The following is a 47,363-nucleotide window of genomic DNA, read 5'->3' on the forward strand; positions in this document are numbered from 1 at the left end:
GTGACCCCGGAATCTGTCATGTGAAGCTGATAGGCACGCAGATCGTCAGGCGTGGCCGTGTCCGGTGACCTCTTCAGCAACCCGGCAAAATCCTTGATCGCCCGGATATGGGCCTTTTGCGCTTTATCGCCCATCTCATGGATGCGCATGTCTTCGATCATCCGCTCACGCAGCGGGGTTGTCTTCTCATGTGTCATGGAAACTCTCCTGTCCGTTGATTGAGAAGGCTCAATCGTCAGACAGGTTCGCTAGATCTCAAAATCCACACCGCCAAAGTCAGCGCACAACAACCGCAGCAAGCGCCATTGCCGCGCCAGCGGCTTCGTCCTTGTCCCGCGTTGCCGACGTAAAAGCAGAATCATTTGACGTTGGGCAAACCAGCGCCCTAGATTGGCGCTGCGTTTGTTTAATGAACCAAATACATCAGCCTTTCGCGCCGACGATCCGGTTGATGTGGCCCATTTTGCGGCCCGGTTTGGCTTCGGCTTTGCCGTACATGTGGATGGAGCTGTGTTTTTCCAGTGCGAGCTCTGCCACGCGGGTGACATCGTCACCTATCAAGTTTTCCATGACAACATCCGCATAACGTTCACCGGCACCCAAAGGCCAGCCCACAACTGCGCGGATGTGTTGTTCAAACTGATCCACCGTACAGCCGTTTTGGGTCCAGTGACCTGAGTTGTGCACGCGCGGTGCGATCTCGTTCACGATCAGACCGTCTGAGGTGACAAACAGCTCCACCCCCATGACGCCAACATAATCCAGCGCGTTGAGGATCTGACCTGCGAGCAGCACCGCGTCCATACGTTGGCTGCCAGACAGGCGGGCAGGCACCGTGGTGGTGTGCAAGATACCGTCGCGGTGCACGTTTTCGCCTGGGTCGAAACAGGCAACCTGACCGTCGGTGCCACGCACGGCAATGACGGAAACCTCGTGGCTAAACTCTACAAACCCTTCGAGGATCGCAGGCGCGCTGGACATATCCGACAGCGCCTTGGCGGCGTCATCGGGTGTCTTGATGCTGGCCTGTCCCTTGCCATCATAGCCAAAGCGCCGTGTCTTGAGGATCGCAGGCGCGCCGATGGTGGCGAGCGCAGCCTCGAGACTGGCCATATCGGTGATATCCGCAAAGGGCGCCGTTTTGAGGCCAAGCCTTTGCAAGAAGTTCTTCTCCGTCAGGCGGTCCTGGCTGACCCGCAGTGCTTCGCGGCCGGGGCGAATTGGTCGGATCGCCTCCAACGTGTCGAGCGCGGCGGTGGGGATGTTCTCAAACTCATAGGTGATCACATCGACATTGGCAGCAAAAGCTTTGAGCGCGGCCTCGTCTTCATAGGCGGCGGTTGTGATTTGATTGGCAACCTGACCGGCAGGCGGGGCCATACTGGGGTCAAAGATATGGGATTTGAAGCCAAGACGCGCTGCGGCAACCGACAGCATCCGGCCCAATTGACCGCCGCCGAGGATGCCGATGGTTGAGCCTGCGGGCAGGGGGCTAGTCATCGATGGGCTCCTCGGGAATGGAAGCAGAGAGGGCCGCGCGCCAGTCTTCCAGGCGCTGGGCAAGGTCTGCATCTTGATTGGCGAGGATCGCGGCGGCCAGTAGGCCTGCGTTTGCAGCACCTGCGGCACCAATGGCCATGGTGGCAACAGGGAAGCCCTTGGGCATTTGTACGATGGAATACAGGCTGTCGACCCCAGACAAGGCACGGGTTTGAACAGGGACACCAACGACCGGAACGCGTGTTTTGGAGGCTACCATGCCGGGGAGGTGGGCTGCACCGCCAGCGCCGGCGATGATCACCTGCAAGCCACGATCGGCGGCCGACTTGCCATAGTCCCACAGGCGGTCCGGAGTGCGGTGCGCCGAGACGATCTTGGCCTCATAGGGCACATTCAACTCGTCCAGAATGGTGGCGGCTTCCTTCATGGTGGGCCAGTCGGACTGGCTGCCCATGATGATGCCTACTTTTACATCGGCCATACGCGAAAGGCTCCTTTTGGGTGGCAGGTCACCGGGCGACAGAGCGGCGAGTGACGGTCATGAATGCGCGCGCACTATAGTGATGCTGGGCGGTGGCGCAATGGCTTGCGAGCGGTATTCACGCCGACCAGCGCTACAATACCAAAAGCCAAAGGCTCCCGCGCCCATCGCGATGCATGGCATGCACCTTATGGCCTTGGGCATGGCACCCTGCAGCAAGCTGCAGGGTGCGGTCGCGCCAGACAGCGCCGGTGTGCTAATGGCGAACCGACGGATCGTGAGTGCCCGCAGCGCAAACGACCGCAGGTCGGCAGCGCTGCTAGGCCCAACACCTTGTGTGGGCGGGGCATTTGCCCCGGCTGCGCATGGGGGCGGGAGCATGCCCGTGTTTTAAGTGGTAGATCTTTTTAGCAACGCCAAAGCGGTCCATTCTAGACCTTGGGCTTCCAGCTGCAGGCGCGCTGAACAACAGCGATGACCTGCCGCCAAACCCGCTCTTTGTCAGGCGATGATGTCCGGCGTAAGCCGGTCCTCGATCTGTGCGATCACGTCTTTCAGTTGCAACTTCTGCTTTTTCAGGCGGCGAATGGTCAGCTGATCGCTGGTCGCTTTGTCTTCCAGAGCCGTGATTGCTTCATCCAGATCGCGGTGCTGCCTGCGAAAGACCTCCAGTTCGATTTTCAAAACCTCGTCGGTTTTCATCGAAAGATCGTTTTGCGCATTCATTTCGTGACTCGGATACTGTGATTGCTACTTGTCCATTCATAAGGTTTTAACCGGTTTTTCGCTAGGCCTAGAGAGGGATGGCCTTGTGAAATCCGACAAACTGCCCATATTGGTCTGTATCAGGCAGCCGCTTTGGGGTCTGGTGCAAAGACGTCGCTTTGATTTGAAGGACGAGATACGTGTCAAAACTTACCTTGGGCTCTTACCCGCATATGTTGGGGTTTGAGCAATTGGAACGCCTTCTGGAACGCTCTGCCAAATCCGGCAACGAAGGCTACCCCCCGTATAATATCGAACAGACTTCGGATTTCTCTTATCGGATCACACTGGCCGTTGCTGGTTTTGCCGAAGAAGATCTGGCCATCACCATCGAGGATCGCCAACTGGTGATCCGCGGACGCCAAAGCGATGACAGCGAAGGCCGCGTGTTCCTGCACAGGGGCATTGCCGCGCGTCAGTTCCAGCGCATGTTCGTACTGGCAGATGGCGTAGAAGTGGGCGAGGCCGTTATGGAAAACGGCCTGTTGCATGTGGACCTGACCCGGTCCCGCCCGGAAACTGTGGTTCAAACGATCAACATAAAAAAGGGGTAACATCAGATGCAGGCAGAATTCGAAAACGTCACCGGCGTGCAGCGCGTGGTCTATGTCAAAGCCGTAGATGTCGCAGCCCTGCCGCAAGAGGTGCAAGACAGTGCCGAAGGGCGCAGCCAGCTTTATGCGGTGCATGATGACAGCGGCGAACAGCTGGCGTTGGTTGCCGACCGCCGCATGGCTTTTGTGCTGGCGCGTCAAAATGATTGCTCGCCGGTGCCTGTGCACTAACAGGCGCTGAACTACCTGCGCCGTCCCACTTTCGGGGCGTGGCATTCAGGTTGGAACGTAAAAATGTAAGCATACAAAGGCGGGTTTTGACCCGCCTTTTTGGGGTGCCTAGGCTCTGGGCAACAAATGCCAGAACGGGAACTGCCGCATGTCTACCACTGCTTTTGATTTTGACTGGGTCGATGCCTTTACCGACCGTCCCTTTGGCGGCAATGGCTGCGCCGTTGTGCATGGCGGCGCAGATCTGCCCGAGGCCGTTGCCTGCGCCTTTGTGCGTGAGACTTCCCTTGTGGAGTGTACATTTACCGGCCCCTCTGAGCTTGCCGATTTCAATGTGCGTTACTTCCTGGCCAGCCGCGAAATCCCGTTTGCCGGACATCCCACGATTGCCACGGTTGCGGCTCTGCGCAGTCGTGGCCTGGTTCCGGGCAGCCATCTGACGCTGGAAACACAGGCCGGGATCGTGGCGATATACCTCGACGGGGATGAGATCGAAATGACGCAGATCGCGCCTGTCTTTGGCACCATGGCCGACCCAAATCTGGTCGCCGCCGCAGTCTCGCTCCCGGTTGAGGCTATTGTTGGCCCGCCGCAAAAAGTCTCCACCGGGCTGCCGTTCTGCATAACCGTGCTAAAGGATCGCGCCAGCCTGGAAGCCGCTCAGCTGAACCTTGACGCGCTGGAACGTTTGGGCCAATCCATTGGCGTAGAGGGCATTGATATGATGGAACCTTTCCTTGTCAATCTGGAAGGCGCGACAGAGGCAGGTGACACGTTGTCACGGCTGCTGATGGCGCCACCTAGCCCACCAGAGGACCCATTTACGGGGTCCGCGACTGGTGCAATGGCGGCCTATCTCTGGCACCACGGATTGATGCTCAAGGACAGTTTTATCGCAGAACAAGGCCACGGTTTGGGCCGCCCTGGACAGGCACGGGTCACGCGTGTAGGATCATCCGACGCCATAACAGGCGTCAAAGTGGCGGGCCAGGGATTTGTCCTGATGTCCGGTGTCGCTTATTTGCCAAGTGCTCATTGACTATCTCGCCCCATCATCGCGGTGATCTCTTCCAACGAAAACCCAGTCTTCTTGGCCAGGGTGATCAGCGACAGATGAATCAGGGTTTGGGGGGCGAACAGGCGGCGTTTTGACAACCGCAATTTTTGTCACCTGTGTTGTGTGTGCCGAACCTCGGTCTGAGGGGAGGCTCTTACTATGCGGTGCAGGTCATAGGGCTCATGGCCTCGACCGTTGGTTAGGCCCTGTACGGTTGGCGCGATGCGGCAAAGGCGGCTTTGCAGCGTCCCTAACGGGCGCGTGCCTCTATCGAGCGGCCCAAATCGAGGATTTTCCGACCTTCTCCAGCAGGAAATCCATGAACACCCGCACTTTGGCCGACAGGACATTGGCCTTGGGGTAGACCAGCCACAGGGCCGTATCCTGGGAGGCGCGGTAGTCCGGCAGAACGTGGATCAGGCGGCCCTCACTCAGGTCCTGATGCACGCTCCAGCGCGAGTTCACCGAAATGCCGGCCCCGGCTACGGTGGCCAGTTTCTGGCTGAGACCGTCGTCAAAGATCAGATTGCACGCCGCAGCACGTGGGTCAAATGGCGCGATGTGCCCGTCCGTTCCAAACAGCGGCCTGCGTGCTAAGGATTTGAACGCAATGAGCGTGTGATCCATCAGGTCGCCGGCTGTACTGGGTGAGCCATGCTGTGCCAGATAATCAGGGGACGCACAGAGGATCCGTTCATCATCTGCCAGCTTACGCCCTTTGAGACTGGTATCCTCCAGCGGCATATTGCGCAGTGCCAGATCAAAGCTGCCCTCGATCAAATCATAGGCCGTATCGGACAGTCGCAAATCCAGGGTGACGTTGGGGTGGTCCCGCAGGAACTCGGGCAGGATGGGGGCGATGTAGAGCTGGGCAAAGGTGCTGGGCGCGGTAAAGCGCAACGTGCCCGTAGCCTGCGGTTGTCCAAGTCCAAGGGCTGCGCGTCCAGAGTCTTCCTGCGCCAGCATTTCGCGGGCAAAGGGCAGAAATTCCGCGCCTTCTTGGGATAGGGAAACCTTGCGCGTGGACCGATGCAGCAGATCCGCGCCGAGCTTATGTTCCAACTTCGCAAGCCGCGCGCTGGCCACCGCTGGCGCCATGCCCAATTGCCGACCGGCGGCGCTGATGTTTAACTTGTCTGCGGCCAAAACAAACAGGCGAAGGCTGTCAGTGTCCATATATTATATCCAAAATACGAATTATCCATCGCTAAATTGGGCATTTTTATTCGAAATTCAATGAATAGATTACTTGCAGACGAGCAGGCGACCATTTGCAGGGGCCTCAAGACGCCCATTCAGGAGAGTGTCATGACCAAGACGATTTTGATAACCGGATCCACCGATGGGATCGGCCTGCTGACGGCCAAGACGCTTGCGGCGCAGGGGCATCACATCCTGCTGCACGGGCGTAGCCCCGCGAAACTGGAGGCCGCAGTGGCCGAGGTCGGCGGTGATAGCGAGCCGTTCTTGGCGGATATGTCGCGGATGGCCGATGTGGTTGATCTGGCAGACGGCGTGGCGGCGCGCGCTGCCGGGTTGGATGTGGTGATCAACAATGCAGGTATTTACGAGACGCCCGAACCCCGCATGCCTGACGGGCATGACATCCGGTTCATGGTCAACACATTTGCCCCCTTTGTGCTGACACAGCGTTTGATGCCGATCCTGCCCCAAGAGGGTCGCGTTGTGAATGTCTCCTCTGCCGCGCAGGCGCCAGTGGATCTGGATGCGCTGGCTGGAACGGGGACGCTCGGCAGTTTTCCAGCTTACGCCCAAAGCAAACTGGCGCTGATGATCTGGACGCAAGAGTTGGCCAAAGAACATCCCAACGGACCCGTTGTTGTCTCGGTCAATCCGGGCTCATTGCTGGCGTCCAAGATGGTCAAGGATGGCTTTGGTGTTGCCGGCAATGATCTGGCTATCGGAGCGGATATCCTGGCACGCGCCGCTTTGGGTCCGAGTTTTGCCGATGCGTCGGGACAGTATTTCGACAATGACGCAGGCCAGTTTGCACCACCCCATGTTGCAGCCCAAAACCCCGACCATGTGGCCGAGGTGATGGATGTCATGAAACGCACCATAGCCACGCTGATGTAAGGCCGGCCAACCCCAAACAGAAAACCAACCCTCTCCAGCCTGTGGCTGCGCTTGGACCCATTCGGTCCGAGTGGTGAGGGATATTGTCAAAGGAGATAAAGACATGAAAGCAATGACACTTACGCAATACGGGCCAGAGGCAGCATTTCAACCCGTGGATCTGGATCGCCCTATTGTCACACCGGGTCATGTGGTGTTGCGGGTGGTCGCGACCAGTGTGAACACGGTCGATACGATGATCAAAACCATGGGCAAGGACCTGCCCTTGTCGCCCGATCTGCCTGCGGTTCTGGGGATGGATTTTGCCGGAATCATCGAAGAGGTCGGCCCCGGTGTGAGCGGCTTCTCTGTCGGGGATGAGGTCTATGGCTGTGCAGGCGGGCTTGCCGATCTGCAAGGCGCGCTGGCGGAATACATGCTGGCGGATGCGCGTTTGATTGCACTGAAACCAAAATCCTTGACCATGCGCGAAGCCGCTGCGCTACCGTTGGTTGGGATCACCGCATTCGAAGGCTTGCAACGTGCGAATGTGGCCGCGGGGCAAAAAGTTCTGGTCCAAGGTGGGGCAGGCGGCGTTGGTCATGTTGCGGTGCAACTGGCCCAAGACCTGGGCGCGGACGTCTTCACAACCGCGTCTGGCGCACCGCAGCATGAAATCCTGCGCGGCTATGGCGCGACGCCAATTGATTACCGTGTGGAGCAGGTCGCCGATTATGTCGCCAAACACACCGGCGGCGCGGGGTTTGATGTGGTGTTTGATTCCGTCGGCGGTGCCAATGTGGCCAAGTCTTTTGAGGCTGCCGCGTTGAACGGTCATGTGGCCACAACGGTGGCAATGGTGGAGCTGGATCTGACCCTGGCCCATATGAAGGGTCTATCACTGCATGTGGTCTTTATGCTGATCCCGATGCTACACGATGCCCACCGTGCCACACATGGTGCCATCTTGGCTAAACTGGCCGAAATCGCAGATCGCGGCGCGTTGAAACCCTTGCTCGACAGTCATGAGTTTGCTCTGGACGAGGTTGGTGCGGCCTATGAACGTCTGATGGGCGGCGGTGCGATGGGTAAGGTCGTGATCAGCGTCTGATCCAAACAGCATGAAACACCAAGCAAATGGCGGGCCTATGGCCCGCCATTTGTGTTTTGCCGGAGCATGCGCAATGCGTTCGGTTGGTCAAAAGAAAACGCCCCACCCAATGGGTGGAGCGTTCAATCTGTTAGACACTGAAGCCGAAGCTTAGCCTTTGATCAGGCCCATGCTTTCGAGCTTCAGGATCACCTGATGGGCGCAATTGTCCACATCTGTGCCTTCAGTCTCAACACGCAGTTCGGGGCTTTCTGGAACGTCATAGGGGTCCGAGATGCCGGTGAACTCTTTGATCTTGCCTTCACGCGCCAGCTTGTAGAGGCCCTTGCGGTCGCGGCGTTCGCATTCCTCGATCGAGGTTGCAACGTGCACTTCGACAAACGCACCATACTGTTCGATGCCCTGACGGACCTGACGGCGGGTGGTTGCATAAGGTGCAATCGGTGCACAGATCGCGATACCACCGTTTTTGGTGATCTCGGATGCGACATAGCCGATACGCTGGATGTTGAGGTCGCGGTGCTCTTTGGAGAAGCCCAGCTCGCTCGACAGGTTCTTACGCACGATGTCACCATCAAGCAGGGTCACCGGACGGCCACCCATCTCCATCAGCTTGACCATCAAAGCGTTTGCAATGGTGGATTTGCCTGAACCAGAGAAGCCAGTGAAGAAGACGGTGAAACCTTGGTCCGCACGTGGCGGTTTGGTCCGACGCAGCTCTTTCACAACTTCCGGGAAGGAGAACCATTCCGGGATTTCCAGGCCTTCCGCCAGACGGCGGCGCAGCTCGGTGCCCGAGATGTTCAGGATGGTGATGTCATCCTTGTCTTCGATCTCGTCGATGGCCTCATATTGGGCACGTTCCGCAACCCAGACCATATGTTTGAACGGCACCATTTCGATGCCCATTTCTTCTTGGTGTTCTTTGAAGAGATCCTGGGCGTCGTAGGGGCCGTAGAAATCTTCGCCCTGGCTGTTTTTGCCGGGGCCCGCGTGGTCGCGGCCAACGATGAAATGGGTCAGCCCGTGGTTTTTACGGATCAGACCGTGCCAAACGGCTTCACGAGGGCCAGCCATACGCATCGCCAGCGGCAGCAGCGACATGGAGGTGGTGGCTGCTGGATATTTGTCCAGAACCGCCTCGTAGCAGCGGACGCGGGTGAAGTGGTCCACGTCGCCAGGCTTGGTCATGCCAACAACCGGGTGGATCAGCAGGTTTGCCTCAGACTCGCGCGCGGCGCGGAACGTCAGCTCCTGGTGGGCACGGTGCAGCGGGTTGCGTGTTTGGAACGCAACGATCTTGCGCCAGCCCAGCTTGCGGAAGTAAGCGCGCAGCTCGTTTGGCGTATCACGACGGGCACGGAAATCGTAGTGCACCGGCTGTTGGATACCGGTGACAGGGCCACCGAGGTAGATTTTACCAGTCTGATTGTGCAGGTAGTCCACTGCCGGGTGGGCAATGTCATCTGCGCCAAAGACTTTTTCAGCTTCGACCGATTTGTTCGGCTCCCAGCTGTCTGTGACGGTCATGGTCGCAAGGATCACACCTTCCTGGTCACGCAGGGCAATATCTTCGCCAATTTCCAGCGATTGCGCGAAATCTTCTGAGACGTCCAGAGTAATCGGCATGGGCCACAAGGAGCCGTCCGCCAGACGCATGTTCTCAACAACACCATTATAGTCAGCTTCGCCAAGGAAGCCTTTGAGCGGGTTGAACCCGCCATTCATCAAAAGTTCAAGGTCACAAATCTGGCGCGGGCTAAGGTCATGGCTTTTGAGGCTTGCGGCCTCAACCTTTAGCTTTTGCGCGGACTCATACGATACATATAGCTCCGGAATGGGAGCCAAGTTACTCAATGTGGACATGCGAATTCTCTCATCGTTCTCGCAGAATTGGTCAAGGTAGGAGCCTTTTCCAATTGGGGGCATACAGGTAACAGGACGTTGATGTCCACCACACCAATGTAAAAAGGACAAGATGTGCTTCTGCTTGCTCATCTAGACCCGTGTTCGGCCTTTTTGATGAGCTTTAGGACGAGATTATGGGTTTTTTGCGAAATTCGGGTGGAATGTGTTTGTAAATCGCATATTACCGCCTGTTTTTCGGTCGGTCGCGTAACGATTGCGTGAAATTACCCCATTTGCGGTAGTTCGCCGCGTAAATATGAGGCGCTTTCTAACGGCCAGGCCCGCACCGGCAGCGACACTCCCCGCAGCTCGAACGTGCGCAGTTCTTTGCCGGCCAGTGTAACATTCGCCGCGCGCAGCAGGCTTTCGGACACTAACAGCTCGACACGCAGCTCTTTGCACATGGCTTCCAGTCGGCTTGCGGCGTTGACGGTCCCGCCGATGATTGTACGTGGTGCAGCGGCTCCGCTGCCGATTTCCCCAACAACCACCTGACCAAGATGAAGACCCATGCCAATTCTGACCGCTGTGTCACCGGCCGCTTCCAGGCTCTCATTGAAGGTTTTTAGGGCTTCAGAAATTCCACAGGCCGCCGTTAGGGCCGCCCGCGCAGACGAGCGGGGATCTGGGGTTTCAAACACCGCCAACAGACCGTCCCCCATGTATTTGTCCACATTCCCGCCGGCTTTGGTGATTTGCGGCACAATGGCATCAAAAAAACGGTTCAACAGGAAGACAACGTCATAAGGCAGCAGGCCAGCAGTGCGTTGGGTAAAGCCACGCATGTCCAGAAACAGAATTGCGATCTGACGTTCTTCGCCCTGGCTTGCATGTGCACGATGCCGCCCGCCTTTGGGGCGAAAAACCCGGTAGGCTGTGACAGGTTGGTCGGGCCGGATCTGGCAGGCCAGGCGCATATTGGGTGATGCCTTGACCGCCTGCAGTGACCGGGCCTCTGCCAGCGATGGGGGCGGCAAGGTCTCAGCACCTTCTTCGATGACCACACGGCAGGTGGTGCAGCGCCCTTTGCCACCACAAAGCGCGGTGTGGGGCACGCCGTGGGTTTGCGACATCTCTAACAGGGTCATACCGCGATCCCCGTCCACGATGGGGCCGCCGACATAATTGATCTTTACCGCGCGGCGGCGACGCATCAGGCGACGTAGAACATAGAGTGCTGCAAGCGCGCCCAACAGGATCCAGTAGGACTGCACGCTGCCGTCCATCAACTGCACCAGAAAACCACGCGCCTCTCCATCGGGCCAATTGAAATCGGCGCGCATTTCTGCGGCAAACCCGTCCTCATAGGCAAGATCGGCCAGACGGCGTCCTTCGACCAAAAAACCAGTCAGCGCGAAGAACGGCACAAAAACAGCGACCCCGATCGCATAGGGAATGATCGCCCGCCACCAGTTCGCGAGGCGCAGCCAGTGATGCAGACCAATGCAGCCGTGCACCCAGACAACCAGCAACAGCGCAGATTGATACCAAGCGGACTGGCTGCCCCAGATCAGCAAGATCATATAGCCGTATTCGTCATCCACGCCAAAGATCTCATGCGCGAAGCGGGTGAAGACAATATGGCCCAGCAATTGCAGTGGAATAACAAGCCCAAGGATAACCTGAAGCCACTGATGGGTCGGCATGCGTAACGTGCGGCGTTGCACCAGCCCATAAAAGGCCAGGCCCGCGTGCCCCAGAAGCGCCAGACCCAGGGCAATGGACCCAGGCAGGCTGCGCGTCACAACAGTGCGCGCATCCTGCATTGCATCCATCCATTCAAAGGATATCAGCCCCAAGCCCAGATTTACGAAATGCAGGAAGGAATAGAATAAAAGGATCAACCCGGTGATGATCCGCCACTTGGTAACCTGGTCACCGTGCCACAGCTGTTTTGCCAAATGCCCCTCCGCTCGCGTTTGTTCTATAACTGTGGCGCTGGGCGGCGGGGGTCAAGTCACTTTGCGTTCCGAGGCTGCGATGGTTTGAAACTTACAAAAGGGCTATGGGTGTATGGCTGCCCGTTTCGGTGGCACACAAACGCGCCACCGATGTGGTTAGTATTTTATGATGGGATCAAAAGGTAGCTCAACGCTGAGGATCCCGCAGACAATTCCCGCTGGGCCGCGCTGCACAGATCACCATTGCGCTCGAGGTAAGCTTCACGATGGGCTCTTGATGCCTGCAGGATCTCTTGGCGTCGTCCGATGGCAGAGAACGATCCACGTCCCAAGGCATTGCGACGCTCATTCAGCTCCAGGTCCAGGCTCACGTTTTTGGACAATCCTGGGCATTGATTGTGAATATTGCTGGCAAGAGACGAGGTTTGATAAAACGCGACAACCGGCATGTTCAACAGTTGCTGGTGGCGTGGGTCCGAAGTCGCGGCACTTTGCCAGACCTGCGTGGAGCTGTTTGGTGTGACACAGGCGGAAAGTAAGGAAACAATGGCAACTGACGCAGAAACGGTCAGGGTTCTATGTAAATTCATGGTTCTATCCAGTGCGTTAAAAAACTCAGTTCTGGGTGGAACATGAATGAGCGAAAATTTTGGCAAGAATACTGCCATAAGATGAACGATGCGGTTTTTAACTCACATTGAACCAAAGGCGGCGATGACAATACCCGCCGCCTTTGGCAATTTGGGTCAGTCTTCCTGCTCAGCCAGGAAACGTTCGGCGTCCAGCGCGGCCATGCAACCCATACCGGCCGAGGTCACGGCCTGGCGGTATTTGTGATCCGTCAGGTCGCCAGCCGCAAAAATGCCGGGCACCGAGGTCTCGGTTGTGCCGGGTTTGACCGAGACGTAACCGCCGTTGTGCAGCTCCAACACGTCTTTGACCAGCTCGGTCGCCGGGGCGTGACCGATGGCAACAAAGACACCTTTGCACGGCACGTCGTTGATTTCGCCGGTCTTGACGTTCTTGACCTTTACGCCTTCGACGCCCAGTGGCGTGTCGGTGCCGTAGACCTCATCCAGTTCGTGGAACCACAGGGTTTCGATCTTTTCGTTTTTCATCAGGCGGTCTTGCAGGATTTTTTCGGCGCGCAGCTCGTCGCGGCGGTGGATCAGCGTAACCTTGGAGGCGAAGTTGGTCAGGAACAGCGCTTCTTCGACAGCGGTGTTGCCGCCGCCGATCACGACAATTTCTTGGCCGCGATAGAAGAAACCATCACAGGTCGCACAGGCAGAGACGCCGAAGCCTTTGAATTTCTCTTCGGTCTCAAGACCCAGCCATTTGGCGCGCGCGCCAGTCGCCAGGATGACTGCTTCCGCGGTGTAGGTTGTGCCGCTGTCGCCGGTGGCCACAAAGGGGCGCACGGTTGTGTCGAGGTTGGTGATCAGGTCACCCACAATGTCACAGCCCATCGCAGCCGCATGTTCCTGCATTTTGACCATCAGGTCGGGGCCCTGGACCTCGGTAAAGCCAGGGTAGTTTTCCACTTCGGTTGTTGTGGTCAACTGGCCGCCTGGCTCCATGCCCTGAACCAGTACCGGTTCCAGCATCGCACGGGCGGCATATACCCCCGCGGTATAGCCCGCAGGACCGGAGCCGATGATCAAAACCTTGGTGTGGCGCGTCTCAGACATATGAATTCCTCAAGTAGCAAAACGGGCTTGCCGTCCAGTTGCGTTGCATATAGCTGCCGCATGCGGTTGCTTAAACCCCTTAGAATGCGCAAAGACCAACATCCTATCATTGACAGATTGCCGGTATTTTTGTTCTTGCTTTGACGAAAGAAGAATAATGCTGCGCGGCTGTGAAACAATATTGCGCAAATAAGCTGGGTTGCTATAACAAACCTGATTTTACGGGAGCATGATAATGGTCACTACGCGACTGGATCCGATTGATCGTATGATTTTGTCGGAGTTGCAGGCCGATGGGCGCATGACCAATGTGGAATTGGCAAAGCGTGTTGGCATTTCTGCGCCACCTTGTCTGCGTCGTGTGCGCGCGTTGGAAGAGGCCGGGTTGATCCGCGGCTACCATGCCGACGTGAACGCGCGCGAACTGGGATTCGAAGTGCAGGTTTTTGCAATGGTCGGGCTGGAAAGCCAGGCCGAGCATGAATTGAGCGCGTTTGAACAGCAGTGCCGCAACTGGCCGTTGGTGCGTGAGTGTCACATGCTGAACGGTGAGGTGGATTTTATCCTGAAATGCGTGTCGCCGGACCTGTCGACCTTTCAAAGCTTTCTGACCGGGCAATTGCTCACCACGCCAAATGTCGCCAGCGTCAAAACGTCTTTGGTCATTCGCGGTGCGAAAGATGAACCGGGCGTCCCATTTGAAACGCTGGAAGAGCGTTTGGCGCGCGAGGCATAAAGACTGGAGGAGCATCACTTGGTGCGCGTCTTCCAATCGCTGCAGGTGGCAGCACCAAAAAACCGGGGCTTGTTGACCCCGGTTTTGTTTGTTCAATGACCTGTGATGTTTGGCAGCCGACCAACTTGAGATTGCTGCTATCAGACCATCGACGGCGGCATGTTGCTCTTGGCATCCGGCATTTCCATACGGGGATGACACAAGGGGCCAAAATCCGCAGCCGTCTCAATATGGGTGAACAGGTTCAGATAGAGCGTTCTAATCGCATGGCTGACCAGTTTCAGCGCGTCTGGTCCGGGGTGATAAGTCTCAAACGGAAGACCGCCGACCCGAATGACGCAATGCTGAGGCAGGCAAAGATGGTACATTTCGACAGGCGTCGGAGGCGCCGTTTCAACGATGTTCATCCCATCCAGGAATTCGCCCACCGGGGTTAGCAGCCCCTCGGTGGTTTCGTCTCCGCGCAGGTGAGCAGGGGTGCGCATGAGACGGGCGGCCGGACCTGCGACAACGCAGGCGGCGGGTTTTGCAAGCCCGAGGCTGTCGGGCATAAAGCTGATCAATTGCTGACGTTCGCCGCGCGCATTGGGGCGCGTCGGCAGAATTGTCGTACACCCTTTCCAAATCAGCGGCTGCGGTTCTCCGTCGATGTTCATGACCTCATCCCCAGGCAGGAGGTCTTCGACAGCGATCGGCCCATGGGTCGTATCCAGCAAAGATCCGCGACAAAAGGCGGTGAACGCCTGTTCGAACAGCGGCATCGCGGGCGCCGTATGGCGGGTCTCGGCGATGTTGCCGTTGGGCAGAAGGCTCATCACGTCATAACGCCGCAGCTGCGGTTTCGTCGCGCCACGCATTGATGCCGGGTCCTGCAGCAGGGCCTGGGATTCAACTAAGTTTGCCGCTGCGCGTTGCAGCGAGTAAGGAATGGTCATCTAAAACGACCCTTTTTGTTTGCACCACGCAAAAGCAGCCAGTGTTGTACACGTCCCCATCCCAGCCATGGCAGAAGGCCAGCGGGAAGCATGGGACCTGTACAAGTTACACAACCGTGAGGGTCGGTTCTGCAACATGGACTGCGATGTCCTGCTTGGCTCCGATTTGCAATCGACGTTAGGCGAAATCTCCTAACGAATGGTCATCATCCGAATTTTGCCGGCTCAGACGGGGAGGTCGTCTGGTGCTGTGGCGTCTGCACGGGAAAGCATCTCTTTCGCGCAGAGGTCGATTTCATTGAAATCGGCACTTAACAATTCGCATCATGCACTTTTGCGTTGCGGAGCAAGGTCTTGGTTTCGTGGAGCTGAAGTACCGCGTGTTGAACCGCGTGCAATTACAAGAGGGGCTTTGTGCGCGCGGGCAATGGCTATCACGGATTTCAAAAAACGGCTTTTCATGTCTTCTCCTTAGTCAACTCATCACACAAACAGGGTATTAAAGGGTTATTGTTGTTTACCTTATGGGCGGGGTTTGTGCCTGCATTGTGGCGTGGCAGAGGAAATAGCGAGGTGGCGTAAATCTTACGGCCATTTTGCCACCTTTGTTTTACTCTTTTGATTTTCTGCAATAAAATAGTATTTGCGCTAACTTTAAGGGCGCAATTTCTACGTCAAATGAGGCTGAAACAGGTCCGTTAACGTTCTGTTCGCGAAAATGTCGCCAAATTTCATTAAGTTTTACGTTGCGGCATGCGCGTAGCGTCGCAATGTAATGTGATCGTCAAAGGCGAATGCAGGAAATTAATCTACCGTAATCGACTTCGCTCGCGTGGGTCGTGCGGCGATAGGAATAAAACCGCGCCGCGTCTTGATAAGTGCAGTGGCCTGTCCATGCGGCGGAGGCAATTCCGGCTGCGTTCAATTTTGACAGCCCCAGTCCGGGAAGGTCGAACATATACCGATCGCCTTTTCCGGCTTGGAAGAAATGGCTGTTGCCGGGGCTTTGAGACATGAAGCTGTCAAAAAACTCGGGACCCACTTCATAAGCGGCTTGTGAAATGCTGGGACCGATGACGGCGCGGATCTTGTCGCGGCGGGCACCGATGTCCACCATCGCGTCAATGGTGGCTTCCAAAACGCCATCCAAGGTGCCGCGCCAGCCCGCATGGGCCGCTCCAACCACACCGGCGTCGGGTTCCGAGAAAAGAACCGGCTGGCAATCCGCTGTCAGAATGCCCAGTACAAGCCCCGGGACATTGGTCACCATCCCATCGGCGCGGGGGCGGTCCTCGCCTGATTGGGGTTCGACAATTGTGGTAACGGTTGGCGAATGCACTTGATGAATGCCGATCAAGGCGTCCTCAGACGCGCCCATCGCCTCGGCCACGCGTGCGCGGTTGAGGGTCACAGCCTCGCGCTGATCGCTGGAGCCCAGGCCACAGTTCAACCCGTCGAAAATACCAGATGACGCACCGCCTTTGCGGGTGAAGAAGCCATGGGTCACAGGCGACAGCAAGTCCGAGGTCAGAATTTCCAGCGTCATACGTCCAATCCGGGTGGGGGTGTCAGCGCCTTGGGGAACAGTCCCATGACCTTGAACAGATTTCCCATTTCCTGCGGGTGCGTCAACCGTCGATGTGCGGCAATCAAGTTTTCCAGTGCGTCACCGCTGAGGGCGGCGGCCAAACTTTGCGCGCGGTTTGTGATGCCGAGCCGTTCGAGAAAGATCCCCTGTGGCGTGATCCGGGAAAAGGCGCAGTTGGCAGCCGCCGCCGCAACCGTCAGCGCCTCAAAATCCACATGGGTGGTGAGATCCGCCGCGCCGGGGTCTTGCAATGGGTCTGTCGGCGCATGGGCCCGCAGCGCTTGCAAAGTATCCCCAAGGGAGCGCCAATCGCCATAGTCAATCACTAGCGCCGCACCGCCATGGGTCGCAATCCGGGTGCAGACTTCCGTCATAATGGGATGCGCCGTGGTGCAAATCTCGACCAGGTCGCCGACTTTGGTGTCGTCCAGCCGGTGATCCAATGCGGGTTGCGGCGTGGGCTCGGCCAGACCAAAAGACAGGGCCCCGTCCGTGAGGCCGACGCGTTTCTCAGCCCAGCCCATGTCCTGGCGGATAAACTGGCGCACAGGCAGCGCGTCAAAGAATTCATTGGCCACCAAAAATAGTGGTTGCTGCGGCAGGTCTGCGACGTGATCGCTCCATGTCACCGGGTAATCGGCCAGGGCGTCTTTCTGCGCGGCACGCAGGGTAGGGGAGGCCTCGATCAGGTGGAGTTGAAGGGCGGCGTGAAACCCCGGAACACCGCGGGTGGCGCGCAGGACATCCCCCATCAAGGTGCCGCGACCGGGGCCAAGCTCGGCCAGTGAAAAGGGGGCAGGGGAGTCCTGGTCCATCCAAGCCTGCGCCAGTGACAGGCCGATCAATTCGCCAAACATCTGGGAAATCTCGGGCGCTGTGATGAAATCCCCCTGTGCGCCCAGGGGATCGCGGGTGGTGTAGTAGCCAAATTCCGGATGCAGCAAACAGTCCGCCATGTAATCGGCGATGGACAAAGGGCCGTCGGTGATGATCCGGGATTTCAGGTGGTCCAACAGGCTCATGCGCGCGCCTCTTTGCTGTGAACACTACGGGCGCGCAGCACAAAATAGACGCCAAGCGCGATCATCGGCAAAGACAGCGCCTGTCCTTGAGTGAGGCCATACCCGTTAATATGCCACGCCAGCCCCAATGGGTTGCCAAGGGAGACGAATTGGAAATCGGGCTGGCGGAAGAATTCCACCAGAAACCTTGCGCAGCCATATCCCGCGAGAAACACGCCAACCACCAGCCCGGGGCGCAGGAACGCATGGCGCCGGTAGACAAGGAACAGAATGAGTGCACCAAGGACGAGACCTTCCAAGGCGGCCTCATACAGCTGGCTGGGATGGCGCGCGCAGATGTCGCCCACCGCTTGGCCGCAGTTTTGCGCGGCGCGTCCCGGAAAAGCGACGCCCCAGGGCAGGGTGGTCGCCCGCCCCCAAAGCTCGGCATTGATGAAATTCGCAAGCCGCCCCAGCATCAGACCCGGAGCCACGGTATGGGCCACCAGATCCGCCATCTGTATTTTGGGAATATTGTTCAGTGTCGCATAGACCCAAGAGGCGACAACAACACCCAGCAATCCACCATGAAACGCCATGCCGCCCTGCCAAATCAGCAAGATCTCCATCGGGTTCGCCAAATAATAGGCCGGTTGATAAAACAGCACGAACCCCAACCGTCCGCCCAGAACCACGCCAAGGATGATCCAGGTGATCAGATCCTCCACCTGTTTCGGCTGCATCGGCGCAGTCTGACCTGGCCACAGCGCTGGGCGTGTCACGGCCATAACAGCCAGCCTCCAGGCAATCAGGATACCGGCGATATAGGCCAGGGCATACCAACGCAGGGCGAATGACGCGCCGCCGATAGAGATGGAGAAGATCTCGGGCGAAATTTCGGGAAATGGGATCAAAGCGTGCATATTGGGTGAATGCCTTTGCAACAGGTCCAAAGTCAACGGCTTGCCGTTGGCGATTTGCTTGCCCATATAGGGGGTAAGCTTCACACGGAGAAGACATATGCAGACTCGCAATAAGATCCTGGACGATATTTCGCAGCTGATGACCAACGCCATGGGCGTGGCGCAGGGTGCGCGCGACGAGGCAGAGACCGCCGCCAAAAGCCTGGTGGACCGCTGGTTGGCCGACCGCGACTTTGTTACACGCGAAGAATTCGATGCGGTACGGGCCATGGCCCAGAAGGCGCGCGAAGAAAATGAAGCGTTGAAAACACGTTTGACGGCGATCGAAGAAAAGCTGAACGGCTAAGGCTCCTTCCGTCGATCTGACATTGCATCGCGTGCGATGTGTGGCGCGTCCTTTTTGGGCGCGCGCTTTTTTGTGGCTGACTGTGGGGTCCGTTTCCCCATTGTGATCCCGCCGACACATGTTGTGACATGTGTTGATCCACCGAAATGTTTGGCCTTCTCATCCTGCGACGTGCGGGTTTAAAGGGGGGAGAAACCAACCCAATTCGGGAATTGTTGATGTTCGGGCTTGCCGCTCACCACTGATCCCTTGCTTTCTTTGCAAGGTCTCACCTGTCACCGCTGGGCGCTCTTGTGTCCGGGCGCTGTGGCGTTGTGGTTTGACACAGGCACTTACAATGAACATCTCAAAAAACGAACAGCGCGTGTTGCACGCGTTGGCCCAAGGCGGCCAGATCCGATATCTACGCTCATCCAATGGCCGTGTGGTCGAGGTCACCTGCTTTACCCGTGACGGTATGGTTTTGACCAATTGTACCTTGGAGGTCTTTGGCAAGCTCAGACGGAAACGGCTGATCGAATCCAAAAACTCGAACCCTTATCGGATCTCTGAACGTGGGCGACGCTCTGTGCGCGCGCAATTGGACAACCGCTGAGGATACATCTGGCTTCGGGGGTGGGCGCGGGCTCACCCCGACTTGCTCTTACGGGTCATTGATGCTGGCGTTTCGCAGCCCACCGCTCTGTTTGCGGTGGATTTTCGCTCCATAGGGCGTGGGGCGATATTTTGCGCGCTTCCACAGATCATCCACAACTTATTGTCGTTATCCCCAAATAAAGGGTTGCCAGATCCTTTCTGCATCTTCACCATATTTTGTAGGGAGGCGGCATTCTGCCCCTTTCTATTGAGCAGAAAACTAACCGTTGGGGTGCTGCCACGCCCGATTGTTAGAAGCGAAAGAGGTGGACCCATGTCCCTTTCCGAGCAACAACTCTTCGAAGATTCCCATCCAATTGATATTGTCGAACACCTGGCGTCACATCATGAGTGGGATTTCGACCGGATTGCCGATGATCAGATCGCTATGGCCGTTGAAGGCCAATGGCGGACCTATTCATTGACACTGGCCTGGTCGGATTACGAAGAAACCCTGCGTATGGTCTGCAGTTTTGAGATGGACCCGCCCCAGGACAAATTGTCGGGGCTTTATGAACTGATCAACAAGATGAACGATCAGTGCTGGACCGGTGCATTTACCTATTGGCCGGACCACAAACTGATGCTGTATCGCTATGGCTTGCTGCTGAGCGGCGGCCAGACGGTGACCCCCCAACAGATCGACAGTCTGATGAATATGGCTGTGGCCAATTGCGAGCGCTACTATCCTGCGATCCAGCTGAATGTCTGGGGCGAGCGAAAGCCCGAGGACGCGATGCAAGTCGCCATTGCAGAGGCCTACGGCCGGGCGTAATGATTTGTCCCAAACCAAACGACTGATGGAGAGGGGTAACCATGGATATGACAGAATTCGCGGCCCGCGGGCTAGTGCTGTTGGGTTGCGGCAAGATGGGATCCGCCATGCTTGCCGGGTGGTTGGACAGCGGGCTGCCGGAAAATGCGGTCTGGGTCGCTGACCCACTCCCTTCTGACTGGGTTAAAGGCACCGGCGTCCACGTGAATGCGGCGTTGCCTAAGAAACCCTCGATTGTGTTGATCGCCGTAAAACCACAGATGATGGAAGAAACGCTGCCCGTGCTGAAAATGTATGGCGGTGGCGGGACATTGTTTATTTCCGTCGCTGCGGGCACTTCCCTGGCGACCCTGGCTGATGTTTTGGGCGAACAAACTCCCATCGTGCGGGCCATGCCAAACACACCGGCTGCCATCGCAAAAGGGATCACAGCCGTGGTTGGCAATGCGCATTGCAGCGCGGATGACGTTGTTCAGGCAGAGATTTTGCTGACCGCTGTAGGTCAGGTTGTGCGTCTCGATGCAGAAGACCAGATGGACGCGGTGACCGCCGTATCAGGATCAGGCCCAGCCTATGTGTTCCATCTTATAGAAACGCTTGCGGCCGGCGGCGTGGCGCAGGGGCTTCCCGAGGCCTTGGCCCTGCAATTGGCAAAAGCAACCGTCGCAGGCGGTGGCGCGCTGGCTGAGGCGGTTGAAGCAAGCCCAGGCCAGTTGCGTGAGAATGTGACCAGTCCTAATGGGACGACGCAGGCCGCTCTGGAGGTCTTGATGAACGAAGTAGACGGCTTCCCACCGTTGTTGAAACGCGCGGTTGCAGCTGCAACTGAACGGTCCAAGGAGCTTTCCCGTGGCTGATGTTTCCTTTGATGACTTTATGAAAGTGGATGTGCGCACCGGTTGCGTGGTGCGCGCAGAGGCCTACCCCGAGGCGCTCAAACCGGCGATCAAGATGTGGATCGATTTCGGCGATGAGATTGGCGAGAAAAAGACCTCAGCCCAAGTCACGGCGCATTACGATCCTGACAGTCTGGTGGGCAAGCAGGTGCTTGCCGTGGTGAACTTTCCCCCCCGTCAAATCGGCAAGTTCATGTCCGAGGTGCTGGTGCTGGGCCTGCCGGATGAAAACGGTGAGATTGTGCTGATCGGCCCGGACGGTGACGTCGAAGTGGATGTCCCCCTGGGCGGGAGATTGCATTGACCAAGGTTCTGATCGCACGCCGCATGACTGCGGATGTGGAGGCGCGCGCAAAGGAAGAATTCGACGCCGCTATCCGCATGGAGACCGCGCCGATGTCCAAGGGCGAAATGGTCGCGGCCTTGTGTGACTATGACGTGGTCATGATATCGCTGGGCGATCATTTCACGGCCGAGGTCTTTGCCGAGGCTGGACACGTAGTGCGCTGCAAACTGCTGGCGAATGTTGGCGTTGGCTTCAACCATATCGATGTCGCGGCAGCCACAGCCGCTGGCGTGGCGGTCACCAACACGCCCGGCGCGGTTACCGATGCTACGGCGGACATCGGGCTGACCTTGATGCTGATGACAGCGCGTCGCGCTGGCGAGGGGGAGCGTGCTGTGAGGGCCGGAGCATGGGAGGGCTGGCACCCGGTGCAATTCTTGGGCACCCATATGAGCGGACGACACGTCGGCATTCTGGGCATGGGCCGCATCGGTCAAGCAATTGCACGGCGCTGTCATTTCGGTTTTGGCATGGTGGTGTCTTATGTGGCACGCAGCGACAAAGAATTGAGCTTTCCAGCAACGCGCTGCGCAGACGTTCAGTCCTTGGCAGCTTCCGTGGACTTCTTGGTAGTGGCGGTACCCGGCGGTTCTGAAACCCAGCATCTGGTCGACGCGGATGTGTTTGAGAGCATGAAAAGCAGCGGCTTTCTGATCAACATCGCGCGCGGCGAAGTTGTCGATGAGGCCGCGTTGATCCATGCGTTGGAGACCAAACAGATCGCAGGTGCAGGACTCGACGTCTACGAGTTTGAACCAAAAGTACCCGAAGCCTTGTCGTGTAGGGAAAACGTAACCCTGTTGCCGCATCTTGGCACGGCGGCAGAGGATGTGCGCAGTGATATGGGGCAAATGGCGCTGGACAACGTCGCGGCCTTTATCAACGGGCAAACATTGCCAAACAGCGTGTCGTGATCAATTGACACGGTGAAGGCAGATGCTCCCGCCCGTCGCAGACGCGCAAATGCGCATCACTTCCCGTTGGGCATGGCAGCGCACCTGCGGTGCGCTGAAGGCAGATTGAGGCAGACGTTTCGCGATGTAAGCGGTTAAAGAACACTAGGAGTAATACAAATGCGTATTGTTATGACGGTCGTTAGCCTAAGCCTGTTGGCAGCTTGTAACGGAGTGCCGTTGGTGCCGCTGATCTAGGATCCGCGATTTTACCTCACCTCTTCCTTCGTTTCGTGCGAAATGCCGTGGCTTATGTTGGAGTGCCAATGCGCCGGGCTTGCCCGGCGCGCAGCCCAAGGCCGCATAAGTGGGGCTTGACGCAGTCAAGGCACACGCGGGCGCGGGAGTGCCACGCCTGCGTGGGTGTGATCATTTGATTTCAGAGTTTGGAGACGCGTGTATGGGTATCTGTGACCGTCTCAACACGTTCTGAGTAGCGGTCGACAAGGTGGTCTTTGCGTCCGCGCACCAGGTAGGTGAATTTCACCAACTCTTCCATCACATCGAACACGCGGCGATAAAATGGACCTTCGGGCAGGCGGTCGCCTTCTTTGAATTCAAGCCAGGCTCTTGCGATCGAGCTTTGGTTCGGGATCGTCACCATCCGCATCCAGCGGCCCAGGATGCGCATCTGGTTGACAGCGTTAAAGCTTTGCGACCCACCAGACACCTGCATCACCGCAAGGGTCTTGCCCTGGGTTGGACGGATCCCCCCTTGGACCGACAAAGGCAGCCAGTCGATCTGGGTTTTCATGATCCCGGTCATGGCCCCGTGGCGTTCGGGTGAGGACCAGACCATACCTTCGCTCCAGATTGCGAGATCGCGGAGTTCGGCCACTTTGGGATCGTCCGCCGCCCCTTCGTCATCGGGGAAGGGAAGCCCGGATGGATTGAAAATCTTTGCCTCACAGCCAAGCGCCGTCAGAATGCGGGCACATTCTTCAACCACTTTTCGCGAATAGCTCACATCTCGCAGTGAGCCATAGAGCAACAAAATCCGTGGCGGATGCCCCGGATCGTCACTTGCAGCAAGGGCTGAGGCATCTATAGGCTGAAACGCGTCTGCGTTTACTGCCGAAAGGTCGCTCAGATCTGGTGTCCCAGATCCTAAGTCGTTTATGTCAGGCACTGTCTTCTTCCAAGTGAAGCTTCATGTCGAGCAACACTTGCTGCAAAAGCACCGTTTCTTTCAAGAGACGTTTTGCCTCATTCACGGTAATAATGCCGTCTTCCATCGCAGACTGATATTCGCTCATCAAAGTTGCAAAACGCTGGCTGAGCGCAATGACGTCTGCGTTCACCCCACCAGGGCGCGATGTGCAGTCCGCGTTAGTTCCATAAGACAAGGTAATGTTGCGCAGATCCGCCAGGGCAGATGTGACATGCGGGAAAGAAGCCGAGCCTTCTAGGCGTGCAACTGCGTCCACTGGCATGAAGCGGTCTGAATGCTCCGAGTTCTCGGAGTAGTATCGCCCCAGAGTCGCCTTGGATTTCCCGGTGATTTCGCAGGCTGCTTCGATGCCAACATCCTTCACCAGTGCTTCAGTGTGCTTCTTCAGATATGTACCAATGTCTGCCATTCTCGTCCTTCACCACTCGCCCTTGTCCCATTTCTTGGGGAACTCGCGGAATAATTTCCCATTTCAGATGTGTAAAGGAAATGCGAAATTCTGACCATCCCTACTGGGTTTAGTGGGGTTGTGAGTAGAGAGGCGTGGCGAAATCGCATCCTTGCTTACGTATAGGTCGTCGGATCAGTGAGTGGGCGACGACCTTTTCAGGGCAATTGGTCTGCCATTTGAGTGCATTCCGGCCGCACGGGTTAATCATGTGCCGTCGTAGGTTGTAGTACTGGTTTTGCAGAATCAGCGGCAACCGACCGTCTGAACGAGTATTGAAGTTGGTCGGAATGCGCCATTTTTCAAAGGTTTGGCAGTTTTTTGCCCTGTAGTTGTCCGGGTCTTTTGGCACGGGGCGTCTTCGTTTTGACCGAAAGCGATGCACAGCTGGAGCCCGAGGGCTGCGCGGCCAGTGCAGGCTCTTCCCGAATCCGCATAGGCTCGGTAAACGGCTTTTATGGCCAAACTCTACTTCAATTATTCCACCATGAACGCGGGCAAGTCGGCGATGTTGCTGCAGGCATCCCACAATTATCGCGAAAATAATATGCACACTTATCTGCTGACGGCGGATTTTGATGATCGGGCAGGGGCTGGAAAAATTGCCTCGCGAATCGGTATCGCCGCTGAGGCCGATTCGTTTTCTCCCACCGACGACCTGTTTGAGCGGATCGCCAGCGTCTTGGCCGAACACCAACTTGCGGCCGTTTTTATTGATGAAGCGCAATTTCTCAGCAAGGAACAGGTCTGGCAATTGGCGCGTGTCGTGGATGATCTGAAAGTCCCGGTTCTGTGTTACGGCCTGCGTGTCGATTTTCGTGGTGAGTTGTTTCCAGGTTCTTCGGCGCTGCTGGCGCTGGCGGATGAAATGCGCGAGGTGCGCACCATTTGTCACTGCGGAAAGAAAGCCACGATGGTGGTGCGCAAGGGCGCGGATGGGCACATTCTGACCGACGGCGACCAGGTACAAATCGGCGGGCAAGAAAGCTATGTATCGCTGTGTCGAAAGCACTGGCGTGAGGCGATGGACAGCTAGCTTTCGCGCATCGTCGACGGGGCGCTGGCCGCCCTCATGCAAAATGATGCATTCCAATGTGGGCCGCAGCGTATTATACGCGCGCCCATGACCAGCAATCCGCCAGAGCTTCGCCCCGACCTTGCCCCCAAACCCACGCTGTCTGATGCACCTCGCGAAGGGCAGCCGACATTGGGGATGGTGTCGCTTGGCTGTCCCAAAGCCTTAGTCGACAGTGAGCGGATCCTGACCCGTCTGCGCGCCGAAGGTTACGGTATCTCACCGGACTATTCCGGTGCCGATGCGGTGATCGTCAACACCTGCGGTTTCCTGGACAGCGCCAAGGCCGAAAGCCTCGATGCGATTGGGGAAGCGCTCAAGGAAAACGGCAAGGTGATTGTGACGGGCTGTCTGGGTGCAGAGCCGGATTACATCCGCGAACACCACCCGCGTATTCTGGCAGTGACCGGCCCCCATCAATATGAACAAGTGCTGGACGCTGTACACACGGCAGTGCCGCCAAGCCCGGATCCGTTTGTTGATTTGCTTCCCGCCTCTGGCGTCAAACTGACCCCGCGCCATTTCAGCTATCTGAAGATTTCCGAGGGCTGCAACCACAAGTGCAAATTCTGCATCATCCCGGATATGCGCGGCAAACTGGCGTCACGTCCGGCCCATGCGGTTCTGCGCGAAGCTGAAAAGCTGGTTGGGGCAGGGGTGCGTGAACTGTTGGTGATCAGCCAGGACACCTCGGCCTATGGGTTGGATCGCAAATACGACACCCACCCGTGGAAAGATGGTGAGATCCGCAGCCACATTCAGGACCTGACCCGCGAGCTGGGGCGTCTGGCACCGGCGGATGAGCTGTGGGTGCGTCTGCACTATGTCTACCCCTATCCGCATGTGCGCGAGCTGATCCCGCTGATGGCGGATCCCGACAATGCCGTGCTGCCCTACTTGGATATTCCGTTCCAACATGCCCACCCGGATGTGTTGAAACGCATGGCCCGCCCCGCTGCTGCCGCCAAAACACTGGATGAAATCCGCGCCTGGCGCGAGACCTGTCCGGACATCACCCTGCGCTCGACTTTTATCGTGGGCTACCCGGGTGAGACCGAAGCAGAATTCCAGCATCTTCTGGACTGGATGGAAGAAGCGCAGCTCGACCGTGTTGGCTGTTTCAAATACGAAAACGTCGCCGGGGCTCGGTCGAACAATCTGCCGGATCACGTGCCGGAAGAGGTCAAGCAAGAGCGCTGGGAGCGGTTCATGCAGACCGCACAGGTGATTTCCGAGGCCAAGCTGGAGGCCAAAGTCGGCCAGCGCATGCAAGTGATTGTCGATGACATCGACGAAGACGGCATTGCCACCTGCCGGACCAAGGCAGACGCGCCGGAAATCGATGGCAACCTGTTTATCGACGAAGGCACCAAGGCGTTGAATGTGGGCGATCTGGTCACCGTCGATGTCGATGAGGCTGGCGAATATGATCTGTGGGGGCGGCTCTAAGGCCTCACAGATCAGGTCCTTTACCCGTCGTTCAGTATCTTTGCGAGCCGATCAAGCAGTGCTTTGTTTGGGCAAAAATCCTGCACCTCGTCCTGTCGCCCACTTGGCAAGGCAGAGACATGCAGCGCGCAAGTATTGTCACAGCCGGAACTGCGGCATTGGGTGACCAGATTTGAATAGTTGCGTGGATCCAACTGCCCGGAATGCATCGCGGCGCTCAGATCTACCCCAACGGAGGCGGCGACTTCTTTGGTCAGCCACATGTGACGATGCACCTGCCCAAGGGGGTAGCGGCGGCTGGTTTCCCTGTCAGCTTCGCGTTTCTGCGAGCTCATGTCAGCGGGCCTGATGCAAGTAGGAGAATAGATCAGCGTTGCGGCAGTATTTAGGCGTGCGATCCACCTTGAGCGCTGACCCTGCAGTTTCCTCTAACTGGCCGCGTGCCTCGTTTTGGTCGAGCCAGCCTTGGCAGGCCTGCGGTGCGCTGCAGCGACTGCACCGCATAACGGCTTCGGCGATCTCTTCAAATTGGAGGTGGCCGGAAGTAGCTTCTTCTTCCAGGTCAAGTCCCACAGCTTTGCCCATCCGGTCGAACAGCTGCACGTGCTTTTTGATCTTGGCCAAGTCGGTCATCACAACACTCCTTTTGCTTGGGGTCAGATCTTTCTTAGCAAAGGACGCATCGTGGTTTCTTGACATGTATCAATCAAAACAGATTATCCGAGATACAGATTTCCGTATGAGGTTAATCATGTTGTTTTGCAGATGCTTAACCCGTGTGGGTGAGGCGTATTTGCCCGTGCCACGAATGGCAGAAGCTTCGATAAACCGACGAAACCCCGTTGAGGCTTAGCCCTTCAGCGCATCCAGGTAGGCGCGCGTGGCGTCTTGAACCCGGCGAAACCGATCCCCGCCGAGCTTTTTGCCGCCGTACCACCGGGTGACTATGATCACGTGATCCGTCAGCTCTTCGCGTTCCATCATACGTAGGATCACCATCGCGGCGCCGCTTTCGCCATCGTCGGCTTTCAGCCCGCCCGTCGGCAATATTGCCGCCCAAGTGTTGTGGGTGGCTTTGGCGTAGCTGCGGTCAGATTTCAAATCACGCAGCACTGTGTCCACATCGGCGCGCGATTGCACCGACGCGCCGCTCACCGCGTATTTGGAACCTCGATCGGTCAGCAAAACGCCGAGTTGGCGCAGTTCCGGCAGTTGGCCCGTGTCTGAAACGGCCATCAATTCAGACCGTATTTACGAATAGTGGCCTGAACCACTTTGACACGATCCGGGTTTGACGGGTGGCTGCCCAGAAACCGATCTCCGGGATCTGGCAGGCGGTAGAAGAACCTGACCCCCTCGCTTGGACGATAGCCCGCGCGGTGAGTGATAATGGTGCCCAACTCATCCGCCTCCAGTTCGAACTCTTTGGAATAGCCACGTGCGCCCACTGTCGCGCCAAGGTCTTGCGCATTGGCGACATCTAACGAGGTGCCGCCGGCAAGGGTGGCGAGGCCTCCCAGAATAATCGCGCCCGATATGGCGTTTTGACGTTGGCGTGCCAGGTGATTGCGGATGTGATGGGCGGCTTCATGCGACATGACAAAGGCCAGCTCGTCCCGGTTTGCCAATTGCCGCAGCATGGCTTGGGTAAAGACTATGCGCGGGCGGCCATTCTTGTCGAGGGTCTGAAAGGCGTTGGGCGGCGCGTTGCGATCGGGATCGATGCTAACATGGAAATCGCAGTTCAGCCCGGACGTACGGTTGCGGCACTCACGCTCTGCCACGGGTTCCACAACGGACTGCACCGACGCAAAAGCCGCGCGGTCAACACCCTTGGAACTGCGCGCTTGCTGCGCTGTGGTGACCTGAGGCTGTTCAATGACCACATCACAGGCTGCAATCGACAACACAGCCATTAACATCAAGAGCCGGCGCATTTTTGATCCTTTTCCCTTCCGGAATTCTAACCCCGATCATAACCCGTTTGGACCGCAAGGATCAATCTCTGCGCAGCCTTTAACCGGATGGGGGCAGCCGTCACATTGCTGTGCCTTGCCAGCATCGCAATCCCATGCCAGTCTGAACCCATGTTTACAATCGAACATGAATTCGACTCCACGGTGATCACTCTGGTTGATGAGGGGAAAACCCCATTGCAAGAGGACATCGTCGTCAACGCTTTCTCTGAATGTGTCACGGTAGAACAGATGGATCCCCGAACCGATCAGCTGATGCGCTTGACGTTGAGCCATGAACAGGTGCGTGATCTTGCGGCGGCTCTTGATCTGCCCGAAGGGATCTATCGTTTGGTGGAAGACGACGAGGACGAAGACGACTAGGTGAGACGGCAGATCAGGGCCGTCAAGCTCTCGTCACGTGAAACAGCTTGTCACGGGCTGTTGCGCCGCGCACAAGTTCCCATTGCGACGGCGCTATGCCAATTGCGGTCGCCAGCATGTCCCGCACGGCGTCATTGGCCTTGCCATTTTCCGGCACCGTGGTGACTGAGACCTTCAATGCAGGAGCGGCCAGATGCGTCAGATCCGGTAGGTCTTTCTTGCGTGGTTTGCCCATGTCATCCAAAATCCGGGGTCGTTTGTGTTGTCCGGATCCTTGACGGGGACAGATCATGCGTGCAAGTCGAACATCACCGGCCATCCCATAGAAATCTTAGCGAAACCTCAGCTAGGACGGGATTGCACCTTGAACTTGAGCCTGTGACAACAGACATAGGCTACGCCCATGTAAAGAGGTTTCACATATGAGCACCCGAAACGACGCAGCCCTCGACTTCCTTCTGACACGGCGCTCGCGTCCCGCCAAGACACTGGTTGCTCCGGCACCGAGCCGCGCCGAACTGGCCCCGATCCTGACGGCCGCGGCACGCACGCCAGATCATGGAATGCTGGTGCCCTGGCGGTTTATCGTCGTGGAAAAAGGCGCCATGGCGCGGATGGCAGAGCTGACGGTCGCGGCGGGGCAGCGTTTGGGCAAATCAGACGAAGACATTGCCAAAGGGCGCAGCCAGTTTGATCTGGGGCATCTGGCTGTGGTTGTGGTCGAAGTACAGACCCCATCCCCCAAGATTCCGGCGGTTGAGCAGTGCTATGCCGCCGGAGGTGCCTGTCTGTCGCTCTTGAATGCGGCGCTGGCGGCGGGGTGGGGTGCCAATTGGCTGTCGGGTTGGGCAAGCCACGATCATGACTTCTGCAAGGCGGCGTTTGATTTGCAAGACAACGAGCGCGTTGCTGGCATCGTCCATATCGCGACCGAAGGCCCGCGTCCGCCGGAACGCCCGCGTCCCAACCTTGACGACATTACCACTTGGGTATCCGAGTAAACACCACGACTGGCAGGAAGGCCGCAGTACCTCATGATTTTGGATTCTTTTTTCAAGGCTCTGGCCCAGCTCGGTGACCCACGGTTTCGCCATGTTCTGTTCAAGGGGATTGGCCTGACAATCGCCTTGCTGTTTGGCGCATATGCTTTGGTGTTTGTGGCGATCAACACGCTGGTTGGTGGTGAGACGACGTTGCCGTTGATCGGGCAGGTGGCTTGGGTGGATGATCTTTTGTCCTGGGGGTCGATCATCCTGATGATCTTGCTGTCGACGGTCCTGATGGTGCCCGTCGCATCCGCCATCACGTCGATGTTTTTGGAGGACGTGGCCCAGGCGGTTGAGGACAAACACTATCCGTATCTTCCCGCTGCCGAGAGCATTCCTTTCCTGACGGCATTAAAAGACACGTTGAATTTCCTCGGCGTGTTGATCGTTGCCAACCTATTGGCCTTGATCCTTTATGTGATGTTTGCCCCTGCAGCGCCCTTGATTTTCTGGGCTTTGAACGGGTTTTTGCTGGGGCGTGAGTATTTCACACTGGTCGCCAGCCGTCGGATCGGCATCACCGCGGCGCGGGCTTTGCGATCCAAACATGCGGCAACGATCTGGCTGGCAGGTGCGCTAATGGCCATCCCGCTGTCGGTCCCCTTGGTGAACCTGATTGTTCCGATCCTAGGCGCTGCGACCTTTACCCATGTGTTCCACCGGTTGAACACGCGGGTGGTTGCGGCGTAGTCGGGTTGCCTTTTCAGGTGATACTCGCATGCCTCGCGTGATTGGCAAAAAAGTGCAGGGAATTTGCGTTAGCCCGCTGTTTGCCCGGAAATGCGGCACTGCAGGATCCCGAAACAGGCGCAAAACATGGTTTTACTGGGCGATTTGCGAAAACCAGACGTAGCTTGAATATGCGGGGGCGCTCTTGCGCTCATTCCCAGCGCCCTCACACTCGCACGGCGGCCCTTCTCCAGCTAGGGCCGCCACCCCAATCCCCAAGCGGTTTGGATGAGGCGGCACGATCCTAACGGCTGAGCCCTTAAACGGGATCTGGGATCCGGTCGAACCAATCAAAATCATTCACCGAAATCACCCCGGACAAGATGATGGCTGCTATAACCGCCCATAAAACGGCGGCAACACCCGTGGTGATCAGCGCCTTGGCCTTGAGGTGGTGTTGTTCCGGCGCACCTGCATGGGTTCCGGGAACGATTTCGCCGCGGTCCCCTTGAGTCTCAATCCGGATTGGAATGATGATCAGGAAGGTCATGAACCAAATCACCGCATAGAGAACGAGCCCAGACGTAATCGCCACTTTTTTCTCCCATCAGATATCTCGACGCCGGGTATGAGACCCGCGTTATATGTCCCGCGCCCAGATCAGGCGCAGGGCTTTATCGTCTCACACTTCTTCGAGTTCAACCAGACAACCGTTGAAATCTTTGGGATGCAGGAAAAGAACCGGTTTGCCATGGGCACCGATTTTTGGCTCGCCCGATCCCAGAACGCGTGCGCCTTGTTCTTTCAAGTGATCGCGCGCCGCCAGAATGTCATCCACCTCATAGCAGACATGGTGGATGCCACCGGTCGGGTTTTTTGCAAGGAAGCCATTGATGGGGGAGTCTTCTCCCATCGGATAAAGCAGCTCGATCTTGGTGTTCGGCAATTCGATAAAGATCACAGTGACGCCGTGGTCGGGTTCATCCTGAGGTGCGCCAACTTTGGCACCAAGGGCATTGCGGTATTGATCCGCCGCCGCCTCCAGATCCGGTACGGCAATTGCCACGTGGTTCAACCGTCCAATCATTGCTTCCTCCTCCTGTCGCAGTGCATGGGTTTGCTGAGTTTTAAGTGGCATGTTTATGCGTGCCGCACCGCAGCAACGCAAGTGCGGCACATCGGCGCTTGTAACAATCGACGTAAGTCAGCGCGAAATACGACTGCAGTTAACTTCTAATTAGCCTCGTTTTCCTAGCCTCGATTCGGAACACATTCGACCTGGAGCATGTAAAGCCATGGAAGATTCGGAACTCTTTGCCGCCGCCCAACGTATGCCGACATCCCGTCGACCGTTGCTTGGGTTGACCGTATTGGTTGTAGAAGACAGCCGTTTTGCATGTGAGGCTATGCGCCTTTTGTGCCTGCGAAGCGGGGCCCGGATCCGACGCGCGGACTGTTTGAAATCAGCACGTCGTCATCTGCAGGCCTATCGCCCCTCGGTAGTGATTGCCGATTTGGGCCTGCCCGATGGCAGCGGGACCGAATTGATCGCAGAATGCGCCGAGGTAAACCCACGCGTGGGCGTCATTCTGGGGACTTCCGGTGATCTGGGTCGCGAAACTGAGGCGCTGGATTCCGGGGCCGATGGGTATTTGCAAAAGCCGATCGCGACCCTGGGTCAGTTCCAAGCGGCAATCCTGCGCCATCTACCGCCAGACTGGCAATTGCGACGACCAACGCCGCTGTCTGACGAAGCGGTGGAACCGGATATGCTGGCGTTCCAGGATGATCTGGCTCATGCCGCCGATATCCTGAGCGAGGGCGACGACGCCAAGAGCTTGGATTACGTGGCTCAGTTCGTGGGCGGTGTCGCACGCAGCATTGGGGATCAGACGCTGGCAGATGCTGCGATCACCCTTGCCACCGCACGTTCCGAGGGCCAGCCCCTGGGTACAGCTACGGCCGCAATGGCAGGTCTGGTACAAGACCGCTTGGAAAAACGAGTCGCGATTTGATCATGATGGAAGCCGTCGTCGTTGTATTTGCCACATTGGGCATCAGCTTGTCCCTGCAATCCTTTGCCCATGCAAAAGAGGCGCGCCGATTCCGGCGCAAAGGTTCAAAAACTAGCTAGGGCATAGCGCCAGTGCGGACAGACCGTCACCTTGAACGCAAACGGGCCACCACAATTGGCAGCCCGCCACAAAAAACTGTCTGACCAGCTGATTTAGTCCTGCGGGATCACGCGCAGGTTCAGCTCCATCAGCTGCTCGGCGAGCGGCTCGGATGGTGCGGACATCATCAGATCTTCGGCGCGCTGGTTCATCGGGAACATGATAACTTCGCGAATGTTAGCCTCATCCGCCAGCAGCATCACCATACGGTCGATACCGGCCGCGCAACCACCGTGGGGGGGGGCACCGTATTGGAAGGCGTTGACCATCCCGCCAAAGCGTTTCTCGACCTCTTCCTTGCCGTAACCAGCGATCTCGAAGGCTTTGAACATGATCTCGGGGCGGTGGTTACGGATCGCGCCTGACACCAGCTCGTAACCGTTACAGGCCAGGTCATACTGGTTGCCGCGCACGTCTAACGGATCACCGTCGAGCGCGTCCATACCGCCTTGCGGCATGGAGAATGGGTTGTGTTCAAAGTCGATCTTGCCGCTTTCTTCATCCTGCTCATAGATCGGGAAATCCACGATCCAGGCAAAGGCAAAGCGGTCCTTGTCGGTCAGTTTCAGCTCTTCGCCGATCACGTTACGGGCACGACCTGCAACGCTTTCAAAGGTTTTGGGCTTGCCGCCCAGGAAGAAGGCCGCGTCGCCGACGCTGAGACCCAATTGCTGACGGATCGCCTCGGTACGTTCGGGGCCGATGTTTTTCGCCAGCGGACCGGCCGCTTCGTTGCCCAGTATAATTTCACCGGATTTAACCAGCGCATTGACTTCTTTGACCGAGATCCCGCGTTCTTGGGCAATGGAGTCTGCGGTCTGTTTGCGCCAGAAGATATAGCCCATGCCGGGCAGGCCTTCTTGTTGCGCGAATTTGTTCATCCGGTCGCAGAATTTCCGCGAACCACCAGTTGGGGCTGGGATGGCGCGTACTTCGGTTCCGTCTTGCTCCAACAGTTTGGCAAAAATCGCAAATCCGGATCCGCGGAAATGTTCGGAACAATCCTGCATTTTGATCGGGTTGCGCAGGTCGGGCTTGTCCGAGCCATACCATCTCGCCGCGTCCTTATAAGAGATCTGCGGCCACTCGCTGTCGACCTTGCGGCCTTTGCCGAACTCTTCAAACACGCCTTGGATCACCGGCTGGATGGTGTCGAACACATCCTGTTGGGTGACAAAGGACATCTCCATGTCGAGCTGGTAGAAATCGGTGGGCGAGCGGTCAGCGCGCGGGTCTTCATCGCGGAAACAAGGCGCGATCTGGAAGTATTTGTCAAAACCCGAGACCATCATCAGCTGTTTGAACTGCTGCGGCGCTTGGGGCAGGGCGTAAAATTTGCCCGGATGCAGACGCGACGGCACCAGGAAGTCACGTGCCCCTTCGGGCGAAGACGCGGTGATGATCGGGGTCTGGTATTCGTTGAACCCTTTGTCCCACATGCGTTTGCGGATCGACTGCACCATGTTGGCGCGCAGAACCATGTTCTGCTGCATCTTCTCACGACGCAGGTCGAGATAGCGATAGCGCAGGCGGGTTTCTTCCGGATATTCCTGATCGCCGAAAACCATCAGCGGCAGCTCTTCGGATTGACCCAGGATCTCCAGATCGCGGACAAAGACTTCGACTTCGCCGGTTGGGATCTTGGTGTTCACCAGGCTCTCGTCGCGCGCTTTTACGTTGCCGTCGATGCGGATACACCATTCCGAGCGGACTTTTTCGACGTCTTTGAACACCGGGCTGTCCGGGTCGCACAGCACTTGGGTTATGCCGTAGTGATCGCGCAAATCGATAAACAGCACCCCGCCGTGATCTCGGATCCGGTGGACCCAGCCCGCCAGGCGGACGGTCTCTCCCACGTGGGATTTGTTCAGGTCGGCGCAGGTATGGCTGCGATATGCGTGCATGGTCATCATCCCTTTGGACGGCATCTGTGGTCGCGGTGAGAAAGCGTGGATGGGCGGCAAAGTCAAGGGAGTGCAGAGCAGGCGGCGCCCATTCTTCCTAAAAAGGGCGCACCACATTGCCAGAGTAGAAATAGACACCCATTCCAACAGTGAAAAGCAGGTTGCCGGCGATCGCGTGCAGCAAAACCGCATAAAGGAAGGACCCCCGCGTGCGATAGGCATGGGAAAAGACAAAACTGCCGACAAAGGTGATCAGCGCCACAACCCAGCTCCAATACATCAAATGGGCAAAGGAAAAGACCGCAGCGTTCAACACATCCGCGCCGATGCCAGTTGGCAAAATGATCCGGTACCGGCGAAAGAACAGCACCCGAAACAACAGCTCCTGCGGCAGGGCTGAGAGAAACGGGTAAAACAGCCAGATCATGCCCAAAAGCTGTGGACGGTCCGCCACCAGAAAAAAGGCAGCCTCAGGGCGCAGCAGGTAGATCAGCGCGCTAAAGCCGAGAATACAGATCAGGGTGAAGCCGAGAAATTCGCGCAGGTTCCAATTGCGTGCGCCGTCCAACAAACGCGCCCAGTGAAAGCGCGGTGTCACGGCCAAAAGCACCAGACCAAGGGCGGTGAATGCAAAAAGTGCCGGGAACATCTGCCGTGGCGGCAGAAAGATCGCAATCAAGGCCGGTGACAGCAGATAAAAAAGACTGAACTCCAGCCACAGACGGTTTTTGACGGTCATGTCTTGATGCTGCCTTGCTGCAAATAGTCGAAAGTCTCAATGAGATGGGCGTTATAGCTTTGGATGTAAGGCCAATAGGTAACAAGACTTCAAATTCTGATTGGCCCGCTGAGTCAGCAGCTCACAGAAGACGGATCAGCCCGCCCACTTTTTCAGATCCTGCAAAACCTTGCAATCTGGCGACCAGCTGGCGCTGATCTCTCCGCGCAGGGCGTTGGTGAAAAACACCCGTTTCGCCTCTCTCAAATCCTGCAGGGTCAGCGCGGCTTCACGCAGTTTTCCGTCCCGCAGCAAGCTTTGGCGGTAGACACCCGGCAAACAGCCCGAACACAGCGGCGGCGTCAATCGGGCGCCATCCGGCGTTTGGATGGCGAGATTGGTGATGGTGCCTTCGCAAAGTTCGTTCTGCTCGTTCAAAAACACCCATTCATCTACGCCTTCTGGCAATGCGTTGCGGGCGTCGTTGTAAATGGCGCGCCGTGATGTTTTGTGCGCCAGAAACGGATCACCGGCCGCCAGACGCTGTTCGGCAACCGCAAACCACCAATGGGACACAGGCGCTGGCATCGGCGCCGCTGCCAGCGACAGCACGCCGTCGACAGACAGGGTCATGCGGCAGCGCAATGGAGTCGTGTGCGTCAAAGCGCGGACTTTTGCCCGTGCAGCGCGCGGATCAAAGGAAATGCCAAAATACCGCGCCGATACTGTCAGCCGATCCAGATGCATCGACAGGCGGGCGACACCAGTTTGCGGCGCGTATTCAAAGGTCTCGATCAGGTGAAAGTCCGGATCCGAGGCAATTAGCTCAGATCCGTGAACCGGGCTTTCCATAGCGCTTCCTCGTATTCAGAGGCGGCTGTGCTATCCCAAACCACCCCTCCGCCGACATTGAATGTCGCTGTGTCATCATCGGTGATGACGGTGCGGATGGCCACATTAAACTCAGATCGCCCATCAGGTGCCGCCCAGCCAATGGTGCCGCAGTAGATTTCGCGCGGGTCCGGTTCCAGCTCCGCCAGGATTTCCATGGCACGGATTTTGGGAGCACCAGTGATGGATCCGCAGGGGTAGAGGGCGGCGAAAATCTCGGCCAGGCCGATGTCCTTGCGCAATTGCGCCTGCACCAGAGAAACCATCTGATGCACAGTGGCATAGGTTTCCACATGGAACAGCTCTGGCACGGTGACGGATCCTGTTTCGGCCACACGCGAGATATCATTGCGCAGCAGATCGACGATCATCAGGTTCTCGGCGCGGTTCTTTTCGTCGCGGGTTAGAAAGGCTTTGCGCCGGCTGTCCTCGACCGGATCAATGCTGCGAGGTTGGGTGCCTTTCATCGGGCGGGTCTGGATCAAACCATCAGCGGTGGTGCGAAAGAACAGCTCGGGCGAGCGGGACAGAAGATCCGGCAAATCTTGCTGCTCGACCAACACGCCGTGCCCAACTGGCTGTTGCGCGACCAATGCCGCATAAAGGGCTTGGGATGTGCCGGTGACACTGGCGTCGATTGGAAAGGTCAGATTGGCTTGGTAAATGTCGCCCTGGCCAATGTTGCGTTTCACCTCGGCAAAGGCCTTAGCATAACGGCTCAATTCCCAGCGCGGCAGGGGCGGCGAAATCTCGGCCGCGCCCACGTGCAACGTATCCGGCGCGCGCGGAGCATCATAGACGCCAAAGCGCAACAATGGCAGCGCGCGCTTGGTCGGCAAGTGCTGCATCAGACGCGGTTCAAGCACATAGCCCAGCTCATATGTGGCATATCCCGCAACCCAGGCACCGTCCCGGCGCGCGGCATCAAGGGCCGTCAGGACCTTTGGAACCTCCTCAGGCTCCCAGGCTTCCAGCATGGCGGATGGCCCTTCAAAAAGGCTAGGCTGCCCCAAAGGTCCGGCGTCAAAACGCAGTTTCATTTTGCCATGCATCGTCATGGGAATGGCGATATAATGAATTTGCAGAATGGAAAAGGCAAAGAATGCGGCATTCTCGGATCGTAAAACGGTCAGCGCCTGTCGATCCAAGAAACAGCACGCGCCCCCTTGCACCTTTCGCGTCGCTCCCTATAACGCAGGACAATTTGGGCGCTTGGTGGTGTGCCCGACTCGTTACAAATAAAATTCGCGCGCGGAAAATCGAAGGGTTAAGCCTATGCCAAAGAGAACGGACATCCAGTCTATCATGATCATCGGGGCGGGCCCCATTGTGATTGGCCAGGCCTGCGAATTCGACTATTCCGGGGCACAGGCCTGTAAGGCGCTGCGCGAAGAGGGCTACCGTGTTGTTCTGGTGAACTCGAACCCGGCCACGATCATGACCGACCCCGGTCTGGCGGACGCCACCTATATTGAGCCGATCACGCCGGAAGTTGTGGCCAAGATCATCGAAAAAGAACGCCCTGACGCGCTCTTGCCGACCATGGGCGGTCAGACCGGTCTGAACACATCCCTCGCTCTCGAAGAAATGGGCGTGTTGGACAAGTTTGGGGTCGAGATGATCGGCGCGAAACGTGACGCCATAGAAATGGCCGAAGATCGCAAATTGTTCCGCGAAGCGATGGACCGTCTTGGCCTCGAAAACCCACGGGCCACAATTGTAACGGCTCCGAAACTGGAAAACGGCAATGCCGATCTGGAAGCTGGGGTGCAGATCGCCCTTGAAGCGCTGGACGACATTGGCTTGCCTGCGATTATCCGCCCGGCCTTTACCCTGGGCGGCACCGGCGGCGGTGTGGCTTTCAACCGTGAGGACTACATCCACTTCTGCCGTTCTGGCATGGATGCATCGCCTGTGAACCAGATCCTGGTGGATGAAAGCCTGCTGGGTTGGAAAGAATACGAGATGGAAGTGGTCCGCGACAAAGCGGACAATGCCATCATCGTCTGTTCCATCGAAAACGTGGATCCAATGGGCGTGCACACCGGTGACTCGATCACCGTGGCGCCCGCGCTGACCCTGTCGGACAAAGAATACCAAATGATGCGCTCCGCCTCGATTGCGGTTCTGCGTGAGATTGGTGTTGAGACCGGCGGTTCAAACGTTCAATGGGCGGTGAACCCAAAAGACGGCCGTATGGTTGTGATCGAGATGAACCCGCGCGTGTCACGTTCCTCGGCGCTGGCGTCCAAGGCGACCGGTTTCCCAATCGCCAAGATCGCGGCGAAACTGGCCGTTGGCTACACGCTGGATGAGCTGGACAATGACATTACCAAGGTGACGCCTGCCTCGTTTGAGCCGTCCATCGACTATGTTGTCACCAAGATCCCGAAATTCGCCTTTGAGAAATTCCCAGGTTCTGAACCTTACCTGACCACCGCGATGAAATCCGTGGGTGAGGCGATGTCGATCGGCCGCACAATCCACGAGAGCTTGCAAAAAGCCCTGGCGTCGATGGAATCTGGTCTGACCGGTTTTGATGAGGTCGAAATTCCCGGTATCGCCGTGGGCCTGTGGGAAGATGCCACAGCCGGTGACAAAGCCGCCGTTATCAAGGCGATCAGCAAGCAGACACCCGACCGGATGCGCACCATTGCCCAGGCCATGCGTCATGGATTGTCGGACGACGAAATCCAAAGTGTCTCCAGCTTTGACCCGTGGTTCCTGGCGCGGATCCGCGAAATCGTTGACGCCGAACGCGACATCCGCAAAAACGGCTTGCCGGTGCGCGAAGACGAGCTGCGCGCGATCAAGATGCTGGGCTTCACCGATGCCCGTCTTGGCAGTCTGACCGGTCGCGACGAAGACAACGTGCGCCGCGCCCGTCTGAACCTTGGCGTCAAAGCCGTGTTCAAACGGATCGACACCTGTGCGGCTGAGTTCGAGGCGCAGACGCCCTATATGTACTCCACCTATGAAGCCCCAATGATGGGTGAGGTCGAGTGTGAGGCGCGCCCCTCGGAGCGTAAGAAAGTTGTGGTTCTCGGCGGTGGTCCAAACCGGATCGGCCAAGGGATCGAGTTTGATTATTGCTGCTGTCACGCCTGTTTCGCGCTGGCGGACGCCGGTTACGAAACCATCATGATCAACTGCAACCCCGAAACCGTGTCGACCGACTATGACACCTCGGACCGTCTGTATTTCGAACCGCTGACCTTTGAACATGTGATGGAAATCCTGCGGGTTGAGCAGGAGAACGGCAATTTGCACGGTGTGATCGTTCAGTTTGGCGGTCAGACCCCGCTGAAACTGGCCAACGCATTGGAAGCCGAAGGTATTCCGATCCTGGGCACCAGCCCGGACGCCATCGATCTGGCCGAAGACCGTGAACGCTTCCAGGCGCTGGTCAACGAACTTGGCCTGAAGCAGCCGCACAATGGTATCGCGTCCACCGACACCCAAGCGCTGGAAATCGCCGAAGACATCGGCTTCCCGCTGGTGATCCGCCCGTCGTATGTTCTGGGTGGTCGCGCGATGGAAATCGTGCGCGATATGGACCAGTTGAAACGCTACATCGCCGAGGCGGTTGTGGTCTCGGGCGATAGCCCGGTTCTGCTCGACAGCTATCTGGCGGGCGCGGTTGAACTGGATGTTGACGCGATCTGTGACGGCACTGACGTCCATGTGGCTGGCATCATGCAGCACATCGAAGAGGCCGGCGTTCACTCCGGTGACAGCGCGTGTTCCCTGCCGCCATATTCGCTTTCGGATGAGGTTCTGGCCCGCGTCAAAGAGCAGACATTTGCTCTGGCCAAAGCGCTCAAAGTTGTCGGCCTGATGAACATTCAGTTCGCGATCAAAGACGGCGACATCTACCTGATCGAGGTCAACCCACGTGCATCGCGCACCGTGCCGTTTGTGGCCAAAGCAACCGACAGCGCCATCGCGTCGATCGCCGCGCGTGTTATGGCGGGTGAGCCGCTGACGAATTTCCCAGAGCGTGCGCCTTACAGCGAAGACGCAGGGTATGACGTCAACACCCCTATCGCTGACCCGATGACACTCGCGGATCCGGCGATGCCCTGGTTCTCGGTCAAGGAAGCCGTGCTGCCCTTCGCCCGCTTCCCCGGCGTTGACACCATTCTGGGCCCAGAGATGCGCTCCACCGGCGAAGTCATGGGCTGGGATCGCTCCTTTGCGCGCGCCTTCCTCAAGGCGCAACTGGGTGCGGGCATGGTTCTGCCATCGTCGGGCACCGCGTTCATCTCGATCAAGGATGCGGATAAAACTCCGGACATGATCGAAGCGGCGCAAATCTTGGTGGGCCAAGGGTTCGATCTGGTTGCAACTCGCGGCACCCAAAGCTGGCTGGACGGGCAGGGCGTGCCCTGTGCGCTGGTCAACAAAGTCTATGAAGGTCGCCCCCACGTTGTCGACCTGATGAAAGACGGCAAGGTGCAGCTGCTGATGAACACCACCGAAGGCGCGCAAGCGGTTGAGGACAGCAAAGACATGCGCTCGGTCGCGCTGTACGGCAAGATCCCGTATTTCACCACCGCCGCAGGCGCCCATGCCGCAGCATTGGCGATCCAGGCACAGGCAGAAGACGACATCGAAGTCAAAAGCCTGCAAGGGTAAACCGGTCTTCGGGGCGGGCTGCAAGGTCCCTCAACCGGCAACAGCATTGGAACGCCTCCCAGTTTTGGGGGGCGTTTTTTGTCCGGAATGACCCAAGCGCGCGCTATGTTATTGCGTTGCAGTGCTGCTCTTTCTAGTCTGGGCTCCAAAGGTGGCAGGAGGTCCCTATGCGATTGATCATTCGAGTAATTTCAGCAGTTTTCTTTGCCGTAGCTTTGCTGCTGGGACTGGTGCTGTTGCTGCCGGGGGAGAAGATCGCGAACTTGGCCGCCGACCAGTTGGAAAGACAGACCGGGCGCACCTTGAATTTTGCGGGCCCTGTGCGGTTTATCTTCTGGCCGACTCTGGGGATGAAGGCGGACGGGGTGACGCTCTCCAACGCAGACTGGGCCGGACCTGAACCGATGTTGCGGGCCGAACGGGTCACGATTGGCCTGGCTGCGGCTGACCTGATCAGAGGCGACATCCGGGTGACCGAAGTCTCTGCCATCCTGCCGGAACTGAACCTCACCACCCGCGAAGACGGCGTCGGCAATTGGATGTTTGATGACGCTCCGGCCAGCACGTCCGGGGCCACAGACAGCACGCCGAGCGAGCCCTTGGACCTCACCGTCGAAAGCCTCACGTTTATGGGCGCAAGCTTGCGATATGCCGCCCATGGTGCAGAATCGGTGGAGATGACACAGATCGACCTGCGCGCCCAATGGCCGGACCCACAAGGCACCGCTGCCGTCGACCTGACCCTGCGCCCAGCGGGGGCGCCAGTGCGCCTGCAGGGGGAGATCGGCACATTTGCGCAGTTCCTGACGGGCGCGGTTTCCTCGGTTGGAATGAGAATCGAAACACCAGGCGGAACAGCCCGATTTGATGGCAACGCAGATCTGGCGGGGGACGTTCAGGGGCGTTTGACCGCGGAGGCTGAGGACCTGAGCGCGGTTTTGGCTGCCGTTGGTCAATCCATGGAGTTGCCCGCCGGTCTGGGCCCAAATGCGGTTCTGGCGGCGGATGTGACCTACACCCAAGAGGGCAATCTGAGCCTGCGTGACATGTTGGTCGGATCCGGTGCCAACCAACTGCGCGGTGCATTGGATTTCAACACATCGGGTGAACGCCCCAAACTGACGGCGCAACTGACTGCCGATGCGTTGGATTTCTCGGCCCTAACCAGCGCCTCAAACAGTGGGGACAGTGCGAGTACGTCGTCTTCGTCAGGCTGGTCTACCGATCCGATTGATGCGAGCGCCCTTGGCCTGATGGACGCCAAACTGGGCCTGTCTTTTAACAACCTGAAAACAGGCGAAGTGGTGTTGGGCGCCTCGGCTCTGACGTTGACCATTGATCGCGCCCGTGCTGTGCTGGGCTTGCAGCCTGCCACCGGATTTGGCGGCACACTGGAGGGCGAGTTGGTTGCCAATAACCGCAATGGCCTGTCGGTGGGCGGCACACTTGCTTTCAACAATATCCGCCTTGAACAGGCGTTGGGGCAGCTGGCGGGATTTGACAATATGAACGGCACCGTGCTGGGGGAGGTCAATTTCCTAGGCGTCGGCAACAATATGGACGCGATTATGAACTCGCTGTCTGGCAAGGGCTGGTTCGAAGTGGGCAAAGGGTTCTACACCGGCTTTGACCTCGAAGCCTTGATGCGCACGGGGGGCGGCAATGGTGGCAGCACCGTGTTTGATGGCCTGTCTGCCAGCTACACCATTGCCGATGGCATTGTCCAAAACGACGACCTGTCTGCTGAGGTCAAAGGCGCAACTGTCACAGGCGAAGGGCAGGTGATGCTCGGCGCGCAGGCGTTGGACTATCTGTTCAAACCCACGCTGTCACGCGACGGCGGATCCGCCTTCACGATCCCTGTCAAAGTTACCGGTCCATGGGCTGACCCAAGCATTCGCCCAGACTTAGAGGGCGCGTTGAAACCACGTTTGGAAGAGGTGGAGACCCAAGTCAAAGAAGAGGTCCAAGAGAAGCTGCGTGAGAAGATCAGCGAAGAATTGGACACTGTGATCGAGCCAGAGCAGGACCTGAATGAAGTGCTGAAAAACCGGATCGAACAGGAAGCAAAAGACCAGCTGCTCAAGCTACTTGGCGGCAATTGACCTGCACAGGGTACAGCAAACAAAGGACGCGCCCAACGTATTGGACGCGCTCTTTGACATGTAAATTCTGATGACGTTTTAGATCTTGACCGGGTGCGCTTTGGCGATCTTGTCAAATTGCATCAGGGTCTCGACCAGTTCAGGCATCTGATCCAAATAGATCATATTGGGGCCGTCGCTGGGGGCCGTATCAGGATCTTCGTGGGTTTCGATAAATACTGCTGCCACACCAATCGCGACAGCTGCACGTGCCATCACCGGTGCGAACTCACGTTGGCCACCAGATGACCCGCCGCGGCCGCCAGGCTGTTGTACGGCATGCGTTGCATCCATCACGACCGGGTATCCGGTTTGACCCATGATCGGCAGCGAACGCATGTCAGCCACCAGCGTATTGTATCCAAAGGAGGAGCCGCGCTCGGTCAGCAGGATCTTATCGTTGCCGGTGCTTTCGATCTTGGTGGTGATGTTCCCCATCTCCCACGGGGCTAGGAACTGGCCTTTTTTCACGTTGATCACAGCGCCCGTTTTGCCCGCAGCCAACAACATGTCGGTCTGGCGGCACAGGAATGCGGGGATCTGCAGGATGTCTGCGGCTTCGGCAGCTAGGGCGCATTGCGCTTCGGTATGGACATCGGTCAGGACCGGAACGCCGAACTCTTTGCGGATGCTGTCCAGCACCTGCAGGCCTTTTTCGATGCCCAGACCGCGTTTGCCCGCAAGGGATGTGCGGTTCGCCTTGTCATAGGAGGCTTTGAACACATACTGCGCACCTGCCTTGGCGCAGGCCTCTTTCATTTTTCCGGCAATCATCTGCGCGTGATCGGAGCTTTCCAATTGGCAGGGGCCAGCAATGACTGTCAGCGGTTGGTCGTTGCCAAGGGTGATACCGGCGATGTCGATGTTTTTCATAACTTACGAAGAGACCTGTTCTCGGAGGATTGATGCAGTGAGCGAGCACATCAAGTAAATACCCGAAAAGATCAAGAAGGCCAAAACCGTATTTTCAAACTTGCGCGGATAGGACGGTTCTTCGCTTGCCACGGGCGCCACTGAGGTGGTCAGATATCGCACTTGTCGGTTGGCTTCCATGCGTGTGGTGTCGACCTGTTGCAACGCAGACTGCAGGATCAAATCGCGCGTTGCCAGATCGGCCTGGGCCATCTGGATCTGCACCCGCAGGTTCGCCAACGAATTCTCACCCTCGGAGGCATTGATCATCTTGGAATTCAGTTCCGTGATGACGTCCCGCAGACGCTGTACATCGCCTTCAACGCCTGCAACTTTGGCGCGGTTGGGACGCAAGTTGTCTTTCAACGCCGCCAATTCCAGTTGTTTTTCCTGCAGTTGCAGCTCGAACGTGGAAATTTGCGAACGAAGCGAGGCAATCACGCCTTCGGGGTCGAGAACCGACCCTTGTTGCTGCAACAAAACGAGCTGCCGCTGCGCTTCGCGGCGTTTGGCCTCGGCATCGGTCAGCGTGGCTTCGGCGTCGCCCATCTGATCGCGGCGCTTTTGTTGCGACAAGTTGTTCACACGTTCCTGGGCATAGGAAATCAACTGTTCCGAGAAGGCGGCGGCGATCTGTGGATCTGCTGCGGTCACTTCCATTCGGACAACGCCTTCGGTCGGATCATAGCCGATCTTCACGTTGCGCCCGTACACCTTGTACGCTTTTTCATTGCTGGCTTCGGGATCCAAGCGTTGGATCGGGTCAATCCACTCTTGTTGAAAATGGGTCGTGAACCCCAGCTCTTCGTTGAGGCGCAGCATCGCCTCTTTGGATTCCAGGTAGCTTTGCACCGCGATGGAATCTTGGCTGGTGGCAAACTGGGTGCCGCTGAACAAGCCACCCACAGAACCAGACGCGCTGTCGGCCTTCAGGACCAGAAACTCGGATTTGGACGAATACATCGGTGTCGCGACCGAGTAATAATAGTAGCCCGCAACGATCGTGGGCGCGAAGACAAAGAAGCTCAACCGACCCAGCAAAAGCCCAAGACGGCGGCGACGGCGGCGACCAATGTCGCGCTGGATCTCCTGGATCTCACGCTCGCGGCGTTCCGCCGGGCTGAGTTCCGTGGAGGGCAGGGAGGTTTTGCCCGCAGGAAGGGTCTGCGGCAGCTGCACCTTGCCCGGAGCGACAGGCATGCCGGTGGGCTGGGCCTCGTTTTTGGGAACGACAAGTTCCAGCATATTGGCATGTTGGAACGGGTCGATGCCTTTGGTGCGCAGCAGGCGCACCGCATCAAAATCGGACGTCGGCGACAGCCCATGTTTCTGGGCCAGGCGACGCGCCATACGCAGCTGGCGCCCTGTCAGCCCCTCTTTGCGAATGGCGTCGACATCGGTTTCCATGCTGGTTTCACGACGGCTGCTGACCATGCCGGACAGCGCGGGTTTCGTGTCGTGGCTTGTTGCTTTGGGGGCCGATTTTTGCACAGGCTGTGCCGGAGCGGTAGGGCGCGCCTCGGCAGGTGCCTGGGGCCCCGGAACGGCACGTGGTTTGGGCGCGTCCTCACCTGAGGATGCGCTGGACCGCCGGATGCGGAATTTCTTAGCCTTGGGTTTCATAGTCATAGAGCTGCTTCGCTTCTTCCAAGGTATCAAACATATACAATTGCCCGTCCAGCAACACTGCGGCAGATCGCGCGAATTTTTCAAGCGTCTTGGCTTGGTGCGACACGATCACGATGGTGGTGGTGGCCAGTCGCTCTTGCAGGATCGAGCCCGCTTTTTTGTTAAACTCCACATCTGTGGTGCTCGGCATGCCTTCGTCGATCAGGTAAATGTCGAAATCCAGGGCCAGCATCAAGGAGAAGTTGAACCTAGCCCGCATGCCCGAGGAATATGTGCCCACAGGCTGGTCGAAATACTCACCAAGCCCACACAGCCAGCGGCAATAGGCTTCGACATAATCGGGATCAAGCCCGTAGATTTTGGCGATGTAGCGCGCATTCTCCATCGCGGACAGACGACTGACGACGCCGCCCATGAACCCCAGTGGAAAGGAGACTTTGCAGCTGCGCCGGATCGCGCCTTCGTCAGGTTTCTCAAGCCCAGCCATCATATTGATCAACGTGGTCTTGCCGGTGCCGTTAGGCGCAAGGATGCCGATGGAATTGCCGAGTTCAACGCGAAAAGACACGCGATCAAGGATAACCTTGCGCTGCTTCCCGGTCCAAAAGGACTTACTTACGTTTTCAAACTCCAGCATTTTAAATGCCCGATACTGCTCAAATCGTCCCGTCTGGGGCTCTGTTTTGGTTGGCTGACAAGAACTTAGACTTTGTCGTGTCAGATTTTAACCACAGACAGTTAACCAATTACGCGGCGACTTTGTTTTTATTATGTCTAATTCTCCACAAATGGAGCTACGTCTTGTTAACCTATTTTCGGGGCTTTGCGCAGCCCTAACTGGGGTTTTGCGCAAGGATTGGCGCCCAATTGCGCGGGTTTCGCGCTTTTGTGAACGTCCAGAACGGCAGTTTGTGCGAATGCTCCCGTTCAAAACGTCGGTCACATGCAGCCCTTTGGCCGAAGGTCTGCTACTAAAAACATCATGGCGAACGTAGCTTCAGAATTGGTGAACAACATCCGCGACTGCCGCCAATGCGCAGAGCGGTTTTCGCTGACCCATACCCGGCATCAACCGCGTCCCGTTGTCTGGTTTCGCCCGTCGGCACGCATTTTGATTGCCGGACAAACGCCGGGAATGCGGGTCCATGGGGAAGGTCGCCCCTTTGCAGATGCCTCCGGTGATCGGCTGTGCGACTGGTTGGACCTCACGTTGAAGGAATTTTACGACCAAGACCGGGTGGCAATTGTTCCCATGGCCTTTTGTTATCTCATGTCCAGAATGTCTACGGACTTTAGCGTGAAATTTGGCTTGCAGAACCAAGTGCGACATAGCTTTGGCCAGAAGCGCGTAGACCTCAAATATCGCAGCGTTTCTGGCCAAAGCGGCCCATGGGGACGGACCTTCGTTGCAAATCATATTCGAATAGCTGGTGAGGCCAAACTCTGTGGCCTTGCAGTCTTTCAAGTTTAGCACTCTAAAACTAGCGCCTTTGATCTTGGGACCGGGTGATCAGGATTTGCAATCCCAGCCCCCCAGTCGAAAACGTCACCGCTTGATCACGCCGTGCTCCTCATAGGTCTTCAATAGTGTTTCCGCGAACGCTGCTGAAGTGGTCCTGCTTTTAAGGACAGGTTTGCGGCTCAGCTAAGATGTAATCTGGTTGGATTCATGCGGCCTTCTGCGTCTGTTCTGTTGTGAAGAATGCGTCGTCGGGTGATCGTTCGTCGAGAGCAGTGTGAGGCCGC

50 protein-coding genes and 1 pseudogene are annotated in these 47,363 nt (G+C 57.4%); 21 read left to right on the plus strand and 30 right to left on the minus strand.

The window, feature by feature from the left end; all coding sequences use genetic code 11:
* The 4 genes from KMP13_RS13635 to KMP13_RS13650 form a co-directional block, all read right to left on the minus strand.
* Nucleotides 1-197, minus strand: a 197-nt coding sequence (locus KMP13_RS13635) for a phage integrase N-terminal SAM-like domain-containing protein (RefSeq protein WP_215266405.1), incomplete at its 3' end; no start/stop codon positions are given.
* Between the two features lie 226 nt (nt 198-423).
* On the minus strand, nt 424-1,500 hold the full coding sequence (locus tag KMP13_RS13640; RefSeq protein WP_215266408.1) for a 5-(carboxyamino)imidazole ribonucleotide synthase: 1,077 nt from the start codon (nt 1,498-1,500) through the stop codon (nt 424-426).
* A complete protein-coding gene (gene purE / locus KMP13_RS13645) occupies nt 1,493-1,981 on the minus strand; it encodes a 5-(carboxyamino)imidazole ribonucleotide mutase (protein WP_215266410.1) in 489 nt (162 codons plus the stop codon). Before purE ends, KMP13_RS13640 begins: the two co-directional genes overlap by 8 nt.
* A 501-nt stretch (nt 1,982-2,482) precedes the next feature.
* A complete protein-coding gene (locus tag KMP13_RS13650; protein WP_215266412.1) occupies nt 2,483-2,707 on the minus strand; it encodes a YdcH family protein in 225 nt (74 codons plus the stop codon).
* 179 nt (nt 2,708-2,886) lie between these two features.
* On the opposite strand from KMP13_RS13650, the gene KMP13_RS13655 reads away from it, so the two are divergent.
* The 3 genes from KMP13_RS13655 (at nt 2,887) to KMP13_RS13665 (ending at nt 4,570) form a co-directional block, all read left to right on the plus strand.
* The gene (locus KMP13_RS13655) at nt 2,887-3,300 is read left to right on the plus strand and encodes an Hsp20 family protein (protein WP_215266414.1); all 414 of its coding nucleotides are present in this window, start codon (nt 2,887-2,889) and stop codon (nt 3,298-3,300) included.
* A gap of 6 nt (nt 3,301-3,306) precedes the next feature.
* The gene (locus KMP13_RS13660) at nt 3,307-3,531 is read left to right on the plus strand and encodes a DUF1150 family protein (protein WP_215266416.1); all 225 of its coding nucleotides are present in this window, start codon (nt 3,307-3,309) and stop codon (nt 3,529-3,531) included.
* Between the two features lie 148 nt (nt 3,532-3,679).
* Nucleotides 3,680-4,570, plus strand: a complete 891-nt coding sequence (locus tag KMP13_RS13665; RefSeq protein ID WP_215266418.1) for a PhzF family phenazine biosynthesis protein — start codon at nt 3,680-3,682, stop codon at nt 4,568-4,570.
* Here KMP13_RS13665 and KMP13_RS20830 read toward each other — a convergent pair.
* Both KMP13_RS20830 and KMP13_RS13670 read right to left on the minus strand, forming a co-directional pair.
* Nucleotides 4,564-4,692, minus strand: a complete 129-nt coding sequence (locus KMP13_RS20830) for a hypothetical protein (RefSeq protein ID WP_285895546.1) — start codon at nt 4,690-4,692, stop codon at nt 4,564-4,566. The two genes, KMP13_RS13665 and KMP13_RS20830, sit on opposite strands and share 7 nt — an antisense overlap.
* 163 nt (nt 4,693-4,855) lie before the next feature.
* Nucleotides 4,856-5,764 carry a LysR family transcriptional regulator gene (locus KMP13_RS13670; RefSeq protein WP_215266420.1) on the minus strand — a complete coding sequence of 303 codons (909 nt, stop codon included), beginning with the start codon at nt 5,762-5,764 and terminating at the stop codon, nt 4,856-4,858.
* A gap of 132 nt (nt 5,765-5,896) precedes the next feature.
* Between KMP13_RS13670 and KMP13_RS13675 the strand changes: the two genes are divergently transcribed.
* Nucleotides 5,897-6,685 carry an SDR family NAD(P)-dependent oxidoreductase gene (locus KMP13_RS13675; RefSeq protein WP_215266422.1) on the plus strand — a complete coding sequence of 263 codons (789 nt, stop codon included), beginning with the start codon at nt 5,897-5,899 and terminating at the stop codon, nt 6,683-6,685.
* Nucleotides 6,686-6,788: 103 nt separating this feature from the next.
* Nucleotides 6,789-7,775 carry a zinc-dependent alcohol dehydrogenase family protein gene (locus KMP13_RS13680; protein WP_215266424.1) on the plus strand — a complete coding sequence of 329 codons (987 nt, stop codon included), beginning with the start codon at nt 6,789-6,791 and terminating at the stop codon, nt 7,773-7,775.
* A gap of 150 nt (nt 7,776-7,925) precedes the next feature.
* Here KMP13_RS13680 and KMP13_RS13685 read toward each other — a convergent pair whose 3' ends face one another.
* The 4 genes from KMP13_RS13685 to trxB all read right to left on the minus strand — a co-directional run bounded on the left by KMP13_RS13685 (nt 7,926) and on the right by trxB (nt 13,275).
* Complete coding sequence (locus KMP13_RS13685) at nt 7,926-9,641, minus strand: bifunctional sulfate adenylyltransferase/adenylylsulfate kinase (RefSeq protein WP_215266426.1); 1,716 nt, start codon at nt 9,639-9,641, stop codon at nt 7,926-7,928.
* 266 nt (nt 9,642-9,907) lie between these two features.
* Complete coding sequence (locus tag KMP13_RS13690; protein ID WP_215266428.1) at nt 9,908-11,584, minus strand: adenylate/guanylate cyclase domain-containing protein; 1,677 nt, start codon at nt 11,582-11,584, stop codon at nt 9,908-9,910.
* Nucleotides 11,585-11,748: 164 nt separating this feature from the next.
* Entirely contained in the window at nt 11,749-12,174 is a 426-nt protein-coding gene (locus KMP13_RS13695) for a hypothetical protein (protein WP_215266431.1), read from the minus strand.
* A 156-nt stretch (nt 12,175-12,330) separates the two neighbouring features.
* On the minus strand, nt 12,331-13,275 hold the full coding sequence (gene trxB, locus KMP13_RS13700; RefSeq protein ID WP_215266433.1) for a thioredoxin-disulfide reductase: 945 nt from the start codon (nt 13,273-13,275) through the stop codon (nt 12,331-12,333).
* 235 nt (nt 13,276-13,510) lie between these two features.
* Between trxB and KMP13_RS13705 the strand changes: the two genes are divergently transcribed.
* On the plus strand, nt 13,511-14,011 hold the full coding sequence (locus tag KMP13_RS13705; RefSeq protein ID WP_215266435.1) for an Lrp/AsnC family transcriptional regulator: 501 nt from the start codon (nt 13,511-13,513) through the stop codon (nt 14,009-14,011).
* Nucleotides 14,012-14,151: 140 nt separating this feature from the next.
* Here KMP13_RS13705 and KMP13_RS13710 read toward each other — a convergent pair whose 3' ends face one another.
* The 4 genes from KMP13_RS13710 to lgt form a co-directional block, all read right to left on the minus strand.
* Nucleotides 14,152-14,946, minus strand: coding sequence for a Hint domain-containing protein (locus tag KMP13_RS13710; RefSeq protein WP_215266437.1), 795 nt, complete (start codon nt 14,944-14,946; stop codon nt 14,152-14,154).
* A 784-nt stretch (nt 14,947-15,730) separates the two neighbouring features.
* Nucleotides 15,731-16,492 carry a peptidoglycan editing factor PgeF gene (gene pgeF / locus KMP13_RS13715; RefSeq protein ID WP_215266438.1) on the minus strand — a complete coding sequence of 254 codons (762 nt, stop codon included), beginning with the start codon at nt 16,490-16,492 and terminating at the stop codon, nt 15,731-15,733.
* Nucleotides 16,489-17,556: a class I SAM-dependent methyltransferase gene (locus KMP13_RS13720; protein ID WP_215266440.1), complete on the minus strand. Its 1,068-nt coding sequence runs from the start codon at nt 17,554-17,556 to the stop codon at nt 16,489-16,491. The genes pgeF and KMP13_RS13720 overlap by 4 nt, the downstream gene beginning before the upstream one ends.
* A complete protein-coding gene (gene lgt / locus KMP13_RS13725; RefSeq protein WP_215266477.1) occupies nt 17,553-18,458 on the minus strand; it encodes a prolipoprotein diacylglyceryl transferase in 906 nt (301 codons plus the stop codon). Before lgt ends, KMP13_RS13720 begins: the two co-directional genes overlap by 4 nt.
* 97 nt (nt 18,459-18,555) lie before the next feature.
* Here lgt and KMP13_RS13730 point away from each other — a divergent pair, with 97 nt between their 5' ends.
* The 6 genes from KMP13_RS13730 to KMP13_RS13755 all read left to right on the plus strand — a co-directional run bounded on the left by KMP13_RS13730 (nt 18,556) and on the right by KMP13_RS13755 (nt 22,371).
* The gene (locus tag KMP13_RS13730) at nt 18,556-18,804 is read left to right on the plus strand and encodes an accessory factor UbiK family protein (RefSeq protein WP_215266441.1); all 249 of its coding nucleotides are present in this window, start codon (nt 18,556-18,558) and stop codon (nt 18,802-18,804) included.
* 337 nt (nt 18,805-19,141) lie between these two features.
* The gene (locus tag KMP13_RS13735) at nt 19,142-19,399 is read left to right on the plus strand and encodes a YjhX family toxin (protein WP_215266442.1); all 258 of its coding nucleotides are present in this window, start codon (nt 19,142-19,144) and stop codon (nt 19,397-19,399) included.
* Between the two features lie 315 nt (nt 19,400-19,714).
* Nucleotides 19,715-20,215: a YbjN domain-containing protein gene (locus KMP13_RS13740; RefSeq protein ID WP_215266443.1), complete on the plus strand. Its 501-nt coding sequence runs from the start codon at nt 19,715-19,717 to the stop codon at nt 20,213-20,215.
* 41 nt (nt 20,216-20,256) lie between these two features.
* The gene (proC, locus tag KMP13_RS13745; RefSeq protein WP_215266444.1) at nt 20,257-21,072 is read left to right on the plus strand and encodes a pyrroline-5-carboxylate reductase; all 816 of its coding nucleotides are present in this window, start codon (nt 20,257-20,259) and stop codon (nt 21,070-21,072) included.
* Nucleotides 21,065-21,415, plus strand: a complete 351-nt coding sequence (locus KMP13_RS13750; RefSeq protein ID WP_215266445.1) for a tRNA-binding protein — start codon at nt 21,065-21,067, stop codon at nt 21,413-21,415. Before proC ends, KMP13_RS13750 begins: the two co-directional genes overlap by 8 nt.
* A gap of 23 nt (nt 21,416-21,438) precedes the next feature.
* Nucleotides 21,439-22,371, plus strand: coding sequence for a 2-hydroxyacid dehydrogenase (locus tag KMP13_RS13755; protein WP_215266478.1), 933 nt, complete (start codon nt 21,439-21,441; stop codon nt 22,369-22,371).
* A gap of 418 nt (nt 22,372-22,789) precedes the next feature.
* Here the strand turns inward: KMP13_RS13755 and arsH are convergent, their stop codons facing one another.
* Nucleotides 22,790-23,539 (minus strand): arsenical resistance protein ArsH, encoded by a 750-nt coding sequence (gene arsH, locus KMP13_RS13760; protein WP_435370362.1) that lies wholly within the window; start codon nt 23,537-23,539, stop codon nt 22,790-22,792.
* Nucleotides 23,532-23,990: a hypothetical protein gene (locus KMP13_RS13765; protein WP_215266446.1), complete on the minus strand. Its 459-nt coding sequence runs from the start codon at nt 23,988-23,990 to the stop codon at nt 23,532-23,534. Before KMP13_RS13765 ends, arsH begins: the two co-directional genes overlap by 8 nt.
* Before the next feature lie 496 nt (nt 23,991-24,486).
* Here KMP13_RS13765 and KMP13_RS13770 point away from each other — a divergent pair, with 496 nt between their 5' ends.
* Nucleotides 24,487-25,065, plus strand: coding sequence for a thymidine kinase (locus KMP13_RS13770; RefSeq protein WP_215266448.1), 579 nt, complete (start codon nt 24,487-24,489; stop codon nt 25,063-25,065).
* A gap of 87 nt (nt 25,066-25,152) precedes the next feature.
* Complete coding sequence (rimO, locus tag KMP13_RS13775; protein WP_215266449.1) at nt 25,153-26,553, plus strand: 30S ribosomal protein S12 methylthiotransferase RimO; 1,401 nt, start codon at nt 25,153-25,155, stop codon at nt 26,551-26,553.
* A gap of 20 nt (nt 26,554-26,573) precedes the next feature.
* Here the strand turns inward: rimO and KMP13_RS13780 are convergent, their stop codons facing one another.
* The 4 genes from KMP13_RS13780 to KMP13_RS13795 all read right to left on the minus strand — a co-directional run bounded on the left by KMP13_RS13780 (nt 26,574) and on the right by KMP13_RS13795 (nt 28,490).
* Nucleotides 26,574-26,888 carry a DUF6455 family protein gene (locus KMP13_RS13780; RefSeq protein WP_215266450.1) on the minus strand — a complete coding sequence of 105 codons (315 nt, stop codon included), beginning with the start codon at nt 26,886-26,888 and terminating at the stop codon, nt 26,574-26,576.
* Between the two features lies 1 nt (nt 26,889).
* Entirely contained in the window at nt 26,890-27,186 is a 297-nt protein-coding gene (locus KMP13_RS13785) for a DUF6455 family protein (RefSeq protein ID WP_215266452.1), read from the minus strand.
* Nucleotides 27,187-27,402: 216 nt separating this feature from the next.
* Entirely contained in the window at nt 27,403-27,789 is a 387-nt protein-coding gene (locus KMP13_RS13790; protein WP_215266454.1) for a YigZ family protein, read from the minus strand.
* A complete protein-coding gene (locus KMP13_RS13795; RefSeq protein ID WP_215266455.1) occupies nt 27,789-28,490 on the minus strand; it encodes a M48 family metalloprotease in 702 nt (233 codons plus the stop codon). Before KMP13_RS13795 ends, KMP13_RS13790 begins: the two co-directional genes overlap by 1 nt.
* A 150-nt stretch (nt 28,491-28,640) precedes the next feature.
* On the opposite strand from KMP13_RS13795, the gene KMP13_RS13800 reads away from it, so the two are divergent.
* Nucleotides 28,641-28,892: a hypothetical protein gene (locus tag KMP13_RS13800; RefSeq protein WP_215266457.1), complete on the plus strand. Its 252-nt coding sequence runs from the start codon at nt 28,641-28,643 to the stop codon at nt 28,890-28,892.
* Between the two features lie 22 nt (nt 28,893-28,914).
* On the opposite strand, the gene KMP13_RS13805 is transcribed toward KMP13_RS13800, so the two are convergent.
* Complete coding sequence (locus KMP13_RS13805; protein ID WP_215266458.1) at nt 28,915-29,127, minus strand: DUF167 domain-containing protein; 213 nt, start codon at nt 29,125-29,127, stop codon at nt 28,915-28,917.
* Nucleotides 29,128-29,314: 187 nt separating this feature from the next.
* On the opposite strand from KMP13_RS13805, the gene KMP13_RS13810 reads away from it, so the two are divergent.
* Nucleotides 29,315-29,893 (plus strand): nitroreductase family protein, encoded by a 579-nt coding sequence (locus KMP13_RS13810; protein ID WP_215266460.1) that lies wholly within the window; start codon nt 29,315-29,317, stop codon nt 29,891-29,893.
* Nucleotides 29,894-29,926: 33 nt separating this feature from the next.
* Complete coding sequence (locus tag KMP13_RS13815) at nt 29,927-30,628, plus strand: EI24 domain-containing protein (RefSeq protein WP_215266461.1); 702 nt, start codon at nt 29,927-29,929, stop codon at nt 30,626-30,628.
* Nucleotides 30,629-30,926: 298 nt separating this feature from the next.
* On the opposite strand, the gene KMP13_RS13820 is transcribed toward KMP13_RS13815, so the two are convergent.
* Both KMP13_RS13820 and mce read right to left on the minus strand, forming a co-directional pair.
* Nucleotides 30,927-31,202: a DUF1467 family protein gene (locus KMP13_RS13820; protein ID WP_215266463.1), complete on the minus strand. Its 276-nt coding sequence runs from the start codon at nt 31,200-31,202 to the stop codon at nt 30,927-30,929.
* An 87-nt stretch (nt 31,203-31,289) separates the two neighbouring features.
* Nucleotides 31,290-31,694 carry a methylmalonyl-CoA epimerase gene (gene mce / locus KMP13_RS13825; protein ID WP_215266464.1) on the minus strand — a complete coding sequence of 135 codons (405 nt, stop codon included), beginning with the start codon at nt 31,692-31,694 and terminating at the stop codon, nt 31,290-31,292.
* 208 nt (nt 31,695-31,902) lie between these two features.
* Between mce and KMP13_RS13830 the strand changes: the two genes are divergently transcribed.
* Complete coding sequence (locus tag KMP13_RS13830; RefSeq protein WP_215266465.1) at nt 31,903-32,622, plus strand: response regulator; 720 nt, start codon at nt 31,903-31,905, stop codon at nt 32,620-32,622.
* A gap of 212 nt (nt 32,623-32,834) precedes the next feature.
* Here the strand turns inward: KMP13_RS13830 and aspS are convergent, their stop codons facing one another.
* The 4 genes from aspS to KMP13_RS13850 form a co-directional block, all read right to left on the minus strand.
* A complete protein-coding gene (gene aspS / locus KMP13_RS13835; RefSeq protein WP_215266466.1) occupies nt 32,835-34,685 on the minus strand; it encodes an aspartate--tRNA ligase in 1,851 nt (616 codons plus the stop codon).
* 97 nt (nt 34,686-34,782) lie between these two features.
* Nucleotides 34,783-35,424, minus strand: coding sequence for a CPBP family intramembrane glutamic endopeptidase (locus KMP13_RS13840; protein ID WP_215266467.1), 642 nt, complete (start codon nt 35,422-35,424; stop codon nt 34,783-34,785).
* A gap of 135 nt (nt 35,425-35,559) precedes the next feature.
* The gene (locus tag KMP13_RS13845) at nt 35,560-36,255 is read right to left on the minus strand and encodes an aminotransferase class IV family protein (protein ID WP_215266468.1); all 696 of its coding nucleotides are present in this window, start codon (nt 36,253-36,255) and stop codon (nt 35,560-35,562) included.
* The gene (locus KMP13_RS13850) at nt 36,225-37,334 is read right to left on the minus strand and encodes an aminodeoxychorismate synthase component I (RefSeq protein WP_215266481.1); all 1,110 of its coding nucleotides are present in this window, start codon (nt 37,332-37,334) and stop codon (nt 36,225-36,227) included. The genes KMP13_RS13845 and KMP13_RS13850 overlap by 31 nt, the downstream gene beginning before the upstream one ends.
* 235 nt (nt 37,335-37,569) lie before the next feature.
* Between KMP13_RS13850 and carB the strand changes: the two genes are divergently transcribed.
* Nucleotides 37,570-40,932, plus strand: a complete 3,363-nt coding sequence (gene carB / locus KMP13_RS13855) for a carbamoyl-phosphate synthase large subunit (protein ID WP_215266471.1) — start codon at nt 37,570-37,572, stop codon at nt 40,930-40,932.
* A 167-nt stretch (nt 40,933-41,099) separates the two neighbouring features.
* Entirely contained in the window at nt 41,100-43,037 is a 1,938-nt protein-coding gene (locus KMP13_RS13860; RefSeq protein WP_215266472.1) for an AsmA family protein, read from the plus strand.
* Nucleotides 43,038-43,115: 78 nt separating this feature from the next.
* Here the strand turns inward: KMP13_RS13860 and kdsA are convergent, their stop codons facing one another.
* From kdsA to KMP13_RS13875, 3 genes are read right to left on the minus strand one after another with little or no spacing between them, the layout of a single operon-like run.
* Nucleotides 43,116-43,949 carry a 3-deoxy-8-phosphooctulonate synthase gene (kdsA, locus tag KMP13_RS13865; RefSeq protein ID WP_215266473.1) on the minus strand — a complete coding sequence of 278 codons (834 nt, stop codon included), beginning with the start codon at nt 43,947-43,949 and terminating at the stop codon, nt 43,116-43,118.
* 3 nt (nt 43,950-43,952) lie between these two features.
* Nucleotides 43,953-45,617, minus strand: coding sequence for a capsule biosynthesis protein (locus KMP13_RS13870; RefSeq protein WP_215266474.1), 1,665 nt, complete (start codon nt 45,615-45,617; stop codon nt 43,953-43,955).
* Nucleotides 45,595-46,254, minus strand: a complete 660-nt coding sequence (locus KMP13_RS13875) for an ABC transporter ATP-binding protein (protein WP_215266475.1) — start codon at nt 46,252-46,254, stop codon at nt 45,595-45,597. The genes KMP13_RS13870 and KMP13_RS13875 overlap by 23 nt, the downstream gene beginning before the upstream one ends.
* Before the next feature lie 345 nt (nt 46,255-46,599).
* Here KMP13_RS13875 and KMP13_RS20565 point away from each other — a divergent pair.
* A pseudogene (locus tag KMP13_RS20565) lies at nt 46,600-46,884 on the plus strand (uracil-DNA glycosylase family protein); the annotation flags it as partial.
* Nucleotides 46,885-47,363 lie beyond the last annotated feature (479 nt).

The organism is Epibacterium ulvae (assembly GCF_018678075.1).
GTDB classification, from domain to species: Bacteria; Pseudomonadota; Alphaproteobacteria; order Rhodobacterales; family Rhodobacteraceae; genus Epibacterium; species Epibacterium ulvae_A.

Bases quoted from the DNA above. Each gene is read 5' to 3' on its own strand.
- KMP13_RS13640 (WP_215266408.1), bottom strand. From the start codon at position 1,500: ATGACTAGCCCCCTGCCCGCAGGCTCAACCATCGGCATCCTCGGCGGC.
- purE (WP_215266410.1), bottom strand. From the start codon at position 1,981: ATGGCCGATGTAAAAGTAGGCATCATCATGGGCAGCCAGTCCGACTGG.
- KMP13_RS13650 (WP_215266412.1), bottom strand. From the start codon at position 2,707: ATGAATGCGCAAAACGATCTTTCGATGAAAACCGACGAGGTTTTGAAA.
- KMP13_RS13660 (WP_215266416.1), top strand. From the start codon at position 3,307: ATGCAGGCAGAATTCGAAAACGTCACCGGCGTGCAGCGCGTGGTCTAT.
- KMP13_RS13665 (WP_215266418.1), top strand. From the start codon at position 3,680: ATGTCTACCACTGCTTTTGATTTTGACTGGGTCGATGCCTTTACCGAC.
- KMP13_RS13670 (WP_215266420.1), bottom strand. From the start codon at position 5,764: ATGGACACTGACAGCCTTCGCCTGTTTGTTTTGGCCGCAGACAAGTTA.
- KMP13_RS13675 (WP_215266422.1), top strand. From the start codon at position 5,897: ATGACCAAGACGATTTTGATAACCGGATCCACCGATGGGATCGGCCTG.
- KMP13_RS13680 (WP_215266424.1), top strand. From the start codon at position 6,789: ATGAAAGCAATGACACTTACGCAATACGGGCCAGAGGCAGCATTTCAA.
- KMP13_RS13685 (WP_215266426.1), bottom strand. From the start codon at position 9,641: ATGTCCACATTGAGTAACTTGGCTCCCATTCCGGAGCTATATGTATCG.
- KMP13_RS13695 (WP_215266431.1), bottom strand. From the start codon at position 12,174: ATGAATTTACATAGAACCCTGACCGTTTCTGCGTCAGTTGCCATTGTT.
- trxB (WP_215266433.1), bottom strand. From the start codon at position 13,275: ATGTCTGAGACGCGCCACACCAAGGTTTTGATCATCGGCTCCGGTCCT.
- KMP13_RS13705 (WP_215266435.1), top strand. From the start codon at position 13,511: ATGGTCACTACGCGACTGGATCCGATTGATCGTATGATTTTGTCGGAG.
- KMP13_RS13710 (WP_215266437.1), bottom strand. From the start codon at position 14,946: ATGACCATTCCTTACTCGCTGCAACGCGCAGCGGCAAACTTAGTTGAA.
- pgeF (WP_215266438.1), bottom strand. From the start codon at position 16,492: ATGACGCTGGAAATTCTGACCTCGGACTTGCTGTCGCCTGTGACCCAT.
- KMP13_RS13720 (WP_215266440.1), bottom strand. From the start codon at position 17,556: ATGAGCCTGTTGGACCACCTGAAATCCCGGATCATCACCGACGGCCCT.
- lgt (WP_215266477.1), bottom strand. From the start codon at position 18,458: ATGCACGCTTTGATCCCATTTCCCGAAATTTCGCCCGAGATCTTCTCC.
- KMP13_RS13730 (WP_215266441.1), top strand. From the start codon at position 18,556: ATGCAGACTCGCAATAAGATCCTGGACGATATTTCGCAGCTGATGACC.
- KMP13_RS13735 (WP_215266442.1), top strand. From the start codon at position 19,142: ATGAACATCTCAAAAAACGAACAGCGCGTGTTGCACGCGTTGGCCCAA.
- KMP13_RS13740 (WP_215266443.1), top strand. From the start codon at position 19,715: ATGTCCCTTTCCGAGCAACAACTCTTCGAAGATTCCCATCCAATTGAT.
- proC (WP_215266444.1), top strand. From the start codon at position 20,257: ATGGATATGACAGAATTCGCGGCCCGCGGGCTAGTGCTGTTGGGTTGC.
- KMP13_RS13755 (WP_215266478.1), top strand. From the start codon at position 21,439: ATGACTGCGGATGTGGAGGCGCGCGCAAAGGAAGAATTCGACGCCGCT.
- KMP13_RS13765 (WP_215266446.1), bottom strand. From the start codon at position 23,990: ATGGCAGACATTGGTACATATCTGAAGAAGCACACTGAAGCACTGGTG.
- KMP13_RS13770 (WP_215266448.1), top strand. From the start codon at position 24,487: ATGGCCAAACTCTACTTCAATTATTCCACCATGAACGCGGGCAAGTCG.
- rimO (WP_215266449.1), top strand. From the start codon at position 25,153: ATGACCAGCAATCCGCCAGAGCTTCGCCCCGACCTTGCCCCCAAACCC.
- KMP13_RS13780 (WP_215266450.1), bottom strand. From the start codon at position 26,888: ATGAGCTCGCAGAAACGCGAAGCTGACAGGGAAACCAGCCGCCGCTAC.
- KMP13_RS13785 (WP_215266452.1), bottom strand. From the start codon at position 27,186: ATGACCGACTTGGCCAAGATCAAAAAGCACGTGCAGCTGTTCGACCGG.
- KMP13_RS13790 (WP_215266454.1), bottom strand. From the start codon at position 27,789: ATGGCCGTTTCAGACACGGGCCAACTGCCGGAACTGCGCCAACTCGGC.
- KMP13_RS13795 (WP_215266455.1), bottom strand. From the start codon at position 28,490: ATGCGCCGGCTCTTGATGTTAATGGCTGTGTTGTCGATTGCAGCCTGT.
- KMP13_RS13800 (WP_215266457.1), top strand. From the start codon at position 28,641: ATGTTTACAATCGAACATGAATTCGACTCCACGGTGATCACTCTGGTT.
- KMP13_RS13805 (WP_215266458.1), bottom strand. From the start codon at position 29,127: ATGGGCAAACCACGCAAGAAAGACCTACCGGATCTGACGCATCTGGCC.
- KMP13_RS13810 (WP_215266460.1), top strand. From the start codon at position 29,315: ATGAGCACCCGAAACGACGCAGCCCTCGACTTCCTTCTGACACGGCGC.
- KMP13_RS13815 (WP_215266461.1), top strand. From the start codon at position 29,927: ATGATTTTGGATTCTTTTTTCAAGGCTCTGGCCCAGCTCGGTGACCCA.
- mce (WP_215266464.1), bottom strand. From the start codon at position 31,694: ATGATTGGACGGTTGAACCACGTGGCAATTGCCGTACCGGATCTGGAG.
- KMP13_RS13830 (WP_215266465.1), top strand. From the start codon at position 31,903: ATGGAAGATTCGGAACTCTTTGCCGCCGCCCAACGTATGCCGACATCC.
- aspS (WP_215266466.1), bottom strand. From the start codon at position 34,685: ATGCACGCATATCGCAGCCATACCTGCGCCGACCTGAACAAATCCCAC.
- KMP13_RS13840 (WP_215266467.1), bottom strand. From the start codon at position 35,424: ATGACCGTCAAAAACCGTCTGTGGCTGGAGTTCAGTCTTTTTTATCTG.
- KMP13_RS13845 (WP_215266468.1), bottom strand. From the start codon at position 36,255: ATGGAAAGCCCGGTTCACGGATCTGAGCTAATTGCCTCGGATCCGGAC.
- KMP13_RS13850 (WP_215266481.1), bottom strand. From the start codon at position 37,334: ATGAAACTGCGTTTTGACGCCGGACCTTTGGGGCAGCCTAGCCTTTTT.
- carB (WP_215266471.1), top strand. From the start codon at position 37,570: ATGCCAAAGAGAACGGACATCCAGTCTATCATGATCATCGGGGCGGGC.
- KMP13_RS13860 (WP_215266472.1), top strand. From the start codon at position 41,100: ATGCGATTGATCATTCGAGTAATTTCAGCAGTTTTCTTTGCCGTAGCT.
- kdsA (WP_215266473.1), bottom strand. From the start codon at position 43,949: ATGAAAAACATCGACATCGCCGGTATCACCCTTGGCAACGACCAACCG.
- KMP13_RS13870 (WP_215266474.1), bottom strand. From the start codon at position 45,617: ATGACTATGAAACCCAAGGCTAAGAAATTCCGCATCCGGCGGTCCAGC.
- KMP13_RS13875 (WP_215266475.1), bottom strand. From the start codon at position 46,254: ATGCTGGAGTTTGAAAACGTAAGTAAGTCCTTTTGGACCGGGAAGCAG.